We start from the raw sequence: 57,671 nt of genomic DNA, 5'->3' as shown, positions 1-57,671 counted from the left end.
TGGCATTTGGACGAGGTGTTCGTAATAATCAACGGTGTAACCCACTATCTCTGGAGCGCTGTGGATCATGAGCGCGAGGTGTTTGAAAGCTATGTCACCAAGCAACGTGATCGCAAAGCAGCATTGAATTTCCTCAAAAAACGATGAAGCGTTTTGGCCAGCCAAATGTCGTCGTGACCGATCTACAGCGGTCTTACGGCGCCGCGATGAAGATCATCGGCAATGCTGACAGACAAGAAACCGGCCGTTGGCTGAACAACCGGGTTGAGAATTCATACATTCCGTTTCGGCGACGAGAACGAGCCATGCTGCGCTTCCGCCGAATGCGAAGCATGCAGAAATTCGTCTCAGTACAGGCCTCCGTTTGCAATCATTTCAACCATGAACGTCACCTTTACTCACGCGATAATTTCAAGCTCAACCGCACCGTCGCTCTCGCTGAGTGGCGTCAACTCTGCGCGGCATAAATAGTCGCACAACTGGCCTAGAAGTGACTGCCTCGCATTTGTCTGACAACACCAGCGAGGGCAATCAATCTATTCGTCAACATCTTGCCTAGGGGTGGTGGCATTCGCTGAATTTCAGGAGACAGATTTTCGACATAACTACGCCCAGCCCAAGGGTTCCGGACAACTGCCGCGACACCAATGATGTGCAACACCGGATCAGCGATCCCTTCCCCCCTCGCGGTGAATATCTTCATCAAAAGTAACAACTTTTCTGAGTTCTGGTAACATGTTGCTTCCTATTTCAGTGTCTTGACGGCTCAACTTTTGTGACGCGATGAACCGTTCCTTTGGTTTCATCGCCTTGATAAATACCAAAACTTCCGTGACGGAATTCGCTTATATAGCGTTTAAGCATACTGCGTTCAGCCTGGCTTTTGATCTTTTCAAGTGGTACGTCTTTCAAGGGAAAAAAGGCTGACCGTTCCGGCGCATCTCCTTTAACTGTACCATGGTAGAAGATGCCGTGCGCCCTGGTCTCGCTGTCCTGATAAACCGCGTATAAGAAATCCAGGACCGGGTTCAAATTATCGCGCCGCAATTGATCCCGCAAACTTTCGAGGTTCGCTGATTTGCCACAAATTTTCGGCACAGTGAACGAACTGTCTGGTTCAACCACCAAAAGCAGTTTCTGATCTTGCTGAACAATAGCCCCTATCGTCAGATCACCAGAATGCGAAGCTGCCGAGACCAGTTGTTCCTCTAGCCCGACAGAAAAATAGTTACCTTTAAAGTAAACCAGAGGTGAGCCGTCATTTTCAGCAAAATCAACGACACGACCAATCAGAATGATGTGGTCCCCAGCGTCTATCAGTTTTTCTTTTGAGCAAACAAAACTGGCCAACGAGCCGTCTAAAAGCGGCATGTTAGAGGTACCAGAATGCCAATCAGATATTTCAAATTTGTCGGCTTGCTGGGAAGCAAACAATCCGGAGGTTGCCTTTTGATCTTCACTCAGAACATTGATCGCGAAATGATCAGATGCGATGAAGACATCACAGCTAAGGGCAGACTTTGCGACACATATCAACAAAAGTGGAGGGTCAAGCGAAACGGAAGTGAAAGAGTTGGCGGTGAAACCTCGCGGTGTTCCATCTGATTGGCGGGTCGTGACAACGGTGACGCCTGTTGCGAATGTGCTAAACGCGTCGCGAAGCTCGCGTTGCTTGTCGATTGATATTTGTATCAGCGCAGATGTTGTTAAAAATTCGTTATTGTCGGCCCCCATTCGCGGTGGTGTTTTGGGTGCGGGCAAAGGTGACGCACTAAAACGAAGCGGATTAGCAGCAACTTTCCAGGGCCGCGCATTCGGGTCAGGATGCGGGACATCGACGAGCATTTCCCGTGCCGATGTATGCGGGTCAGCAACGATGTCTGCAATTGTATTAAGAGGTCCAAAAGGTATTACCCCGCCAAGCTTTTGTGACAACTCTGCCTTGGTGAAAGATTTCGTCCATACTGAAACCAACGCGTTTAGCTCTTTAGAATTGGCAGAACGTGCGCTTCGTGTTGCATAGCGGGCATCGTTTCCAAGTTCGTGCAATTCCATTGCCTTGGTCAAGGCGCGCCAAAATGCGTCGTCCACAATCCCAATTGCTACATCGCCGTCTTTAGCCGGGAACAGACCGAAGGGCGCAAGAAAGGGGTGATTATTACCTTCAGGGCCGGGGACTGAACCATTAAAATCATGTAGATAAACCGCTCTCTCGCACAGGCTAATCATGGCGTCATACATAGCGACGTCAACGAACTGGCCCTTACCTGTCGCCTCTGCCACCCGTAGGGCAGCCATAATGCCAAAGCACATCATCAAACCCGCGAAGACATCGCCAATTCCGGGCCCAACCTTGGTCGGCGTCTGCGCATCCGGACCCGTTAGTCCCATAATGCCCCCCATCGCCTGCGCAACCACATCGTAAGAGGGCCAGTTAGCATATGGGCTTTCGCCCGAACGCGGGTCACCAAAGCCACGGATTGCAGCATAGACGAGGCGCGGGTTGATTTCGGCAAGGCTCTCGTACGACAAGCCCAACCGCTCCATGACGCCAGGGCGAAAATTCTCAACGATCACATCGGCTGTTGCTGCCAAAGCTCGAAAGGCGGCTTTTCCTTCACGGGTTTTAAGATCAAGCTGAACACTTTTCTTGCTGCGATTCAGACTGACAAAATATCCAGCCCATTCATGATCCGGGTCATCATCACGAAACGGGCCATTGTTTCGGCTTGTATCGCCGCCCGCGCTTTCGATTTTGATCACCTCCGCGCCGTGATCAGCCAACATCATTGTACAGTAGGGGCCAGACAACATCCGGCTAAGATCCAGCACGCGGAGCCCTTTGAGAATACCTGCTTCACTCGTGCTGTTCATAAACCTTCACCCTTTACAATCGCACGATCCAGAAACCCCTTCAAAGGGAGGTTTGTGGTTGCTGGGTCTTCGGCAAGTGCCATATGACGCAGGCCTTTAAGAATATATGTCTCAGTTCCCTCGATCTCCGCTGCAATTGCCTGAGCCATCTCTGGTCCGTTGCCGAAGTCTTCATCACCGGTCATCACAATTGTCGGACAGGCTATGGGTGGTTTTGGTAAGGTAATTTCATCAATGCTATCAGCTAATACCCGGTAAATGGTGTGATAAACCGCCGGATCGTTGGCTAGTACCCAAGAGCGTACAAGGTTCATTGTTTCTGGGTTCGTTTGGCGAAAATCATCTGTAAACCAACGCTCCAGGGCAGCCTCAACCGTAGCAGCAGGCCCGTCTGTTCGGGCTTGGTCTACGCGTTTCAAAATTGCCGCCTGCGCTTCTTTTGTGCGTTGATGTGGTGAATGCAGAATGCCGAGCGCCAAAACACGTTCAGGTTCATCCTGTGCAAACCGCCGTGCGATCATGCCACCAAGCGAAAACCCAACAACAGCGGCGGCCAATATCTCGCAATAGTCCAACAATTCACGTAGTTGATCGGAGAACATCTTGAGCGACGGGGGGCAAGGCGGTCGTGCGCTGTCGCCATGCCCAAAAAGATCATAGGTGATAACATTGTAGTTGTCGCTAAGTGCCGGAACCAGCCATTGCCAGACTTCACGGTTCAGGCCTAACCCATGGATCAAAACGACAGCCTCTTTGGCTTGGGGTCCATATTGTTCGAATACGGTGCCATCATGTGCGGTACTCTTCATCTAAATTTCTACTTTCACCGGGCGGTAGGCGACGACTTCGATCTCGACGCGCACATCGACGAGCAAATCGCTGACGACTGCGGAGCGCGCTGGCGGCTCTTTCGGGAAATACGCGCCATAGACTGCGTTGAAGCCCGGAAAATCAGCCCGGTCCCTGAGCCAGACCATCGCTTTCACGACATCCTCCAAACCACACCCGGCTTCGGCCAGCGTTATCTTGATGTCTTCGAGAATAGCACGGGTTTGATCTTCTACTGTCCCAGTGGTCATCGGTGCGCCGTTTTGCATTGGGATCTGGCCTGTCAGAAACACGAAATCTCCCGCCCGAATTGCACGAGACAATGACAGCACGCGCCCACCAATCTCTAGCGGTCCACCAATAACCTGCTTTCTCTTTGACATTTGTGGAGCCTCCCTAAACTCAAGCTAGACTTCATAGGGGATCAATCATTTGGTAATTTTCGACACAAGAAGGCGATAAATCGCATGTTTGTTGGAAAGAACCGATAAGAATAGGAATCGAAACAGACAGGGACGAGGGCGCTATGACGGATATCCAAACCTACCAGATGCTCATTGACGGTGATTGGGTCGATGCGTCTGACGGGAAAACCTTCGACAGTATTAATCCGACGACTGGCAAGGTGTGGTCGCGCGCTCCGGAGGCAACTGCCGAAGATGTTGATCGGGCCGTTCGTTCCGCACATCACGCATTTACCAAAGGCCCCTGGGCCTCCATGACGCCGACAGAACGCGGCAAGCACTTGCGTCGTCTGGCTGACTTGCTTGCCGAGAAATCCGAAGAACTAGGCCGGACAGAGTCTATCGACACGGGAAAGATGCTGAAGGAAACGCGCTGGCAGGCGAAATACATTGCCGAGTTTTTTCACTTCTATGCTGGCTGTGCTGACAAGATCAGCGGAGAAACCCTGCCAATCGACAAACCTGATCTTTTTGTCTTTACCAATCGCGAACCGCTTGGTGTTGTCGCTGCAATTGTACCGTGGAACTCGCAGCTGTTTCTTGTTGCTGTGAAGATGGGGCCGGCGCTTGCGGCGGGGAACACGGTTGTTCTGAAAGCTTCTGAACACGCCTCTGCCGCAATGCTTGAATTTGGCAAACTGATTGAACAGGCAGGGTTTCCGGCAGGCGTCGTTAATATCATGACGGGCCACGGGGACCCGTGTGGTAAGGCCCTGACCTCGCACCCGCTGGTTGCGCGTATCTCGTTTACGGGCGGCCCGAATGCAGCGCGGCATGTTCTTTACAATTCTGCTGAAAACTTCGCGGAAGTCTCGCTCGAACTTGGGGGAAAATCCCCATTCATTGTCTTCGATGATGCGAACATCGAAAGCGCTGTGAACGGGTCAATTGCGGGCATCTTTGGTGCGACCGGGCAAAGCTGTGTCGCTGGCTCTCGTCTGTATCTGCACGAAGATATTGCCGATGAGTTTCTGGAAAAGATGACAGAAATGGCGCGTAATATCGTAATTGGGGATCCTTTGATGGAAGAAACCCAGATGGGTCCGCTTTGCACAACAGGCCAACTGGAAAATATCGAGCGCGAAGTCGCCCATGCCCAAACCGAAGGCGGGCAACTTTTATGCGGTGGCAAGCGCCCCGAAGGGATGGGCGGGCTTTACTACGAACCCACAATAATTGCCTGTCCGCGTCAGGACATGCGCATCGTGGATACCGAACTGTTTGGCCCGGTGCTGAGTGTTCTGCGCTTTCGCGATGAAGACGAAGTTATCGAACTTGCGAATGATACGGTTCATGGCCTTGCGGCAGGCATCTTCACCCAAGACAGCGCCCGATCCTTGCGAATGGCCAAGGCTGTGCGGGCTGGTATTGTCTGGGTCAACACATACCGTGTCGTCTCACCCATAGCCGAGTTCGGCGGCATCAAAGGGTCTGGCTACGGTCGTGAAAGCGGCTTTCAGGCGATGTATGACTACACCCGACCAAAAACCGTCTGGATGAATACTTCAAGCGAACCAATCTCAAACCCATTCGTCATGCGGTGAAACGCGTATCACCTGAAAAAGAATAGCCACGCCGAAGACCAAATAAACTGGTTACTGGCAGAACGAGAAAGGCTCTGAACATGAAATTCCAACTCGCAATAAACATGGAACGGATTGATGACAGTCTGGACATGACCGATGTGCAGCAGCACACCCTTGAGATGGTCAAAATGGCGGACAAGGGCGGTTTCAACATAGTCTGGGCGGCCGAGCATCATTCGATGGAAATGACGATTGCTCCGAACCCGTTCCAGATACTGACATGGTGGGGTGAGCATACGAAAAAAATTCGGTTGGGTACCGCCGTTGCAGTTGCCCCGTACTGGACCCCAATTCGTTTGGCGGGCGAAGCGGCAATGACCGATCTGATCAGCGGTGGACGTTTGGAGTTTGGCATTGGATCAGGTGCCTACCAGCGTGAATTTGACCGGATGCATCCGGGGCTCAAACAGTCTGATGCTTGGCGATACATGCATGAAATGCTGCCGGCAGTACTGGCGTTATGGCAAGGGGATTATGCACATGACGGTGAGTTCTGGTCCTTCCCCAAAGCAACCTCTGTTCCCAAACCGTTACAGCAACCTCATCCTCCAATATGGGTGGCAGCACGTGCGCCAATCACCTTCGATTATGCTGTCAAACACGGCTACAATATCATGTCCTGGCCATTGACCCGCCCAATGAGCGAGGTTGATCTTTACTTGCAGCGGTTAGACGAAGCGATGGAGGCAAACCCCGGTGCCAAACGCCCGATTATCGCAATGATGCGCCATACCGCTGTCTACGATAAACCTTCGGATCGAGGTGTGCCCATCGCTGCAGCCCGCAGGCAGCTCAGCCAATTTGAAAACCTGTTCAAGAATCTTGATGATGTGGTCAATGGTTTTGCCAAACAGATTCCACTGGAAAGCTTAGAGAACCGCGATGAGTATGATCCGGACATGCTGGCGCAGAACCTTATGTTCGGCACACCCGAAGAGGTGATCGCTAAGCTGAAGCAATACGAAGAACGCGGTGTAGATGAATTCATCTACTACGCGAGCATGGGGCTTGGATTGGCTGAACAAAAGCATTCACTCGAGCTGTTTTGCGACGAAGTCATTCCTGCTTTCGCATAACTTGAATTAGGAGAAACGTGTGACAAATGGTGTCGAGGTAACCCGGAACGGTCGCGTTCTGGAAGTGAAACTGAACAAACCAAAGGTAAATGCCATCGACATACCGATGAGTCAGGCCTTGGGAGCCGCTTTTGCGGAGTTGCGCGATGATCCTGAGCTTTGGGTTGGAATTCTAACAGCCGAAGGCGACCGTGTGTTTTCGGCAGGCTGGGATCTGAAAGCACTAAACGCTGGCGAGATGCAGTTGGACAATTGGTGGGAGACTGCCGATTATGGAGACGGCGGTTTCGCCGGTCTAACTGAAAACTGGAACCTGAACAAACCTGTCATTGCGGCCCTGAATGGCCTTGCGATAGGCGGCGGGTTCGAGCTTGCCATGGCGTGTGATCTGATTATCGCAGCCGACAATGTCGAGTTCGGCCTACCAGAAATGCCTCTCGGAATTGTGCCGGACGCTGGAGCTTTGCAACGGCTTCCACGTCGTATTCCTCACAACATTGCAATGGAAATGTTTCTGCTCGGTCGACGGATGAGTGCTGAAGAAGCAGCACACTATGGACTGATCAACAAGGTCGTACCCAAAGACCAACTTATGGAAGCAGCGCGTGAATGGGCTGACTCAATTGCTTGGTCTGCCCCGCTAGCGATGCAAAGTGTCAAAGAAGTGCAGCGTGCAATTGAATGTGTGCCGTTGGAGCAGGCGTTCCAAAAAATGCGGACAGACGAAATGCCTACCTATCGCAAAATGCTGAAGTCAGAAGATGCGGCTGAAGGGGTTGCTGCTTTTGTTGAAAAACGCGAACCCAGCTTTAAGGGCAAATAGATGCTTCCTGCTGTGAATGAAGTTACGAGGGTCACCAGTATCGGAGGTGGCCCTATCGGCGGCGGCTGGGCCGCCCATTTTCTTGCACGCGGTTACGATGTAACGCTTTATCTTCATGATAAAGACGAAACGCCCGCCTTTATGGCGATACTGGAAACTGCGTGGAAAAGCCTAACCGATCTTGGTCTTTCGTCTGGCGCTTCTCTGGACAGACTCAAGATCGTAACGAACTTGAACGAGGCCGTGGAAGGCGCTGAGTTCATTCAGGAAAGCGCGCCAGAAAATCTGGGAATGAAACAGACGCTCTACAAAAAACTTGGGCAGATCGTGCCACCTGACATTGTGATCGGATCATCAACATCGGGTCTGATGATGACCGATATTCAGGCTGGCTGCGCCACTCCCGAAAGAACGGTGATTGGGCATCCATTCAATCCGCCATATCTTCTGCCTTTGGTCGAGATTGTCGGCGGAAAAAAAACAGCTGCAGAGGCCGTACTCTGGGCCGAAGAATTCTATAAAATCGCGGGTAAAGTGCCGTTGGTCATGAAAAAGGAAATTCCCGGATTTGTGGCGACACGGCTTCAAGAGGCACTGTGGCGCGAAGCCTTGCACATGGTAGCAAACGGCGAAGCGACGCCGGAAGACATCGATATTGCGCTTATTAACGGCCCGGCGCCCCGTATGGCGGTTCAAGGGCAATGCATGGCATTTCACGTGGCGTGCGGGGCAGGTGGAATGGCCACAAATCTTGATCAGTTTGGACCCGCGCTAAAACTACCTTGGACTCGATTGGAGGCGCCCGAGTTGACCAAGGAATTGCGCGACCGGATGGTTGATGGGTGCAACAAAATTGCCGGTGATCGCGGTTTCGAAGAGATGGCGGCAAAACGCGACCGTCAGATCGTTGCAGTTTTACGCGCCATTCGCGACACGGCCTAGTACCCTGAACGCTGTGCCTGTTTTAGTCGGTGGTTGACTTCAAGTGTATCCAGGAATTTTGAAAGCGTCCCTGGCCAATGGGGTGCCGTGTCATTTTCCGGCCAAGCCATTCGATACTCACTCGGCCTGCGCTCAAAACATTTTTTAAAGGCAAAGGCAAAATGTGAAAGTGAATTGAAACCAGAGGCAGTTGCAATCTCGCGAACCCCCAAGTCGGTTGAAATCAACAATACCCGTGAATGCTGCAAGCGAAGGAGCAAGCCAAATTGGACGACACTACAGCCCATTGCCTTCTTAAATTGCCGCTCAAGTTGCCGCTGGGAAATACCAATTTGTTCAGCGATCTCGGGAACAGTAAGAGGTTCGCTGATAAAGGCTTCTATGATGTTGATTGCAGCGCGAACATCTGGTGCTAGTGTTTCGATTCCACGCCCCAGTGTCATGCGTTGCGGTGCATCGGGTGGGCGGACAGGGTGGTGCATAATCTGGTCCGAAATTTCGCCAGTTAGTCGTTCTCCATATTCGTCTTGGATGATGTGTAACATCAGATCGATACCCGCTGTTCCGCCCGAGCAGGACATTATCTGTCCGTCTACGGTAAACAATTGTTCCGTCGCCAATGCATCGGGAAACTGTTCCTGAAACCCTGCCAAATAAGACCAGTGCGTCGTGACAGACTTGCCCGACAACAGCCCGGCGCGCGCAAAAATATAGCTGCCAATCTCTACAGAGCAGAGTCGTACTCCAAGGCGTGCCTGCAGCCTAAGCCATGAAAAAAGCTTTGTATTGGCATAGTGCTCACCACCCCAACTGCCTAATACAAAAACGATATCGTTGCGCCCTAGTTTCTCGGGCGGTGGAACGCATTTGACAGACAATCCGTTGCTTGCCGCGACTTCTGAACCATCGAAAGAATAGAACTCCTGAGTAAACAACGGTGTTGGTGAAAGGTAGTTTGCGATCCGAGCTGGTTCGAGCAGACTCGTGAATGTCATCATGTTGAAACGCGGAATTAAGACACAGGCAATGCCAATGGCTTTGGTTTGTGGGTCCTGATCAAGATCCATTTCCCGCCCTTTCACAATATTTCTTCGATAGTGAGAATATTCGCCATAAGTATAGCTGATTCGACGAAAAATCGACATGCAGAAAAGGACTCCGCCTCAAGATGGTGTCAAATAAGGGGGGGATTGCGCTTGAATTACGATGTCGTTGTTACCTGTGCGGTTACAGGAGCCGGAGATACAACTGGCCGCAGCCCGCATGTTCCTATCACACCAAAACAGATTGCGGATGCTGCAATAGAGGCAGCAAAAGCCGGGGCCGCAGTCGCGCATATCCATGTTCGGGATCCAGAGACGGGCAAGGGTTCGCGCGCCCCTGAATTGTTCAAAGAGGTCGTTGATCGTATTCGCAACAGCGACACGGACGTCATTATCAATCTGACCGCCGGAATGGGGGGAGATTGGGTGCCCGATGCACATAATCCTGCAATGCCGGGTCCGGGTACCGACATGATCGGCCCTGAAGAACGGCTTGCTCACATCAAGGAATGTATGCCCGAGATATGTTCACTGGATTGTGGCACTCTGAATTTCGGAGATGGCGACGAGATTTACATCTCAACACCGCCGACTTTGCGAAAAATGGCCGAGTTAACCTGCAATTGGGGTGTGAAGCCCGAACTTGAAGTTTTTGAACTGGGTCACATTCGTTTTGCGCGTCAGATGATTGCGGAAAGTTTGATTGCGGATCCACCCATGTTCCAAATCTGCTTGGGCATTCCTTGGGGCGCAGATCAAAGCGTCGATACCATGAAGGTAATGAAAGACCACCTTCCGCCGGACGCAAGCTGGGCAAGTTTTGGAATTTCACGCATGCAGATGCCAATGGCGGCAGCGGCAGTGGCTATGGGTGGAAATGTTCGCGTTGGTCTTGAAGACAACATTTATCTGGATCGTGGGGTTCTGGCCACAAACGGTCAGTTAGTGACGCGTGCGATTGAAATTATAGAACGTATGGGCGGACGCGCAATAAACCCGGCCGAAGCTCGCATTAAGCTTAAGTTGCGCGGAGCAACCGAATAAATGGTGGGTGGGAACAACGCACAAGGCAGTCTTCAACTGAAGAAACTGCAAAAGAAATTCGGATCCTTTGTCGCGGTAGACGATGTTGATCTCGAAATTCAGCAAGGTGAGTTTCTGACACTGCTTGGTCCGTCGGGATCGGGAAAAACAACCCTGTTGATGATGATTGCAGGGTTTTTGGATATAACTTCCGGCGACATCGAGCTTGATGGGTTGTCAATCGCGAATGTGCCCGCTGAAAAACGCAACTTTGGTATGGTTTTTCAGGGGTATGCGCTGTTTCCACACATGACAGTCCGTGAAAACATTAGTTACGCACTGGACGTTCGCAAGCGCCCTAAGGCTGAGATATCTGCCCGTGTTGATGAGATGCTGGACCTAGTTCAATTGCATGAATTTGGCGAACGCAAACCGGGCCAGCTCTCTGGTGGCCAACAGCAACGGGTTGCGCTGGCGCGCGCGCTTTGCTTTGCCCCTCCGGTTTTGCTGTTGGATGAACCTCTGGGTGCATTGGACAAAAAACTACGCGTCGAAGTCCAGGAGCAACTGAAAGATATCCACCGCCGTGTCGGTACCACTTTCGTCTACGTGACACATGATCAGGAAGAAGCGCTGTCAATGTCTGACCGCATCGTGATCATGCAGGATGGTGCAATTGAGCAGGTTGGAACACCGCAAGAACTGTATGAGAAGCCGGAAACGAAATTCGCGGCAAGTTTCCTTGGGAAAAGCAACTTTCTTAATCTCAAAGACGGGCTGCATGCTCTTCGTCCAGAGAAGATTGATATTCACCCGGCGGGGCAGGGAGATGTCACCGCCCGCGCTACGGGAACAATTCGCTCAATCACCTATTTTGGCTCGGTCCAGAAATTCATGGTTTCCGTCGAAGGCGACGAGGAGTTGGAGGTTGATGTCGACTCCTGGAGAAACAGGTACCCGCTTAAAGAAGGACAAGCAGTCGATTTGACATGGGAAGACAGGGCAACAGTTAAGCTAAGGAACGGGTAGATCACGATCAATTTGAGCGTCAGAAAATGGCGCCAGCTAAAAGAGCAAAAGCTCGTTAACACCAACAAGGAGTTATCATTATGCAAGACAAGCAATTCATGCGCGAAACACTGTTCGAAGGGGCTGAGGCGTTCAAAGCCGGAAGAATGAACCGCCGGTCTTTCCTCACACTTTGTGCGATGGCGGGTGTGGCCTCTTCTGCAGTTATGGTCGGCGATGCCGAGGCTGCAGCGAACGAGATCGTAATGTGGAACTGGGGCGGTCAATCCGAGGAATGCCACGGCAATGCCATCGGTAAACCATTTGAAGAAGCCACAGGAATGCCTTTGCGCTTTGACACCTCTGGCCCATTGCAGGGTAAAATCAGGGAAATGGTGGACAGTGGAAATGTCACAGCCGATGTTTGCGACGGAGACCTGTTTGACGCAATCGCGCTTGGGCCATCAGGCCATCTTGAAGCGATCGATTATGACGTTGTTGATAAGGCAAAAACCTTGCCAAACTATGCTGTAGAGCACGGTGTATCGATCATCCTTTACGGCTATGCGTTCGTTTACGACACCGAGGCATATGGCGATACCCCCCCTAACTCGTGGGCAGATTTTTTTGATACTGCAAAATTCCCTGGCAAACGTTCGCTTTACAAATGGGCCAATGGCTCTCTTGAAGCGGCTTTGATGGCGGACGGTGTCTCCAAAGACGAACTCTACCCACTTGATATGGATCGTGCGCTGGCCAAGCTGGTGGCCATGAAGGACGACAGCCTTTATTGGGGTTCTGGGTCCGAGGCACATTCGATGGTTGTGAATGGCGAAGTTTCCATGGGTATGGTCTGGCAAAACCGTGGCCGCAACATCGAGATCGACACAGATGATCGCTACAAGTTGGTAATGAACGAAGCGTTGGCGATGCCCGGAGCCTACATTGTTCCAAAGGGTAATCCGGCGGGCCGCGAGGCAATAATGAAGTTTATTGCCACGGCGCAAGATCCTGCTGCGCAGCTTCAGCTGCTTGAGTGTTTGGGGATGACACCGTCAAACCCAGAGGCATTTGCCATGATCCCCGAAGACCAGCAGCCCTATGCGATAACGTCAGCGATGAACATCGACAATGTCGCCTTTAACGACCCGGTCTGGTGGGGTGAGAACGGCGGCGATGCAGTGAACGCTTTCCTTGAAGCGATCAGCTAAGCCAAAGGCCTCAGCCCGGCGATACCTCTTCCTGATCACCGGGCTGGGCTGATCAAAGATAATTTTTGAATTAAAAGGCGCACTCAGTGATCGACTCCCTGCGTAAACATGTAAGCCCTGGCTGGGTGCTGGTCGCGCCTTTTTTGATGTTGGTGGTTGTTCTCTATCTGGGGCCGATCCTGAACATTCTTTGGCTAAGCTTGACGGATCCAGAGCCGGGCCTGCAAAATTATCAAAAGCTATATACCAACGACACTTTACTTCGCATTATCTGGACAACTTTCCGGATATGTCTGATCACTACGATCATCAGTGTCGCATTTGGTTATTCAATCGCTTACGCCATGGTGCACGCGCACAAAAAACGACAAAAACTGATGCTGACGCTGTTACTGGTGTCTTTCTGGATATCCATTCTGGTGCGTACGTTTTCGTGGTTGATGCTGCTTGGTCACAATGGCCTTTTGAACAATGCGTTAGAAACCCTCAATATCATCAGTGAACCTGTCGCCTTTGTTCGTAACGAGCTCGGTGTTTTAATCGGTATGGTACACTACATGGTGCCCTATGCCGTGCTGCCCCTTTTGGTAAACATGCAAACGCTGGACACCCGGGTAATGAGTGCATCGCGAAATCTGGGTGCCACAGGGTCGCAAACATTTTTCCGCATTTATCTGCCTCTGACCAAACCCGGAATCGTGGCGGCTTGCCTGCTTGTTTTCATTCTAAGCCTTGGCTTCTATGTCACACCTGCGATCCTTGGCGGCGGCAAGGTGCTGATGGTTGCTGAATATATCTCCGTACAACTGCTTGTGACATTGAAATGGGGCACCGCCGCGATGCTTGCTGCACTGATGTTGTTCGGCGTGTTAGCGCTGCTCTATATCATGTCGAAATTCATGAAGCTCAGCACCGTATTCGGGGGGAGCACGTCATGAAACAAAGCATGCTAGCAATGTTTAATCGTACTGGCGCCTGGGTGCTGCTGTTTTTTCTTGTTCTGCCAGCGCTCATCTCGATCCCCGTATCGCTGACGCCAAAACGGTTTCTTTCGATGCCCAAGGGGGAACTCTCGCTCAGGCATTTCGAAAAACTATTCACAAGCCCCGAATGGCTTTCCAGCTTTGCACAAAGTGCAATAATCGCATCAAGCACCGCGTTGCTCGCAACTATTCTGGGAACACTTTGCGCCATTGGCTTGTGGAGAGTGTCGTCTAAGTACAGCGAACTGGTTCGAGCATTCCTGTTGCTGCCATTGATTATTCCCCAGATCATTTCAGCGATGGCGTTCTACCGACTTTGGATACCGCTTGGCTTGCTTGACAGCTATCCGGGATTGATCATCGCACATACAATTCTTGCTAGCCCGATGGTGTTGATTACTGTCAGCGCATCACTTGCGAATTTCGATCCCAAGCTGGAGCAGGCCTCAAAGAACCTTGGTGCATCAAACTGGGCAACGATGCGTCGCGTTATCCTGCCATCCATTCGGCCCGGAGTGTTTGCCGGGGCGCTGTTTGCTTTCATCCTGTCCTGGGATGAAATCGTGGTGACTTTGTTCATTTCAAAATTCAACGTTTACACGCTGCCACGCCGCATGTGGAACGGCATCCGTGAGAATACTGATCCGACAGTCGCGGCAGCGGCCGTTGTTTTGATCGCCATAACTGTAATTGCTTTTGGGGTGTCGACGGTTCTATCGCGCAGACGCGCCCAAACTCAGAATGACTAGCGGGAGTAAAATGTGAATATCGCGGTTTCCCACGAAAACGAACTTTTGCTGAACACTGTCCGCAGTTTTTTGAAGGAGGAGATTTATCCTCATGAAGAATTGGTTGATCGTTTAGGCGACGTACCCGAAGAATTGGGCCGCCAAATAGAAACGCGCGCCAAGGAAGTTGGTCTTTATGCTTCAAACTTACCCGAAGATGTCGGTGGCGGTGGGCTGAATTACTCTGCAATGGCCGTTGTCGAACGCGAGTATGGCAAAACCAGCCACGCACTCCATTCGTGGATTGGGCGTCCGACAGAATTGTTGCTGGCGTGCAAAGGTGACCAGATTGAACGCTACCTTGCGCCATGTGTCACCGGAGAAAAACGCGAGTTGTTTGCCTTAACTGAACCAGAGGCTGGTTCAGATGTGATGGGTATGAAGACCAATGCTCGGCGTGATGGTGACGACTGGATACTGAACGGCTCAAAACACTTCATTTCGGGCCCCTGTATGCCTGATTTTGCGATTGTGTTCGCCACAACCGGTATCGATGAAACAACTCGTGGACCGCGCAAACGTGTTACCGCGTTTCTCGTTGATGTCGGATTGCCGGGCTTTAACATACGTGAAGGCAATAAATGCGTAAGCTACCGTGGGTACAAAACTTTCGCCTTGAGTTTTGACAATGTACGGCTTGGCCCTGATCAGATTCTGGGTGAAGAGGGCAATGGTCTGGAATTGTCAGGCAAGTGGCTTGGTATGGGGCGTATCTGGGTAGGGGCGACCTGCTGCGGCAAAGCCGAACGGATTATGGAGTTGGCAACCGACTGGGCGGCAAACCGCAAGCAATTTGGTAAACCCATAGGTAGTTTTCAGGCAACAGGGTTCCGTTTGGCTGATATGGCGATAGGACTGCGCACGGCCGATTTGTTGGTAACAGATGCGGTCCAACGTGCCGACGCAGGCCACATGCAGGATATGGATGCCGCAATGGTCAAGGTTTACTGTTCAGAAATGCTAAACAAGGTTGCCGATGACACCGTTCAGATATTTGGTGGCATGGGGTTAATGGAAGAATTGCCAATACAGCGTCTGTGGAGAGATTCCCGCCTAGAAAGGATTTGGGACGGCACTTCGGAAATCCAGCGCCACATTATTACACGCTCTATCCTGAGGCCACTTGGTGCATGACGCCGGAACAACGAAAGAATTTCGATCGGCTACTTAACCCGCGTCATATTGCGTTTGTTGGCGGGGCGGATGCGATTGTTGCAATTGGCGAAGCGCGCCGGCGCGGATTTTCGGGTGAATATTGGCCGGTGAATCCAAAACGTGAGGATCTGGCGGGAATATCTTGTTTCGCTTCTGTCGACGATCTTCCACGAGCTCCAGATGCCGTGTTTTTGGCAGTTCCTAGAGATGCAGCAGTTCAGACAATTGAAAAACTGGCAACAATGGGGGCTGGCGGGGTTGTTTGCTACACCGCAGGCTTCAAAGAAGCAGGTGCAGAAGGGGAAGCGGCTGAGCACGCGCTAAAAGAAGCAGTGGGCGAGATGGCCCTGATCGGGCCTAATTGTTATGGCATGATCAACTACTTGGACAATGCAGCACTATGGCCATTTGCGCATGGCGGTGACTGCCCAGGTTATGGTGCAGCAATCATCACGCAAAGCGGTATGTTTTCGTCTGATATAACGATGAGCCAGCGTTCGGTCCCGCTTGCGTATATGATATCTGCAGGCAATCAGACGGTTTTATCGCTCGAGGATTACATAGAAATCCTAAGCGAAAAACCGGCGGTAAGGGCAATCGGCGTTCATATTGAAGGATTGCAGGACATCCCCCGGTTTGCGCAAGTTTCTCTTAAAGCCCTGAAGCTGAACATTCCGATTGTTGCTCTAAAATCAGGAAGCTCTGACATTGGTCGGTCACTCACGTTCAGCCATACCGGATCATTATCGGGCTCAAAGGAGCTATACGAGGCTCTTTTTGAGCGAACCGGGGTGATTTCTGTCACAAGCCCATCTCAATTTCTTGAGACGCTGAAGTATCTGTGTGTCGTCGGCGCACCTTGCGGAAACAGAGTTTCGGGTTTTACTTGTTCCGGTGGTGGTGCCACGATGTTGGCCGATCATGCGGAAAACATAGGGTTGGTGTTTCCACCGTTTGATGAAGACAGCACCAATAAACTAATTAGCATTTTGCCAAGCATCGCAACGGTGTCAAACCCGCTTGACTATACGACCCCAATTTGGGGTCAGCCAGAATTTACGGCGCCTGTTTTTGAGCAAGCTATCTCTCTGAGCAACGCCGATGCAACGATTTTGGTTCAGGACTACCCGGCAGCTGGTTTGGATGAGTCCAAATTCTTGTATCAAAATGACGCCATAGCTTTCGCTGATGCTGCTGCAAAGGCCGAAACCCCGGCAGCAATTTGTGCCACCATTCCTGAGAACATGGATGCTGAAACGCGTAGCCATCTGATAAATTTAGGTGTCGCACCGATGCAGGGTGTCCACGAATCACTGAATGCAATGGCAGCCGCTGCAAATTGGCGGCAAGAACGATCGAGAATTTTGGCCCACTCTCCTAAACTTCTGAAGGTCAAAGCAATACCGGAAACATTGTCAATACTGGAGGAAGTGGAAGGCAAAGAACTGCTTTCAAGGGCAAATATTTCGATTCCTGCTGGCTCCGATGTCAGAGGCAAAGGAGTTGTCGAGGCTGCTGTGCAAATAGGGTTCCCCGTTGTTTTGAAAATGATGGGTCCTAAGCTTGCACATAAGACCGAGGCGGGAGCTGTCGAACTCGATCTTCAAAATTCTGAAGACGTTTCAGGTGCATTGGAACGTATGCGGTTGAAAGTTACATCTTATAATCCGGATGCGGTTACAGACCGTTTTCTGATTGAAAAAATGGCTGAGCCACCGATCGCTGAGCTATTCGTTAGTATCAGACAAGACCCGCAGTTTGGCTATGCCATTACGATTGGCAGTGGTGGCATATTGGTTGAACTGGTTGGGGACGCCAAAACCTTGTTGCTTCCAACAAGTAATGAAGAAATCAAAGGTGCGATTGCGTCGTTGAAGGTATCTCGGTTGTTAGAAGGATTTCGGGGAAAACCCAAGGTCGACCTTGACGTTTTGTGCATGTCTCTGTTCAATTTAACGGAATTTGTACTAAGTAATTTGGATCAAATCACCGAGGTCGAAATCAACCCGCTGTTTGTCTACGAAAAGGAAGTGTTAGCTGTCGATGTATTAGTTCATTCTGGGCGATCTTCATGAGGCTCCCGAAATCTGTTTCCAACCCTGACCTCAGTGTTGGGCCAAATAACAAACAACGTTGGAACCAACCGGAGCACCGCCGCCATGGCTTTCATAACGCACATCTTCTGTTCCGCCGTGCATTGATGTTTCGCGCCAGAACTGTTCTGACGCTAACAAAAAACGGCAACCACAGTGATTTAGGTTCGATACCTGAAGTCGCAGCCTTAACAAGCCACCCCGCGTTCTCTGCTTTGGTTTGCGCGCGGGGCGATCAGATTCTTTATGAAACATGCGCGGAAGATTTCAGCACGAAGCACCCGCATTCGATACAGTCTATATCAAAGATGAATATCCATCTGATCGTTGGCAAACTGGCAGGACAGGGTCTGCTGGATTTAGGCAAACCTGTTTCATATTACTTGCCGGACATTGGTTCGGGGTACGCGACAGCACCCGTCCAAAATCTTTTAGATATGAATGTTGCCAATGATTTTTCCGAAGACTACGAGGACCCGCAGGCAGGTTGCTACACCGAGGAAATCGCACTTGGATGGCGCTTGCCAATAGGCGATGCTCCGGAGCCTACGCTGCGAGAATTCGCAAATGGGATCACGGGTGACGACCTCACAAATCAATCGGGGTTTGCTGACTACAAGTCTGCGAATACGGATGTGCTGACTTTGATTTGTGCAAAGATCAGCCCAGTGCCTTTGAGTGTATTAATTGAGAATATTGTTGATGCAGCGGGATACGAAGGGAGCTTTCACATCAGCGCGTGCGCTGAAGGCCTGCCAGCATTTTCCGGTGGTGGGTGCATGAGCGCCGAAGATCTGGCACGGTTTGGTTTGCTGATCGCCCGCCGTGGAATTGGTGTGGATGGTAAGAACGTTGCTGCCCGTGATTTTTTGGATAAATCTTTGGCCAGGTCAGGTGTGACTTTGCTTCCCCCTAAAGATTGGCTCCGATACTCAAACCATCTGATGACAAATGGCCGTTTGGTCGGGCACGCGGGATATGGCGGACAATTTTTACTAGTTGATATGAGTACTGGCATTTCGTGCGCTTTCCTAAGTGTTCTGCAGAACGAAGCTGGGTATGACAGCGACTATATGACTAAGGTTCTGGATGGCCTGAGTGCTATTCTTGAAGCCTGTCAGTAAGACAATGTTCCAGTGGCTCTCTCTAGCTTGCCAAGCGTTCAAAGTTGCTTCTTCTAATAGCCAATTGCAGACCTTCTCAATCTTGGGCGAAGCCTTCTTCGCACCCCGAGGGCAAAGTCAGAAGAAACCGGCGTGAGGCGGGCAGGGTGGTTTTGTAGCTTCGTTGGATGACAAAACGCAGTCCCTTTCGCTATTTCAAAACAATTTCAGAAGTCATCCGGCTGGCGGTGATGATGTATGTTCGGTTCCCGCTAACGCTGAAGAACGTGGAAGATCTTCTGCACGAGCGTGGCATCGAAATCAGCCATGAGACAGCCCGGTTTTAGTGGAATAGGTTTGGCCCGATGTTCGCGGCCGAGATACGCAGAAATCGAGTCAGCCGAATGCGGGCCTTTTCGAACTGGCAGTGGCACATCGACGAAGTGTTCGTGAAATCCAACGGCGATGCGCCTTTGTGTGGGTAGATGTTGTCTCGACAGCCAACAATTAATTGATACATCGCTGGATTTAGGCTCGCCGATAAGATTTGCGCACCCAAGGCCATGTTTGACTAAAGGCTTTTGAGCCCTCTGCGGACTGCGTTATTCTCATTTCTTGTAAGGATGTAGTTTCCTAGAGTGCGGGCAAGTTCAACGTGCCCGCGTGCTACGGCTCGATTGAAAAGCTCGCGCTGATAGCGTGGGAATTTTTTGCGGGCGCGAAGCAAACCATAAAACTCTTGGCTGGTTAGTGTTCCGGATAATGCGCCGAGAATAATCTGCGATAGCAATCCCATTTGGTTCAAGGATGATCCCAACCTGTGTCCCATCAGGGGCGCGCGCAGGTGTCGCACATTGTCATGCTTGAAGCGGGCAGCATGTGCTGCGTCCAAAGGTTCATATGGATCGTAAATAATCGAAACGCTCCGTGCTGCTTTTGAAACTTCGGCAGCATCGCCAAAGTCGCCGGAAAAATCACGATCCCAAGCAACCTTGTACCGTGTTTCCCAAGGTACTATTTCCTTATCTAATGTCGACTGTGGGCTGATCACGACGATGTCTGCACCTGGTGCGGCCACCGAAAATGCACACGCAGCATAGCCGCCCATTGATGCTCCGTAGAATATTACGCGCTTGAATTGTTTGAAGAAACCGCTGTCGCGTAGTTCATCGAATTGCTGATAGACCCAAGGTTCGCGATACCAAGTCCAGCCGCCAGCCAAGACACCCAGCATGGACCAGTCCTGACTCTCGATTAGCGAAAACCCCCACGGCCGACGATCATCACGTTTGGTCATTGCAATGTCGAGGTTATCAAATGTGACAACAAGCGTGTCCTTTGAGCGAGGCATGTATAAGAATGAGTGACCAGCAATGCCTCGTCGATAGAATCCATTTTTGCCGGCCAACTCTTGTGCAATTCGATCCCAATCGGTTTCAGAATCGCTTGCTTGTGGCGGCTTTGGCGTGAACATCACGCGCGACACTTTTCGCCCCTCTTCAACTGTGTCCGATAGAACCACAGAGCTACCGTAATCCTTCAGGAAAGGAAAAGCGCCGGATCTTTTGCGAATATCCATGAACAGCCGAGTTTCTGAATGAAGACATCTGTCCAGAAATGTTTTTAGTCCCGGCACTTTGAACTGATCGCCAAATCCGCGCAGATTACAAATAACGTCGACAGGACGTAAATCCTTTTTATTCTCAATCACTTTAACGCTGTCTGAATTCACATCATGATCGATCAAAAACTGAACATATCCATTGATCCAATCCTGATGGTGTTTTGATATGTTGCCCTGTCGATCAGCATTCACCAAATGGATGTCACAGTCATGTTTATGATGCAACGCCAAGACGAGGCTACGTGCTTCACCTGTCAGATCCGCGACCGTTTCTACAGTGTCGAGATCAAGCTCATCTACTAACCCACCGTCAAATCTCGCTTTAGCACGGCCCTTTATTGGTGCCAAAGCTGTGTTTATACCGTGAAGCTGGGTCAAATATTCCAGATAGGAACCTGCAGGCGGAAGGCCAAAGTGATTGTTACCTAGTGGCTTTTTGTTGGAAGCCCACAAATGCAGTCCTGTGGTTTCGTCAGTGATGTATTCTTTTACATAGCTTGCATCGCGGAGAAATTTTCCGCGGTTGGGAAATGTAATAGGATAAAAGGCCTGAAGGGGTAGTACGTGTTTTTCCAGGCCCAGTTTGTGGACAAAATGGGTGACCATCAACGGCCCCCAAACCCCCCAGGGCTGCTGGCTAACATGAACCGGATTTCCAGCATCTCGCGCAGCACGCATCTCTCGCTGGCGTTTTTCAGGCAAAAAAGGCGCGATTGATGTGCGGTCTGATGTAAACTGCAGCATTTCTGACAGTATTTCACTGTCGGCGGGCAGGCCCAAAACAGCATTGTTCACGCGGTGTTCACCAGGTAACTCGAATGCCATCACAAAGTCGTCGCTACAGTCGATAGGTCGGTGACAATAAACATCTGTGTCAATCCAGATCATACCAGGGCACTTGTGTAACATGTGAAGGCGAAACAAATCCGCAAAAAGGGCAAAGCTGTCTTTCTGCTCGTATTTTATGAAGTCGTCTGTATCGATGATCTCACGCCCGCTGCGCCAAACAACACCCTTTGGGATGTTTGGGATATCTTCGTAGCTGAACAGTGTGATTTTTTGCCCTTTGTCTACAAAGGACTTCAAGCAAAGTTGTTCCATCCAACTCAGGGGGCCACCAATCCAAAGAGTACCAACTTCGCGCGTACATACCATGTAGGGTTCCTGAAAGCTTGCTCTGTTTTTTGGATACTATATGCGTGCAGCGAGTCTGCGTACAGGCAATTCACGGTTTCCGCGGGGTGCTTGAGATGAGCCCTCCCTTCGATAATTGCCCATGCAGCAGCGCAATTCGTGCAAGGATCGGGTTGCGTATTACTGCGAAAGCGTCAACATAATCCGATCTGCGCTTCCATTTGCAGATCCTCCAATTACTTCGACTGTGCCAAGTTCTGCCATATCAGCCTGCGCTGCCAAAGATTTGCGGCGCCTTAAATCAAGAATAACTGCCCCCCCCTTATTCAAAGAGGTCTTAAAGAAACGTTGGTAAGTCTGCCAAGGATAATGGAAGCCACAAGAAATGAAACTAAAAGCAAAGTCGACATTTCTTACTTCGTTTAGTTTATCTTTTTCAGGGTTCAGCGTGAAGATCGATCCATCCTCTAATCCATTGTCAGTCAGAAGTCTTCGCGCGACGTCCAAATTTGAATAGGCTGCGCCCTCATTTTCGAAGCCAAAATGCTTGTGGTCGTTTTGCTCCAGATCAATTAGCACCACTTCGCAACCAAAATCGCGTGCCAAAAATAGATTAAAAAAAGCGTATCCGCACCCAATATCTGCAACTTTCTTGGGAGGAGCTTTTTCGAAAATGGGTTTCAATTCGAGGTATTCGAGAAAGATGACTGCACCAGCGCGTTTGGCTATTAGATCGGCGCCAAGTTTTTCAATGAGTTCCATTATCGGAGCGCTATTTCCCTGCGTCCAAGCCTTGATATAGCGATTGTGATTGTCTTGATCACGGATGATTTCGGAACGCTGAAGTATCAGATTTAGAATATCCTGCTTACTGAAAGCGCTGGTATCAAGCGAAGCAATTTCGTCGAGGTCCATAGCTGCTATCGCTTGGTTGAAAGTAATCACGCATAAACCTTTTTGTTGGTCAACGGGCAGCGATGATCACTTGCCCCATTTCTGATTGTTCGTGTTTTTGCCATCTACTATCAACTCTATCCGTGTTGCAACTGATTGATTGCGTTAACATTGCAGACACCACTCAGCCGGAGATAACAGATATTCAGATCGAAACGCCATCTATGTGAAACCCTTCAAGGGCCTTTATTTTTCAATCTCGGCCCCCAGGTTTTCTTGTTTATTGAGTTTTGTCTTTGTGACTTTGCCGTTCAGGCCCTCACCGCCTCATGGGCCATGGAAATTTTAAAATTTTGATACGTTTGAAAACTTAATGGTTCGCGTGCGTGAAAAGCTACCGGGATAGAATTCTGAAATTGGGGGTATAGTCTGACTACTCGTGCGTCGTCTCGCGTTTGGAAACTGTGAAAAAAAACGTTTCATCCGGGTCCTGGGATAGGATTTCATCTGGAATAACTTCCGGGCCTGCCAGGAATACGTTGGCGCCAAAATGCACATGCATTCTGGATAGTTTTTCGAGCCGCTGGCTTGTCAATGCCGCGTAAAACTCCGCGTAGTGTGGCACTTCCAAAAGTTCTCTTATCTTTTCTTGGTGCATCCTAACGCAATCAGCATGCATAGCAGCTATTTCTTCATCGGCCATTATCGCGTCATACTCGGACATCAAAGCTTTTGATTTGCTAGCGATTGAATGGTCCACTTCAGCATTGTTGTTCATCCGAAACCAGTACGCCAGTCCCTGATCACGATCCACATGGTTGACACGCCCGCGGTCACGTTTGACCAAAAAGCTTTCGGCCGAACGAACGGCATAGTGGTTTAACGATACTAAGTCATAGCCGTAAGTTTCAACGGTGGACCGCCAGGCGTTTCGGTAATGATTGCGCGGTAGGGGCTCGCCCGATCCATTGACCCAGTTGATCTGATCCACAAGTTGGGCGTTCAGGCCCTTGGGTCGATGAACCCCGAGTTTTTTGAACAGACCGATGTTTTGAAATAACGTCTTAAAGCCCCATGCTTGATGTGGTTTGCGTGCGAGTTCGGGCGCGCATCTTGTAAATTGCTCGGTTATAAAGCGATCTGCATATGCGTGAATATCGGCGTTCCCGAAAAGCCGCCAAGTCATCGATATCATGTTGGCGTCAGGGATGACCGTAAACAAATCATCAAGCGTGCCAGCTCCGACCTTAATGTTGATGTATTCGTCAACGTCAATGCAGACGACCCACTTTGAGTTTTTAATGACCTGTTCTTTTTCGGCGGCTTGCAACGCGGCATGCTGTGGCTTTAGCTCTTTTGAGCGAAAGGGGTTGTTGCGGTGCTGAAGAAAACCCTTTGATTGCAGCAGATCTAAAAGACTGTCGGTTCCGTCGGTGCAGTCATTTGAATAAACCAGAAAGTCATCGAATCCGATTGCGCGATGATATGCCAGCCATTCCAATATAAATGGTCCCTCATTCTTCATCGTTGTCACGATCACGCAACGGTCTCGCTGAGATGTTGGCTGCTCCGATGACAGTTTGGGCGCGCGCACCGGTTTGTGTTTGAAGTAGTATTGAGAGAGTCTTAAAAGATCGCGATGCTCAACCAGAGACGACTTCGGTACGATCTTCGATACCGACCGTTCCGGATGGCGAAGCGCCATGAAACGATAAAATCTAGCTGTTTGCGACCTATCAGGCGTTGCATTTCCCACGCGCACAGCGCGCCAAACAGATTTTTCGGGAGCGCGGGCAGGCGCAATACACCACTTTTGCACCTTGGAATCATTGTCAAATTGAATACAAATATGATCCGCAAAATGTATGGGTTTATCTTTGCGGATTCGCCACGGATAGCATCGTGTTCCCAGGATTGAGATCACTCCACCTGCAGATTCATCCGCACGATCAAATATATTTCCATCCCCATCTTCTGCCAGCAAGTCAGAAACATCTATGTTTGCAACTGCGCGGGCTTTAGACAAATGCCGTACACGCGCAATTTCATAAAAGAGGGGCGTTCCAAAAGGCGAAGACCAAGGGTCGGGCGCCGGAACAACCATTCTGTCCTTACCGGGGGCAGCGGGTGCGCAATAAGGGTGAGCTTCAGGCGGCAAACCGACTTTACCCAGAGGTACTACCGCATCTAAAACTACCACGTCGCAACTAAACTTAGCCTTTCTGAGGCCATTTTTTAATGTGGTTAAAAATTTCTCGTCAGTATCGGGTTTCGCCCTGTTCAAAATTACTGCTGCGTTCATGCCATGCGACGTGCAATGATACTTAAGCCAAGTGAGAACTGTGTCGGCGCATTCACCGTTGCGTACGGCGACCGCCGCATTTGCGGCTGACAGTAAATCCAACTCGGCCTTGGCAGGATCTATCTGTACCCTTTCGCTCGCCAAGTTAAGCTCAAGAGGGCCAACATTTTTGGATTCGGCTACATACCAGAGCCCTTCGCCGACACCACCGGTAGCAACGATTTCCCAGCCCTTTGCAAATGAGATATCCTCTGGGTTTGTCCCTGCGCCAAAGAACAACGACACTTGGCGCACACCTTTTTCACCAATGCTTTCAACTGCATCCAGCAGCGTTACTCCGCAAGCTTGAATGCAGACCAAGCGACGTACGATCAATTTGCAGCTTGGTCCCGCTTGATTAGGCATTTGCGAATGAGTTTCTTACATTCAAGAAATCGCCGCTTGGGGTTGCGCCACCACGAAAACTCTCAGAAAACTTATCAAATCGACACTTGAGGTGTGTGAGGGAGAGCAACGTTCGTGTCGGCATTTGCAATCTAGTTGGCAAAAGTTTCATTTTTTTCAAAAGAGACCGGATGGTGCTTGAAGCATCCAAAAGTGTGTTGGCCAAGCTTTCAACTTCGGTGGCAAATTTGTTTTCCTGCTCAACTGTTGGGTCATCTTGCTTGTCGAGATACTGACCATATGAACGCAATAAACCCGCAGAACTAGAAATCAACTCATCGGTAGCCGCAAAAACGCGCGGAGCAATGTCCCTCACAGACAAATTTACAGATTGGGTTTCTTCCTCGATTTTTAGTATCTCTCTCATTTCATCCCCAAACAACGTTTCCGCTGCTTCAGGCACTAATTATTGCTCTATCAAAAGATAAAAGACAACCCACACGACCGAACTCAAGCATACCATCCAGCCAGTATGCCTATGAGGAGCCAAGCGAAATCCCCCTTATTCTAATCTTAAGAAACAGCAATCTAATTGAAGTTCATGCTTACTGAATGTTCACACCCGAGAAAACCGGCTGCCCGCTCTCGCTTTTGCAATGTTATGGTGCTGGATTTACAACAATGAACCACCCAACATTGGTATTGCTGAAATGAAGCTGGTCTCGAAATTATTCGCTGCATAAATCTGACTTTTTGACCCCTGTCTTGCGCCTAAGGATTGGGTCACTTTTTTCTTCTGAGAAGGGAAGTCAGTATGGCCATAAACCGCTACAGTGGCGAAGACGTTGTGAAACAACTCCGAGATTGAGCAGAACCTTTCGTCTGGTAGTGACGTGAAATCAGCGTATCGAGCCGTGGGGATCGGCGATGCGGCATACTACAATTGGAGCAAGAATATCGGGGAATGGGGAAGTCGGAGCTTTCAGAAATCCGGGCTCAGGAAAGAGCTCATCCGGCCGAAATTCGTGCGAAATTGGTCAATGTGTAGAACCTCAACCCTCGATCTCGGATTTCACCTAACAGACGTTCCATGTCGGAATGCGTGGAGTAACGGCCCTCGCCCGTTGCCTCATTTCGGATGTCATGCCCGGTGAAGATACCGACCCCTCGATGTTTGACGAGGGCGTCGAGAATGGTTTGCATCCATTCCCATCCTCCTTGACTGGAATGTCGAAAATCAATTGATCCGATGTTGTCGACCGAACTGTTTCGACCGGGCGACTTGTAGATCCGCCGAACCAGCTGATCTGCAGTCATGCCGCGTGGCCCCTTCGCCCGGACGACCTCAAACCGTTTTCCGGTCTCTCGCCTCGTTTCCCATGTGGACGCGTGAAAGGGACTGGCGAAACTCGTCGCTGGAAATCCTGCTGCGCGATGCTCCTCCACACCGGCATCGATCTCTTTGGTCAACCAATTTTCTAGGCCATACTGGCGCAGGTAAGGGAGAAGCCGGGGATGGGTTCGAGAATGAAACCCGATCTCATGCCCATGCAACTGAAGTGCACGAAGTCCTTCGATTTGGCCCGCTGTCGCGCTGTGCAGTTGCGTCACGCAGAAGGTCGCTTTGGCTTGATGCGACTCAAAGATCGGCAATGCCGCAAGCCAGTTCTCAACGAAGAGGTCATCGAATGTCAGGCAAACGCCAGTCGCGATTTTTTCCATATCATTCCCTTGATGCCCCTCATAGCGTGTGCACCGAGTCTATGACATCAGATGGGCTTATCAACGACAATTTCCGGCTGTCGAGGGCGGCGGGGTCCATACCGTTGGCTCCTGCATAGCAAGACATTTCTGATGTGATTGTTGTTTGTCAGATGCGGTCATGTGTCCGGCCTGTTTGCGCGGCGCACGTGGCCGCTGTCGCGTGGCCTCACTTGAGTGGTCCAGATTGAAAGCTAGGATCGGGCTGTGTGGAACCCGTGTTCCACCTGTCAAAACGCGTTCGGTTGCAAACATTGGGCCAAGTGGCTATGTAGGTCAGGTAAGGGACTGCCGTTTTCTGCCGTTCAGGCGCACCGCCTGCTGAAGAGAATTGCACACCACTATCAATGAAATTCAGCTATCACGCCCCTCGCGGGGGCTTGGTGTATTGGAAGGTTGCCGATGTCATCGCGCACGACCACGTCATTTGTGACGTTCTTTCATCTCTTTGTAACAGGTGGCTACATCGAAGAGTTGCCGACGGGAGGTCACTAGGTCATCGCGCAGGACAAGGTCTTGCCGAACCTCAGGTTTACAACTTGTCGCAGATGGCCAACGCCTCTGTTGATCAGGTGGGCTAGGGAACAGGCCAGTCCCAATTCTACCCTGTAGATCATCGCGACTTGGATATGGCCCGTGCGCAAGATCGGGCCTGTTAAAACAAACATAAAAACAGTGAGGCGGCGCTTTCTCCGCCGGAGGATAAAAAATGACTTTTCCAGAATGGACCAAACCCGGAGTATATGGCGCTGTAGTAGGCGCGGTTGCGGCTACTATCCTTGGCTTTGCTTGGGGCGGATGGACAACCGGCGGCAACGCCGAGAAGATGGCAAAAAGCTTTGCCAGTGACGAAGTCACACGAGCCATGGTGCCCGTTTGCCTGGATATGTCGGCTGCTGACCCTGAACGCGTTGCAAAATTAGCAACCATTCAAGACGCCACTGGTTTCAACCGCCGCAGAGCGGTCATGGACACGGGCTGGGCGACACTGCCAGGAACTGAAGCGCCGAACCGCGACCTTGCAGTGGCGTGCATTGAAGGGCTTGAACTTGATGCGTCGTAATACTGATTTGCCGCGGCTGCGCACACCAAATTTGGCGTGCGTGTGCCGAACGGTAGATCCAAGTAAAAATATTCAATACATGGTAGCACTTCTTACCTGCGCTATTTGGGCTCTGCTGCTGTTTTCTGTTCCTGCCTTCGCGCAATCTTCCACCATCTCTATGCCAGACAACGCACATGCCAAAAACTACGGCGACGGGTGGGAGTGCGACTTAGGGTATCGTGTTGAAGGCGACACATGTGTTGACGTTGTCATTCCGCAAAACGCCTATCCGACGAACCGGGTCTATGGGACTGGTTGGAAATGTTTTCATGGTTTCCGGGAAACTGGTGACGCTGTTTGTGCTGAAGTAGTTGTTCCCGTTGGAGGCTTTCTGGATCCATCGGGGGAACGATGGCAATGCCTGCGTGGGTATCGAAAGGTTGACGATGTCTGCCAGGAAATCACTCTTCCGGAAAACGCCTATCTGGCAAATGCCACTTACGGTTCAGAATGGCTTTGCAATCGCGGGTTTGAGGATGTTGGAGACGCGTGTTCCCTAATTGCGGTGCCGACCAACGCCTATCTGAATGCATCAGGCTATGGGCAGCCCTGGACTTGTGAACGCGGTTTCGTTGAACAGGATGGCACGTGCGAGGCTGTTGCAATCCCTATGAACGCCTATTTCGATGACGCGACCTATGGAAAGGGATGGAAGTGCGAACGCGGATATTCCGCCTCTGGCGATAGATGCGAAGCGATAGACATGCCTGCCAACGCTCATCTCGACAGGTCAGGCAACCGCTGGGAGTGCCACAGGAATTTTCGGAAATCAAAAGGCCAATGCGTTCCCAACTATTAACCTTCAATGCTCTGGGCTTTGAACCCCAGAGTTTCAAAACTTGCGTCAATCACAGTGAAATCTAGCACGCAGGTCACCCAAAAGGACCAAACATGGAAACCGAACTTGAGACCCTGAATACCATCCAACGGAAAGTAAGAGGTGCTCAAACCCTGCCAACTGAAAATACCATCAACCAGAAACACATTACTAAAGCACCCACCGCGGTTGTGTATTGCGAGGGTAACTTCGCAAAGATTGATGGCAAAACCGCAAACGGCCTCATCAGACATTCACAGGCTTATCGTGTTCTTTCGGTGATCGACAGTAACCACGACGGATCGGACAGTGGTCTGGTCCTCGACAATGTCATCAATAACATTCCTATCTTCGGCGACATTGAAGCAGCAGTTGTTCACGAAGCAACCGTGCCAGACACATTGATCTACGGAATGGCCCCATCTACCGGCAAGCTTTCGTTGGAAGATCGCGGCGTTGTGCTCGATGCAATTGCACTCGGTATGAATATTGTCAGTGGGTTGCACGAATACCTGGGCGATGATCCCGAGATTGCCGCCTTCGCCAAATCCAGAGATGTCACCATCCGAGATATCCGCAAGCCCAAGGCCAGCAAAAATATGCGCCTGTTTGACGGTAGCATCGCTGATGTTAAGGCGATCCGTATCGCGGTCCTTGGTACTGATTGTGCAATTGGCAAACGGACAACTGCAACCGTTCTTGCACGTGCCTTGAATGTGCAAGGTATCAAGACGGTTCTGGTCGGCACTGGCCAGACTGGGTTGATGCAAGGTGCGAAATACGGTGTGGCGATGGACGCTGTGCCGCCTCAGTTCTGTTGTGGAGAGCTCGAGCGAGCCATTGTCGCAGCATCTGATGCCGAACAACCGGACGTTATCTTGATCGAAGGCCAAGGCGCTCTGAGCCATCCGGCTTTCTGCACCTCAGCGTTCATTTTGCGCGGCAGCCAACCTGACGCCGTTATTCTTCAGCACGCGCCCATGCGCAAGCATCGCTGTGACTTTCCAAATATGGTTATGCCAGATCCGGCGAGCGAGATTTCACTGATTGAGGCTTTTGCCGATACGAAAGTGATTGGCGTGACAATTAATCACGAGGGAATGTCCGAGGCGGAGATCAAGGCGGCTATCGAGGACTACTCGGAAAACCTTGACCTCCCCGTTACCGACGCTCTCAGCCGTCCGACATCGCGCCTTGTTGGACTCGTGCTGTCCGCCTATCCGGGTCTTCTCCAAAAACCTGTTGTGGCGGCGGAATGATCTCACCGCGTATCGAAATTGACCTCAGCAAAATCCGCCACAATACGCGGTGCCTCGTCGAGCTTCTGAAGCCCCACGTGATCACAATCACCGGTGTGACCAAGGCCGTCTGTGGTGATCCGGCTGTCGCAACTGCGATGCTCGAAGGTGGCGTGGCAGGGCTCGCGGAGGCACGGTTAAGCAACGTGAAAAGGATGCGTCAGGCTGGTATCAAATGCCCTATTTGCTTGATCCGCTCCCCAATGCTTAGCCAGCTGGACGAGATCGTGTTGAGCTGCGAGACCAGCTATAACACCGAGATTTCAGTTATAGCAGGCCTCGCAGCGGCCGCGATACGAGCCAAGACAATCCACAACATCATTTTGATGGTCGAAATGGGTGACATGCGCGAAGGGATCATGCCAGAACATCTCGTTGCGATGGCGCTGCACGTCGTCAAGATGCCAGGGGTCGCATTGAAAGGTATCGGCGCGAATTTCGCTTGCCTCAGCGATCTGGCGCCCAAAGCGACAACAATGGCTTATTTGTCGACCCTGGCGAATGAGATTGAAGGTGCATGCGGAGCCTTCGTTGGGATCGTTTCAGGCGGTAGTTCTGCCAATTTGCCGTGGGCGCTGGGGCCAGATTCTAAAGGTCGCATCAATGATCTGCGGTTAGGCGAAGCAATCCTTCTGGGCGTTGACCCTGTTTCCGGGGATCAGATCGGCGGTCTTTATACGGATGCGTTTACACTCATCGCCGAAGTTATTGAAACGAAGGTCAAACCAGAGCTTCTTCCGTTCGATGATCCCAGTCCGGCGTTACCACGTCTCGTTCCGGACACCAATTTGACTGCGCGTTCAATCCTTGCAATTGGGCTCCAGGATACTGACGTCACCGGCCTGACAATGCCCGAAGGTGTCACGTTCGTCGGAGCAACCAGTGACCATACAGTCATAACAACCACCCGATCTCACCTGAGCGTCGGGAGCGAAGTTAAATTTAATATGAAGTACGGCGCGTTGATGCGGGCTATGACAGCGCCTTACATCGCAAAAGTAATACTAGGCGATACGCCATTGCCAGAGCCATACCCCGCCAAACGCAGCGGGCCGTGGTTGACGTTGGTCTAATGCAGCCTAAGCTCAAGCTCCCCAAAACAGTCATTGACGATGATCGTGTCGTACAGGCGATTGCCGACATCTCCAAATCCCGCCTATGCCTACGTTGCTAAATGGAATTTGTGAGTTCCGGTTTCGGAGATCGCATTTGCCACCGTTGCAAGGGAACAAAGGCATGGCGCAATGGGGTTGCAACGACATATGGTAAGTCAAGCAAGTGGTGACCTTTGCCAGAGCAGAATTGTGTTGGCCGGCATTGACCGGATCGCTAGCGAATGCCCACGACGATTTTGCAGAGGCCAAGAAAATGTTCCAGGCACCTGCAGCGGCAATGATTTCAAAGCACCGCACCCTCTGAACACGTCATCTAACCGAGGCTTCAAGAGGGCGTAACAAAACGAGAAGAAGCCCACTTTTCGCCACACGTAAGCGATCAGCGGATAACCCGCAGCCCCGAAACGGCCCAGACGACATCCACTTTGGGCGCTGCAAAATCGAAGGAAGCCCTATGTCTAAAGGCAATAGCAAGCGCGGCAATAAAGAGACCAAAAAACCCAAACAAGTGAAACCCAAGATCTCGGCAACTGCGAATTCTCTGGCCGGAAGGCCTGCTCTGGCAATCGCCGGCAAGAAGATAAAGTAAGGTTTTGGAGGGTTGGTTGCGGCTTCAACGTCACCCAATCCGTTCATTTTTAGATCCGGGCATTTTCAGGGCCTTTAATTAGTGATGCCCGTAAAACGGACGGATTCCCTTTTGACGAGCCGGGGGCATGTTGTTCGATCAGCCATAACAGATTAGTCGGAGAGTCGGCGAGGGCCGCAGGCTGGAATACACACTCCAAAATATAAACCGGAGGCCCGGTACTTTTGGAACGGATCGGACTGTCGGCGTGGTTGGCCCGGATGGTGACAATTGGCCTTCACATAGATTTCAGTGGCCGCTTTCGGCATTTCGCTGCGGGTTGCCCGCTGCGCAGCATGCGGTAGTTTGGGTTCAAAGTAACCGCTCTGCGTTTTTCGTTGAATGGTTAGATACCAGTTTTTCAAAAAGTTATCTGATAACGACAGACGCGGGCGCAGCTCAGGGTAGGCCAAAGCGAATAGCTTTGTGCACCTTGCCAAGAAAAAATCACACTTTCTGTTGTGGAATTTCTTAAAATTTTTTGTGATAATGCAAGTCACCAGCTACTATGTAGCCTGTAACTTGTTGTTTTTTTTTATTTCCAATGGAGCGGGCGATGAGATTCGAACTCACGACCCTAACCTTGGCAAGGTTATGCTCTACCCCTGAGCTACGCCCGCATCCTATTGGGTGAGCATCATCTATAAAGTCTCGCACCAAGCCGCAAGTGAAAAAAACACCTCTACGCATAAATAAATATACGACGTTGGCGCTACGCCTTCTTCCTGTGTTTTCGATTGCGAAGCAGGTTCAGCCCTTCAACACCCCCGGCAAAAACCATTGCTGCGTAAATAAACCCGCGTTCAAAGTGCTGATGCAGCCCGTCGGCAACCAACGCGACGCCGACCATCACCAAAAATGCCAGGGCCAGCATTTTAGTCGATGGATGATCCTCTACAAATTTGGCTATTGGCTCCGCCGCGATCATCATAATCAGGATGGCCACGGCAACGGCGGCGATCATGACTTCCAAATGGTCCGCGATGCCGACGGCGGTGATAACTGAATCAAAAGAAAAGACCAGATCAAGCACCATAATTTGCAGTATTACAGAGGCAAAGCCGGTCACAATCACCCTTTGTGTGTTTTCCGGGCCCTCCATTTCAACGAAAATTTCACTTGTCGCTTTATAAAGCAGGAACACACCGCCGGCGATCAGTATAATGTCGCGCCAACTGAAAGATTGGCTGAAAATCTCGAACAAAGGTTTCTGAAGCGATACAATCCAGGCGATGGAAAACAACAAACCAATACGCAGTAACAACGCACCAATTAGCCCAATGGTTCGGGCTTTTCGGCGTTGTTCTGGTGGCAGTTTGGATGAGGCGATAGAAATAAAGATAACATTGTCTACCCCCAGAACAATTTCGAGAACCGTGAGCGTCAGGAAGGAAACCCAGACAGCAGGATTGGCGAGTAGCTCTATCATGAATACCTCTTGTGGTTTGTTCTTTTGTTACAGCAGTTCTACTGTCGCGCTCCCAATTTCTTAGCCTGACCCGGCTTTAATGTGGCTACGCATCGGCTGGTTGTAGCTGTGGATGTGGTCCCCGTGCCTGTTCAAAGTCTTCTGTATGCGCTACCACATTATCCGCTGACAACAACACGATGCCGTAGGCGCCAGGTTCATCGGTGGACAGAGAACCGTCCCTTCCCGTTAAATCCATAGGCATTTGATGGCAGGGGCTTTTAAACACCGTAAACCCAAGACCGCCGATGTTGCCTGAAATTGTACGGTGCACATGCCCGGCAAAAAGATGTCGGACGTTCGGGAAGCGCTGCAACAGCGCCATAAGTGCGGTGTCGTTTCGAAGTCTGATTTCATCCATTGCCGGGAATCCAACGCGAAACGGCGGATGGTGCGTAAAGATCAGTACCCGCCGCCCGTTCGCGCGCGTCAACGCAGTCTCAAGCCACGCAAGCCGTGCGCCACATAGATGGCCCGCATGGCGGCCCTTCGGGTAAGGGGGTGCGTCCACAGTGTCCAATGTGATCAGACACGTATCACCAAGCTCCAGCATCTCCTGCACATGGCCGGATTCTGTACATTTCGTTTCCGGAAAAACCGAAAGGAAATTATCCCGATTATCGTGATTGCCAATCATCAGTGTGACAGGGACAGGCAAATTTTTTAGGGCATTGCTAAGGCGCTGATACTCCGCAATTTCCCCGTTATGGGCTAGATCACCGGTAATGATTATGCGTGTGGTGTCCGGATGAGTTTGAATAGCATGAGATAATCCGGTCTGGAAACGTTCAAGCGGATCGAGATCAATGATCGTCTTTCCTAGGTCACTAATGTGGATATCTGTAAAAATAAGCAGTTTTTCAGTGAATTCGGACATCGTGCAGGCCTCAGGCAAAGACAGTTTAGCGCACGATGCTTGGAAGAAACGATTCAGGCAATGTTATTTTTAGCGTCGCCTGAAATTGCTAGAAAACGGCGTGCACTATGTTGGAAAGGGCTGTGATGACAATCATTCCAACGGTCGAATACATCCCTGCTCTACGGGCGGAAATGAGCTGTGGGGTGCGGCTAAGACCAATCGCATGGATGCAGCGCCCTAACAAAAGCGTCAGTCCGAGGAAATGCAAAACCATCAAGGGTGCACTCTGCAGTTCAGCCATAGCCAGTAAAATCAGGGCGATCGGAGTATACTCCGCAAAATTTGCCTGGACGCGTATGCGTTTTTGCAAGTCTTTGTCGTTTCCATCTCCAATAGAAACACCTGCGCCATAACGGCGAAATACCACCCTAGCGCTCAGATACAGAAACAACAAAGCCAGCAATCCAGTATAAAGCGGAGTTACTGTTACCGGGTCTGGCATTCTGAATTCCTTGTTGCGGCCTCTTATCCTATGGACACTTTAACAGAAAACCATCGCTGAACAGTTTGGCTCCCGGCGCTGATACCCTGGATTATGGAACGTAAAAACGCCCTTTCTTTTTCCCAAAAATATCCCCGCCGGAGGCATCCGAGCCCCATAGGGGCGCGCTTTAAAGAATAGCGCGTTAGCGCTGCAATGGAATAGTTTCTACTATTCCAGTTCGACAAGCAGATCTTTTGCATCAATCTGCGCACCCACATGAACATGCAGCGCTTTTACCACCGCATCGCGTTCGGCATGAATGCCGGTTTCCATTTTCATCGCCTCGATTGTCAGCAGCAAATCTCCTTCTTTCACACTCTGTCCGGCTGTGACAGTTACCGTCGCAACCACGCCCGGCATCGGAGCACCAATATGGTTCGGGTTGCTAACATCCGCCTTCGGGCGCGCTGCAGTCTGGGATTTCACCAGTCGGTTTGGGACTCGGATGACCCTTGGCTGGCCATTGAGTTCAAAGAATACTTTTACATCGCCGTCCTCATTGGTTTCGCCAACGGCCTGAAGGCGCACCTCAAGCGTTTTCCCGGGGTCAATTTCTGCAGCGATTTCTTCTCCAGGCTCCATTCCATAGAAAAATGTCCGTGTCGGCAGGGTCCGCACCGGGCCGTAGACCCTGTGTCGGCCCATGTAATCCAGAAATACTTTTGGGTACATCAGGTAACCATTCAGGTCTTCGCTATCGACTTTGAAGCCCTCCAACTCTTTAACGAGGCTTGCCCGTGTCGCCTCAAGATCGACTGGCTGTAAATGGGCGCCCGGTCGGCTTGTATCCGCTTTCTCGCCTTTCAACACTTTTTTTACAATCTTTGCGGGGAAGCCACCGGGGGGCTGGCCCAGGTTTCCGCGCATCATGTCGATGACGGAGTCCGGGAAAGCAACATCAACGGCCGGGTCTTCAACCTGTTCACGCGTGAGGTTCTGACTGACCATCATCAGCGCCATGTCGCCAACAACCTTGGAAGAAGGCGTTACCTTAACGATATCGCCGAACATATGGTTCACATCAGCATAGGTTCGGGCGACCTCGTGCCAGCGCTCTTCAAGCCCCAGGCTACGCGCCTGTGCTTTAAGGTTGGTAAACTGGCCTCCGGGCATTTCGTGCAAGTAAACTTCGGACGCGGGTGCTGGTATGCCACTTTCAAAAGCGGCATATTGGGCGCGAACTTGTTCCCAGTAGTCAGACAACTGGCGCACAGCATCAATATTGATCCCTGTGTCGCGTTCTGTATGCGCCAGCGCTTCGACGATTGAACCAAGACAAGGCTGTGACGTGCCACCAGAAAAGGCGTCCATTGCCGCGTCTACCGCATCAACACCGGCTTCCGCCGCCGCAAGAACCGTGGCAGCAGAAATACCAGACGTGTCATGGGTGTGGAAATGTAACGGCAGACCAACCTCTTCTTTCAACGCCTTGATCAGCAAGCGCGCGGCCGCTGGTTTCAGCAGGCCGGCCATGTCTTTCAGCCCAAGGATATGCGCGCCAGCCGCCTTGAGGTCTTTCCCCATGTTTACATAGTACTGCAGATCGTACTTCGCGCGATCCGGATTCAAAATGTCGCCGGTGTAGCAAATTGCGCCTTCACAGATCTTGTTGTTTTCAACAACCGCATCCATTGCGACGCGCATGTTCTCGACCCAGTTAAGCGAGTCAAAGACGCGGAACACATCAACTCCTGTCGTTGCAGCTTGTCTAACAAACTCCTGCACAACATTGTCGGGGTAGTTTGTGTAGCCAACACCATTGCTTGCACGCAGCAACATCTGTGTCATTACGTTTGGCATTTTTGCGCGCAGATCGCGAAGCCGCTGCCATGGGCATTCCTGCAGGAAACGGTAGGCGACATCAAAGGTAGCGCCGCCCCAGCATTCAATGCTGAAGAGCTCCGGTAGGTTTGCGGCATAGCTCGGGGCGGCCTTGATCATGTCGATCGAACGCATCCGTGTCGCCAGAAGGGACTGATGCCCATCGCGCATTGTTGTATCGGTCAATACAAGCTTTTTCTGGTCTGCCAACCAGTCCGCAATGGCCTGCGGACCCTTTTCTTCAAGCAGATTGCGGGTCCCGGAAACCCCTTCGCGTTGCGGAATAGGCGGTTTTGGCGCCTTGAGCCCTTCTGCTGGCTTGACGCGCCCAGCCGTTTCCGGATGTCCGTTTACCGTGATATCGGCGATATATGTCAGAATTTTTGTCGCCCGGTCACGACGGCGTTTGAACTGAAACAGTTCCGGCGTTTCGTCGATAAACGTGGTTGTGTACTGGTTCGAAAGGAAGGTTGGGTGTTTTAACAGGTTCTCAACAAAGGCGATATTGGTTGAAACGCCACGGATACGAAACTCGCGCAGGGCGCGGTCCATTCGCGCAATAGCCTTTTCAGGTGTTTGTGCCCAAGCGGTTACTTTGGTCAGAAGGGAGTCATAGTAGCGCGTGATTACACCGCCAGCATAGGCCGTGCCGCCATCCAACCGAATGCCCATGCCAGTCGCCGAACGGTAGGCAGTGATACGCCCGTAATCAGGGATAAAGTTGTTCTGTGGATCCTCGGTGGTAATCCGGGTTTGCAGCGCGTGACCATTCAGGCGGATATCGTATTGGCTTGCCTTGCCTGTCGCTTCGGCAATGGATTTGCCTTCGGCGATTAGAATCTGCGCCTGCACGATGTCGATACCGGTGACCTCTTCTGTCACTGTATGCTCGACCTGCACCCGCGGGTTCACTTCGATGAAAAAGAATTTTCCGGTTTCCATATCCATCAGGAATTCAACCGTGCCAGCGCATTCATAATTTACATGGGCGCAAATCTTGCGGCCAAGATCACAGATCTCTTCACGCTGTGCTTCGCTGAGATAGGGCGCAGGCGCACGCTCTACAACTTTTTGGTTGCGGCGCTGAACAGAACAATCCCGCTCGTAAAGGTGGTAGATATTGCCGTGGGTGTCGCCCAGAATCTGCACCTCGACGTGGCGGGCGCGGGTTATCATCTTTTCGAGATACCCTTCGCCGTTGCCAAAGGCGGCTTCGGCTTCGCGCCGACCCTCCAGAACCTTTTCTTCAACTTCGTCTTCCGAAAAGATTGGCCGCATCCCGCGTCCGCCGCCGCCCCAGCTTGCTTTCAGCATCAGCGGATAGCCAACCTTAGCGGCTTCGTCTTTGATAGCTTTCATGTCATTTCCCAGAACTTCCGTCGCTGGGATGACGGGAACACCCGCCTCGATTGCCACTCTTCGGGCGGAGGCTTTGTCGCCAAGGGCGCGCATGGTTTCGGCTTTTGGGCCAATAAATGTAATGCCGTTTGCCACGCAGGCATCCACAAAGTCAGGGTTTTCCGACAAAAGCCCGTAGCCCGGATGAATAGCGTCTGCGCCACATTCCTTGGCAACACGAATGATCTCGTCAATCGACAGGTAGGCCGCAACCGGCCCCATACCTTCGCCGATACGATAGGCTTCGTCCGCTTTGAAGCGATGCAGACCCAGCTTGTCTTCTTCAGCAAACACAGCGACCGTGCGTTTGCCCATCTCATTTGCTGCCCGCATAATGCGGATCGCAATCTCACCCCGGTTGGCAATCAGGATTTTTTGAAATTCAGCCACGGGCAAGATCCTCCCAATGTGATGTCAAACTTTGGTGTCAAACGCGCCGGCAGACCTGCACGTGTCGGGAACATACAGTTATGCTGCGTCGCAGCACAATACCAAGCACTAGGTATTTTGAAAGATTTGTGAAGGGTTTTGTTCTCGTTTCCACCCCGGAAAACGACTCTCTCATGTTGAAAGGCGAAATCGTGAATTTATTTTTGGAAAGCGCGGTTTGGTAAATCGCTCAGTTGCCGGGTTCCGATCTGCCCCATATTGGCGATCATGTCCTGTCGTAAAATGTCCACGGCATGTGCTGCACCACGCGCACCAAAGGCACCAAGCCCATAGTGAAACGCGCGCCCGAGCATGACAAAATTCGCACCAAGTGCCAGAGCCCGCAAGATATCGAGGCCTCCGGCGACACCGCTGTCAAAGATAACCGGCATTTCCGGGCCAAGCGCCGCGCGTATCGCCGGCAGGGCGGTAATTGTCGCGGGGGAGCCATCAAACTGGCGCCCTGCATGGTTGGACACCCAGATCGCGTCTGCACCGAGGTCCCGCATGTGACACGCGTCACCTGCGTCAAGTAGGCCCTTTATCACGAGATTACCGTCCCATTCCTTGCGCAGAACGTCGAGATATTCCCAATCAGGCGATGTGCGCAGCAGATATCCGATGTGCTGGGTCGAAGACAGGTTACCTTCCGTCTTTTGATAGCTTTCCATCAACCGCAATCTTGGCATTCCAAGGCGTAGTGTACCAAGTGCCCACTCTGGACACCGCATAACCTGCATCATCAACCTTGGGGTAAGGCGGGGCGGGTTTGTCAGGCCAGAACGGGTTTGGCGTTCACGCCGACTGGCAACCGGCACATCCACCGTTAGTATGAGTGTGTGAAAACCAGCATTTTTGGCGCGCGCCAGAATGTCTGCGCGAATGTCGGGGTCACGTGGGGGATAAAGCTGAAACCATCCCTGATTTCCAATGTGTGGGCCAACCGCTTCTGGTGTCTGACTCGCCACTGTGGACAGGCAATATGGAATACCCTCCGCCGCACCAAGCTGTGCCAGAAGTTTTTCAGCGCCCGGCCAGATCAGCCCCGACATACCAACAGGTGCAATGCCAAAGGGCAGGGGATAATCGCGCCCCAATAGGGTTGTGGTCAGGTCTGGCGTGAATTCGCCGTGCAATACAGACGTGCGTAACAACACCTGATCAAGCGCTTCGCGATTGCGCGCCTTGGTTTTTTCCTCACCGGTCGCGCTATCAAGGTATTCCCACACAAAATGGGGAATGCGCCGTCTTGCCCGCGCTTGCAGGTCCGAGATTGCGGGAAAGGTGCTGTGCAGATCCATATAAATCCTTCTATTGGCTTGTCTGAAAAAGGCAAGTGTTGCGCGCGTTCTGCCGAAATTAACCAGTAGAACATTCATGGAACACTCTTTCCCTCGGCCAGACTTCAAGCTAGATTGATCTTCATGAGCAGTTTTGATGAATCGGACGCCTTTGAGGGCGCATCCTTGTCCGCACGTGCAATGGCGGCATTACCTACGTTTTATTTGGATGACCTGAACCCTGCGCAGCGCGAAGCAGTGGAGCAACTCGATGGCCCTGTGCTGATGTTGGCCGGGGCTGGCACTGGTAAAACCAAGGCGCTTATGGCGCGGATTGCGCATCTTGTTACGCTTCGCCGGGTGCGACCGGACGAGATTCTCGCTGTGACTTTTACAAACAAGGCCGCACGCCAGATGAAAGAGCGGCTTGAGAAAACACCATTCAATGTAAAAAATCCGATTAAATGGATGGGCACGTTCCATTCGATCTGCGTCAAGCTACTCAGGCGGCATGCAGAACTGATTGGTGAAACTTCTGAAAAAACATCAATCCACCCTTATACGGAATTAGTGGTCGACGATAATGATAGCGAAGGCCCTTACGACAAAGGGCCGGTACCGACGCCGAATTTCGTTCAATCAACTCCTCCGACTTCATCAGGGCTACATCTAAGATCCAATTTCACAATTTTAGACACAGATGATCAGGTGCGGTTGTTGAAGCAGCTGATACAGGCCGCCAATATCGACGACAAACGCTGGCCTGCCCGTGTGCTGGCAGGAATGATCGACAACTGGAAAAACCGTGCCTGGAAACCCGAAAACGTGCCGACGGCAGAAGCCGGTGCCTTCGATGGAAAAGGCATCGCACTTTATCGTCAATACCAACGGCGCCTTCTGGAACTGAACGCCGTCGATTTCGGCGATCTGTTGCTGCATGTCGTCACGATTTTTCAACAGCATGATGATGTGTTGAAACAATATCAGCGCTGGTTCAAATTCATCCTTGTTGATGAGTATCAGGATACGAACGTCGCCCAGTATCTGTGGCTGCGCTTGCTGGCAGGCGGGCATAAAAATATCTGCTGCGTTGGCGATGATGATCAGTCGATCTATGGCTGGCGTGGCGCGGAAGTTGGCAACATATTAAGATTTGAAAAGGATTTTCCCGGCGCTGTCGTTGTGCGGCTGGAACAGAACTATCGCTCGACACCACATATTCTCGGCGCTGCGTCCGGTGTGATTGCGGGCAATGAGGATCGGCTGGGTAAAACGCTTTGGACCGACCGGGACGAGGGCGAAAAAGTCCGACTTATCGGCCATTGGGATGGCGAAGAGGAAGCGCGCTGGATCGGTGAAGAGATCGAAGCAATGCAGCGCGGCACCCGTGGCCAGAAACCGATGTCATTGAATGACATGGCGATACTTGTGCGGGCTTCGCATCAGATGCGGTCGTTTGAAGACCGGTTCCTGACCATCGGGCTGCCCTATCGGGTTGTCGGCGGCCCCCGGTTTTATGAGCGCATGGAAATTCGCGATGCGATGGCCTATTTCCGCGTCGTGACCAGCCCTGACGATGATCTGGCGTTTGAGCGGATTGTGAACACGCCGAAACGCGGAGTGGGGGACAAAGCGCTGCAAACCATCCAGATTTGCGCGCGCGAAAATGGGTTGTCGCTTTTGGAAGCGACGCGGTATCTCGTGTCTTCAGGAGATTTGAAAGGCAAGGCTAAAAGTGAACTTGCCAAGCTGATCGCCGGGTTTGATCGCTGGGCTGACGCTGCGCATGACGGTAAGACAAGCCATATTGAACTGGCCGAGGTTGTCCTCGAAGAATCCGGCTACACAGAGATGTGGCAAAAAGACAAAACACCAGAAGCACCGGGTAGGCTCGAAAACCTCAAGGAACTTGTGAAAGCGCTTGAACAATTCGAAAATCTGCAAGGGTTTCTGGAGCATGTCGCCCTGATCATGGACAATTCATCAGAAGAAGCTGAGGAAAAGGTCACCATTATGACCCTTCACGCCGCCAAGGGTTTGGAGTTTCCTGCGGTGTTTCTGCCCGGTTGGGAAGACGGGTTGTTTCCGTCGCAACGGTCGATGGATGAAACTGGCTTAAAGGGGCTCGAGGAAGAACGTCGTCTTGCCTACGTCGGTATAACACGTGCAGAAGAGCTATGTACTATCTCATTTGCAGCCAATCGCCGGGTTTACGGCCAGTGGCAATCGGCACTGCCCTCACGGTTTATTGACGAATTACCTGAAGAGCATGTTGAGGTGCTGACCCCACCCGGCCTTTACGGTGGTGGCTATGGCGCTGCCTCGCCCGACATGGGTGGACGGGGAATGGGCGCCCAGATGGAAGCGAAAGCCGCCCGCGCAGACGCCTATAATTCACCGGGTTGGCGCAGAATGCAGGCGCGTAGTCAAACCCGCACAATCAGCCAACCACGTGAAAGCAAGAATCTGGTTATCGACGCCGAGGCTGTATCTGTCTTTCGCCAAGGTGACCGGATATTTCACCAAAAGTTCGGTTACGGTACGGTGATGGGGATCGAGGGCGACAAGCTTGATATCGAGTTCGACAAGGCAGGCTCAAAAAAAGTGATAGCCCGGTTCGTGGTCGCGGCCGACCGCGTAGATGACGTGCCGTTTTAAGCGAAACATTCTTTACAGGCCAAAAGCAAAAAAAACGACGATATCCGGGAGGAGGTGGATATCGCCGTCTTTTTTTGCATCAGGTCTTGGGAGGAGGATAAGACCTTTAGCATCTGGTTGGGGCAAGGCCCCTATTGTTAAACGATGTCACGCGGGAGGAGGTGCATGGCATCGTTTCGTCAGCTACGGGCTCAATGGGAGGAGAAAACCCGTTGCATTCTTTGGGGCTGTGCCCCGTAAGGAAGCGAGATGTCTGGGAGGAGATCATCTTCGCTAAAACGAAAAACCCTGGGAGGAGGAGGGGTTTTCCGAAATCTTTAAACTTTAACGGCCGTATACTGCTTCGTGAGCAACGCTTCTGAGAGATGCCCGTGTCAGGCCCAAATCGGCTAGGTCGCGGTCGCTAAGATCGCTCAGCTCATCGAACGTCTTCTTGTAAAGACGGAACTGGTTTGCGCGGAACGCAAGGTCCTTGAAATAAACTGCGATACGGTCAGTCAGGCCAAGGTCGACTGTGCGTGTATGTGATGCAATAGCCATTGATCTGCTTCTTTCTCTTTGTCTTTCTGCCTGCGCTGTGTTGCGCTTTCTGATACGAAGATAGGCAAATGCTGCGAATGCACAATAGTTTGCATGAGCAATGCTGCTATGCAGAAAATGCATACGTTGTGCTGACCTATTCTTAAGCGAAACGATGAAAACGCAGGCAGTTGCTTTGCCTCCCCTTGCGCTTTGCTGAAAAGCTGCCAACTAATGCCTGAGATTTGTTCAAGAGGACGACCCATGACCGTTTCGCGAGATGATGTACTGACTGCATTGGCCCGGATAAGCCTGCCGGATGGTGGCGATCTTGTCTCGCGCGACATGGTGCGGGCGCTTTCAATAGAGGGTGGCACGGTTCGGTTCGTCATTGAAGCCGAAACACCAGAGATGGCTTCGCAGATGGGCCCGTTGCGCGAAGCGGCGGATCGGCTCGTCGCCGGAATTCCCGGCGTTACCGAAACGTCTGTTGTTCTCACCGCGCACGGCCCCACGGCAGAAGCCGCGCTAAAGGGGCCGCCGCCCGATCTTAAAATTGGTCGCCACCCCACACCTCAGCAAGGTGCGCAGAAGGTTTCAGGGGTTGACCGAATTGTTGCGATTGCATCGGGTAAGGGTGGTGTTGGAAAATCTACCGTATCCTCAAACCTTGCCGTTGCCCTCGCGAAACAGGGACGGCGGGTTGGATTGCTGGACGCTGATATATACGGCCCATCACAACCTCGGATGATGGGGGTGAACAAACGCCCTGCGTCCCCGGATGGTAAGACGATCATCCCGCTCCACGCCCATGGTGTTACCTTGATGTCGATTGGCCTGATGGTTGATCCGGATCAGGCCGTTGTGTGGCGCGGCCCAATGCTTATGGGCGCGCTTCAACAAATGCTGGGGCAGGTTGAATGGGGTGAGCTTGATGTTCTGATCATCGACTTGCCACCAGGTACCGGCGACGTTCAGCTGACACTTTGTCAGAAAACCCAGCTGACCGGCGCAATCGTAGTTTCGACCCCACAGGATGTTGCGCTGCTTGATGCGCGCAAAGCGCTGAACATGTTCAAGACACTGAATACACCCGTCCTTGGGCTGATCGAAAACATGTCATCTTACGTTTGCCCCAAATGCGGACATGAGGCACATATTTTTGGTCACGGTGGTGTTCACGCCGAGGCAGAGAAGCTTGGCTTGCCATTTCTGGGCGAACTGCCGCTTGACCTGGAAGTGCGTCTTGCCGGAGACAACGGCACACCGATTGCAGCAGGCGAGGGGCCGTTGGCTGATGCCTACGCGCAGCTCGCGTACCGGCTGGTTGCGGGTGGCATTGCCTGAATCAAAGTGGGTAGCCGGAGAGGCACGTTCTCTGTTCAGACTTCGGCACCCGCCTGAAACCGGTTCGTTCTGAGATGTCCCGCTTTTGAAGGAGGCTATTGAATCCTAGCCTCTGGGAAATCGTGGGACATTCCAATTTCCGATAAAATAATCACGAATCTTTCGAAATCTAACTGCGGATTCGCAGTGCCTGGGGGCTGTTTGCCGTGTCTTTTCCATCCCAAAAGGCAAATTCTTAAAAATTTTCGGGATTTTATGGGAAAAATACGCACCAAAAATTTTTTCTATATATGGTGTTGCATTTTCTTTAAATCACAACAGGTAGTGCAGTTTGTTCAAAAATAGTTTGATTATGGGAACGATTCGATCCCAGTGAATGTATTGGAAGTCAATTTTCCCACAAAAAACAGTTGATTTCCATGAATTCCCATGGCATCCCTGTATCCAAGATGAGGACGGGCAAAAAAGGGGCATTCTAAAGAACCCCAAAGGCACCAAGTCAGGTTTCATACAGGCACCCGCTTTCATCTAATTTGAGATCCGGCGCGCGAGCGAGCAGACATCCCCCCAGGTGGCGCGCGCAGTCGGACATACCCCAGAAATGGGACGAGGGCGGCGGATTGAGCAGTGGCAGCGGCTCAAACCGCCGTTTCCTTTTGAGGGGCAGAACAGAGGAGCCGCAGGCACGTGGCTGGAACATTCAGAGGCGAAGGCCACCACAAGGTGGATGGCAAGGGCAGGGTGTCTATCCCGGCTCTGTTTCGTCGTGTTCTGGAAGCAGGTGATCCTGATTGGACCGAAGGACTGAACCCCCATATCGTGATTGTATATGGCAGCGAAAAACGCAAACACCTGGAGTGTTACTCTTCCGAGGCGATTTCGGAAGTCGACGAAAAAATTCGTAAATTGCCGCGAGGCTCTAAAAAACGCAAAGCTTTGCAGCGTCTCTATCACGCGCAAGCACACAATACCTCGGTTGATGAAACAGGCCGTTTGGTCCTGCCGGCCAAGTTGCGTGAAAAGATTGGTCTTGAAGGCGAGGCCTATTTCGTCGGGAACGGCGATACGTTTGAGATCTGGCATCCCGATACCTACGAGACCGAGATGTATAGCGATCTGGAAGCGGATGATGGGTTTGACCCCGACGCTGATCCGTCAGTTTATCTAGACGGTGCAGAAGGGGAATAGGCAATGGCTGCACAGGCCAGCACACTCCCTGATGCCATACCTCATGTTCCTGTTTTGCTGCGCCCACTTTTGGCAGCAGTCGCGCCAGTATCAGGTCTTTGGCTTGATGGTACCTTTGGTGCGGGCGGCTATGCACGTGGTTTGCTTGAGGCAGGCGCTGATTGTGTGATCGGTGTTGACCGTGACCCGATGGTTTTTGAGATGGCAGCGGATTGGACAAAAAAATATGGGGACCGTCTGCGCCTTGTCGAAGGCACGTTCAGCAAACTAGATACATATAGTGATACCCCGCTGGATGGTGTTGTTCTCGATCTGGGTGTTTCGTCTATGCAGCTTGACCAGGCAGAACGCGGGTTTTCATTTATGAAAGAGGGCCCGCTTGACATGCGGATGAGCCAGACTGGCCCGTCAGCCGCCGATCTGGTGAACAAAGCTACGGAATCAGAAATAGCGGATGTTCTTTTCCAGTACGGTGAAGAACGTGCTTCTCGCCGGATCGCGAAGGCGATCGTGACGGCGCGCGCTGACGCACCCTTTGAAACGACACTACAATTGGCGGATGTCATCGAGAAATGCATTCCAAGGGGCAAGCCGGGGCAAAGCCACCCGGCGACCCGCAGTTTTCAGGCCATTCGCATCGCGGTGAATGATGAATTTGGAGAGCTCGTTGCAGGGCTAGAGGCGGCAGAGCGAGCGCTCGGCGCGGGCGGGCAGCTTGCTGTCGTGACATTCCATTCACTTGAAGACCGGATTGTGAAACGTTTTTTACAGGCACGGTCGGGCGGGGGCGGGCAAGGAAGCCGCTATGCCCCTGAAACTGAACAAAAACAACCGCAGTTCAAGCTGAAGTTCCGGCGCGCAATCGGGCCGGATGATGAAGAACTGGGTGAAAATCCGCGCGCGCGATCAGCAAAATTGCGCGTTGCTATTCGTACTGGTGCTGAAGCAGCGCCACCAAACAGAACCGGGCTGGGTCTGCCCGGATTGACGGATCGGGGACGTCACTGAGATGCGTAGTTTCTTTTACATTCTTTCGGCTATGGCTGTGATGGGCTTGGCTTACTGGGCTTATCAGGAAAATTACAAAACCCAGCAAGCTGTGCGCGAAGTAAAGCGTTTGCACCGTCAAATTGGCCGGGAAAGAGAGGCTTTGGCCGTGCTGAATGCCGAATGGGCGTATCTTAACCGCCCGGACCGCCTGCGTGAACTTGCTGAAATTAACTTTGATCGTCTTGGTCTGTTGCCCTTCATGCCGGACCAGTTTGGGCGTGTTGATCAGATTGCCTTTCCCGTCGAAAATTTAGTGAGCTTGTCAAATTCAATTGACGTTTCAGGTGAAGTGAAGGTGCAACCATGACCCGGACACCTCTGCGACCATTGGCCCGTATTCTGGAAGCCCGTCAAAAAGGTGAAAACCCGGATGCGATAGAACGCGAAAACATTCGTTTGCGCCACGAAGAAATGCGCGACAAAGCGCGGGTTCGTGCCGAAGGGCGATTGCTGGTTCTTGGAGTGTTTTTCTTTTGCGCCTTTTTTCTGGTTGGTCTTCGAATGACGCATCTGTCCGGCAGTGCAGTGGAAGAGCCGAACAATGCCTATCTTGGGCCGTCAATCACGGCACAGCGCGCTGATATTACTGATAGAAACGGCCGTATACTGGCAACCAACCTGGTAACAAATTCGCTCTACGCGCAACCACCTGTCATGGTTGATCGCGTGGGTGCCGCAAAAGCGCTGGCAGCAATTTTCCCGGATCTTAACGAAGACCGCCTGATCGAAAAATTCACCGGCGAACGCACTTTTATCTGGATCAAGCGCAAACTTTCTCCTGAACAGATGCAAGCGGTGCATGACATCGGCGAACCGGGTCTGCTCTTTGGTCCGCGTGAGATGCGGCTTTATCCCAACGGCAGTGTTGCGGCGCATGTTCTTGGGGGGGCTTCGTTCGGACGAGAAGACGTTCATGCGGCCGAAGTTATTGGCACGGCAGGTGTTGAAAAGACCTTTGATGAATATCTGCGCGACCCGGCGAACAATGGCGCGCCGTTGCAATTGTCACTTGATCTGACAATTCAGGCGGCTGCTGAACAGGTGCTGAATGGCGGGATGCGCCTGATGAAAGCCAAAGGTGCGGCGGCGGTTCTGATGGATGTTCACACGGGTGAAATTGTGTCGCTTGTGTCCCTGCCGGATTTTGACCCGAATGACCGCCCCCGCCCCCTGACAGAAGGAGTTGCCTCTGACAGTCCACTGTTCAACCGCGCGGTACAGGGCGTTTACGAACTGGGTTCAACGTTCAAAATCTTCACGGCAGCCCAGGCCCTTGATGCACGCTTAATGAACCGGGAGACGATGATCGATATACGCGGCCCATTGCGGTGGGGACGCTTCAGGATAAGCGATTTCCATGACTACGGTGCCCAGTTATCTGTGTCGGACATCATTGTGCGCTCGTCGAATATTGGCACGGCCCGCATCGCTCAGCAAATCGGACCGGCACGCCAGCGCGCGTTTTTGGGGTCGCTCGGATTACTTGAACCAACACCAGTTGAAATGGTTGAAGCATCAGGCGGGCGTCCGCTATTGCCGCCGAACTGGTCCGAGCTTTCAGCGATGACAATTTCATATGGCCATGGCTTGTCAACTAGCCCGATGCACCTTGCCGCTGCCTATGCGTCCCTTCTGAACGGCGGTACGCGTGTCATGCCAACCCTTTTGCTTCAGGACGGTCCGCAACACGGAGAGCGGGTGGTTTCAACTGATACATCCGCCATAGTGCGCGATTTGTTGCGTCAGGTGGTTGTGCGAGGCACGGCAAGCTTTGGTGAAGTTCCGGGTTACGCCGTCGGCGGAAAGACCGGAACTGCAGACAAACCCCGCGAAAACGGCGGCGGCTACTATGACGACAAAGTAATTGCCACCTTTGCCTCTGTTTTCCCGGCAAATGATCCAAAATATGTTCTGATTGTTACCCTGGATGAGCCAGAAGTTCATACGCTGGGTGAGATGCGCAGAACTGCGGGATGGACTGCTGTGCCGGTTGCGGCAGAGATTATCCGCCGCGTTGCTCCGCTGCTTGGCCTCAGACCACAGATTGAACCTTCCCCAGCATCTGGGATAACACTGACCAGCAACTAGCAGAACAGGCGGGCCGATGCCGGATCAGACAGCGAAATCACTATCACAGCTTGGTTTGACCGCATCAGATGGGCGCGATGTTCGGGTGACGGGCCTTTCGGTTGATAGCCGAAACGTAAAGGCAGGCCACCTTTTTGCTGCCTTGCCGGGCACGAAGTTTCATGGTGGAGAGTTTATTCAGTTTGCTCTGCGAATGGGTGCAGGTTCTATTCTGACTGACAGGGCTGGCGCAGACATTGCAAAAGTAGAGCTTTCTGCTACGCCTGATGTGCCTGTTGTACTGGCAGAGGATCCGCGTCAGACGCTCGCCTACGCTTCGGCGCTTTGGTTTGGTGCGCAACCCGAAGTCATGGTCGCCGCGACCGGAACAAACGGTAAAACCTCTGTTGCAACTTTCACGCGCCAGATATGGGAACTAATGGGGATTGCAGCCGCCAACCTTGGAACAACAGGCGTCGAAGGGGCGTTCAAAGCACCTCTTGCGCATACAACGCCCGAACCGATCACGCTCCATCGTCTTTTGGCAGAAATGGCCGGGGCAGGTGTTACGCATGCCGCGATGGAAGCGTCGAGCCACGGTCTGGCACAGCGCCGCCTCGACGGTGTACAACTGGCGGCGGCGGCATTTACCAACTTCACGCAGGACCATCTGGATTACCACGCAAGTTTTGAAGAGTATTTCGGTGCAAAGGTGGGCTTGTTTTCACGCGTTTTGTCGGAAGACGGTACTGCCGTTATTAACATCGACGACCCTAAAGGTGAAACGGTGGTAGAGATTGCACGGGCGCGTGGCCAGCGGGTGATCACCGTTGGACGTAGCCGAACGGCTGATCTGCTTATTCTGGGCCAGCGCTATGATCCAACGGGGCAAGAATTGCTCTTTGAATGGGAAGGCACATCACGGCAGGTACGTTTGGCGTTGGTAGGTGGGTTTCAGGCGGAAAACGTTTTGGCCGCAGCCGGGCTTGTGATTGGAACCGGGTCTGACGCTTCAGAGGTGTTTGACACCCTGCAGGAACTTCAGACCGTGACCGGGCGCATGCAGCTCGCAGCAACACGAGAGAACGGTGCACCGGTCTATGTCGATTATTCACATACGCCCGATGCAGTGGCGACTGCACTGAACGCGCTTCGCCCGCACGTTATGGGGCGGTTGATTGTTGTGCTTGGGGCTGGTGGTGACCGCGATACAAGCAAACGGGTGTTGATGGGGCAGGCGGCAGCCGAAAATGCCGATGTTGTTTTTGTGACCGACGACAATCCGCGTTCTGAAGACCCGTCAGCGATACGCGCGATGGTTATGTCCGGTTGCCCCCAGGCAAAGGAAGTCGGGGACCGGGCTGAGGCGATCCTGCGGGGCGTTGATGCGCTTGGACCCGGAGACGCGTTGTTGATTGCGGGCAAGGGCCATGAAACCGGGCAGGTGGTTGGGGATGATGTATTGCCCTTCAACGATGTCGAACAGGCCAGCGTTGCAGTTGCCGCACTAGAAGGTCGGCTGGCATGAGCACGCTCTGGACATCCGCAGAGGCGGCCAAAGCGACGGGCGGTAGATCGACAGTCAAGTGGCAGGCGAGTGGAATATCAATCGATACCCGATCGATAGAGCCGGGCGATCTTTTCGTTGCTCTGAAAGATCTACGAGACGGTCATGACTTTGTCGCACAGGCGCTTGAAAAAGGTGCTGCTGCAGCCATGGTTTCCCATGTTCCCGACGGTGTGGTGAAAGATGCTCCTTTGTTGATCGTGGATGACGTGCTTGTCGCGCTGCAGGATTTGGGCAAGGCGGGGCGGGCGCGTTTCAAGGGCAAACTTGTAGGTGTCACCGGATCCGTGGGCAAAACATCTACGAAAGAAATGTTGCGCGATGTTCTTGCAAGACAGGGCAAGGTTCACGCTGCCGAAAAAAGTTTCAACAACCACTGGGGCGTTCCGATCACCTTGGCGCGAATGCCGCAGGATGCGGATTTTGCGGTGGTTGAAATAGGCATGAACCACCCGGGCGAAATTTCACCCTTGGCTAAAATGGCGCGTCCGCATGTCGCGATGATTACGATCATTGCGCCGGCACATATGGAAGCTTTTAAAAGCCTTGAAGGAATCGCCCACGAAAAGGCGGCGATCTTTGATGGTTTGGTCAAAGGGGGATCGGCCGTTTTGAACGGGGACGGTGACGTTGCTGCGATTTTGAAGAAAGCTGCGGAAAAGAAAGCGGCGACATGCCTGAGCTTTGGCGAAGGTGAGAAAAACACCTACCAGCTTCGCGAAGTGCGCATCGTTGGGGATATGACAGTGGCGAAAGCGCACCTGCCCAAGGATGGTGACGTTTTGTTCAAAGTCAAAAGCGCTGGGCGTCATTTTGCGACCAACGCACTGGGTGTTCTTGCGGTGTTGGACGCGTTGGGTGCTGACAGCAGCATGGGTGCTCGCGATCTGGCGCTCTGGAGCCCACCGATCGGGCGCGGTAAGCGCGAAACACTGGTTTTGGATGCCGTCGAAGTCGAAATGCGGATGGACCTCATCGACGATTCCTACAATGCGAATCCAACCTCAATGCGAGCCGCGCTCGAGGTATTAGCTGCAGCACACACCACAAATGGCGTCGGACGCGTGGCAACGGGACGGCGTATCGCAATTTTGGGCGATATGCTAGAACTTGGTCCCAATGAAATCAGGCTGCATAAAAATATCGCCTCATTGCCAAGTTTGACGGGGATCGAGTTGATCCACTGTGTCGGCCCACGTATGCGGCATCTATGGAAATCTTTACCAGAATTTAAACGCGGAAAATGGTTTGAAACGGCTGAGGAAATCGCGCGCGATATACATCATCTAGTTGATGCGGGTGATGTTGTGATGGTCAAAGGGTCACTTGGCGCACGTGTCGGGCTAGTGGTTGACGCCATCCGAAAACTGGGTCATCCGGTCGCGGACGACAACGAAGGAATGTGAAAAGATGCTTTACTGGCTGACAGAGTTTTCGGATGGGGGCGATTTTTTCAACCTCTTTCGCTATATCACATTCCGTGCGGGGGCCGCATTTTTCACGGCTTTGATATTTGGATTCCTTTTTGGAAAGCCCCTGATCAATCTGTTGCGCAGACGTCAAAGAAACGGCCAGCCCATTCGTGAAGACGGCCCGGAAAGCCACATAGAATCTAAGGCGGGAACGCCCACGATGGGCGGTGTTCTGATACTAGGGGCTTTGACGGTATCAACATTGCTGTGGGCACGCCCCGACAACCCTTATGTCTGGATGACCCTGTTCGTAACGATTGGTTTTGGACTAATTGGGTTTGTCGACGATTTTCAAAAGGTTAGCAAGAATAACGCCAAAGGGGTATCAGGTAAGGTCCGTTTTGGAATTGGCTTGCTGATCGCGCTCATTGCGGGCTACTGGGCCGCGCATTTCCACCCCGATGCGCTGACCTACAAACTCGCGCTTCCGGTCTTTAAAGACACGCTTATCAACCTCGGCTTCCTGTTTGTACCTTTTGCGATGATCGTGATCGTGGGGTCTGCTAATTCCGTGAACCTGACAGATGGGCTCGATGGTTTGGCCATCATGCCGGTTATGATTGCAGCAGGGGCATTGGGGATAATTGCTTATGCGGTTGGCCGGGTCGATTTTACCGAATATCTGGATGTGCACTATGTGCCGGGTACAGGAGAATTGCTTATCTTTACGGCAGGGCTGATTGGCGGCGGGCTTGGCTTTCTTTGGTACAACGCCCCCCCTGCAGCGGTCTTTATGGGGGATACCGGCTCGCTGGCGCTGGGCGGTGCCTTGGGGTCGATTGCGGTGGCGACGAAACATGAACTGGTGCTGGCGATTATCGGTGGCTTGTTTGTTGTCGAAGCCCTGTCAGTCATTATTCAGGTGCTCTATTTCAAACGGACGGGAAAACGCGTTTTCCTGATGGCCCCGATCCATCATCACTTCGAAAAGAAAGGCTGGGCAGAACCACAGATTGTGATCAGGTTCTGGATTATTTCCCTGATCCTTGCACTGATCGGGCTTGCAACGCTGAAAATCAGGTAAGCTGCGTGTAATGGTTGCCGCATTAGCATCATATAAAGGTTCGCGGGCATGATTCCGGTTAAAGGATACAATGGCAAGAAAGTCGCGGTCCTTGGGCTTGGCCGTTCAGGTATGGCAACTGCGCTGGCTTTGGAAGAGGGTGGAGCAATTCCACTGCTGTGGGACGATAGTGCCGAAGCACGGGCGACAGCCGAGATGATGGATTTCACCCCCGTCGATCTCACCCGCGCCAATGCATTTGATGATGTCACGTCGCTGATTGTTTCCCCCGGTATTCCGCATCTCTACCCAGCACCTCATCCGATCATTGAAAAAGCGATGGCCGCTGGTGTGCCCGTTGACAATGATATCGGGCTTTTCTTTCAGTCGTTTGCGACGCTGGATTGGGAAAGCTTTAGCACCATGCCGCGGGTTATAGCGGTTACGGGCTCGAACGGTAAATCCACAACTGCCGCACTGATCCATCATGTTTTGGAAGAAGTCGGAAAGCCAAGCCAACTGGCTGGTAATATTGGCCGGGGTGTGTTGGATCTGGAACCGGCGCACGACGGCGAAGTGGTGGTGTTGGAACTCTCGAGTTATCAGACAGAACTTGCCCGTGCGATGACACCTGATATCGCTGTCTTTACGAACCTCACCCCGGACCACTTGGAGCGTCACGGCGGTAAAGGCGGGTATTTTGCGGCCAAGCGTCGCCTGTTTGCCGAAGGTGGGCCAGACCGCGCCGTGATTGGCGTTGATGAAGCGGAAGGCCGGTTTCTGGCCAATCAAATGTCTGAAGGCAGTACAGATGACCGCGTGATCAGGGTGTCGGTCGATTCAAAACTGACGGGTGTAGGTTGGTTTGTTTTTTCACGCAAAGGCTTCCTTTCGGAGTATCGCAAAGGAAAGCAAGCCGGCTCTATCGATCTGCGTGCGATCAAAGGCTTGCCGGGAACACATAATCATCAGAACGCCTGCGCTGCCTATGCTGCCGTGCGTGCGCTCGGGGTTGCCCCACGCGTGATTGAACAAGCTTTTCACAGTTTTCAGGGGTTGCCGCACCGAAGCCAGATTGTCGGCGAAAAAGCTGGCATCACCTTTGTTAACGATTCCAAAGCGACAAATGTTGATAGCGCAGCAAAGGCATTGCAGGCGTTTTCCCACATTCGCTGGATCGCTGGGGGGCTCGGCAAGGATGGCGGTATCGCGGCACTGACGTCGCATCTGGACGCTGTCGTGAAGGCCTATCTTATCGGCCATTCCGCCAAGGATTTTGCGCTGGAACTGGGCGAAACACCCTACGAGATTTGCGAAACCATGGCCGAGGCCGTAGCACGTGCATCAGAAGAGGCACAAACCGGCGAAACAGTTTTGCTGGCACCCGCAGCGGCGAGTTTTGATCAATACCCGAATTTTGAAAAACGCGGCGAAGATTTCATGGCCGAAGTTCAGCGCTGGCTGGATCAGGACTGAGCGGCGATTGCGGTACCCGCGGCCCAGCCAGATGACCAGGCCCATTGGAAATTGTATCCACCCAACCATCCAGTTACGTCTACAACCTCGCCAATGAAGTAAAGACCGGGAACGTCTTTGGTCTCCATTGTTTTTGACGAAAGCACCTCGGTGTCGACGCCACCTACAGTGACCTCTGCGGTGCGATACCCTTCGGTGCCGCTAGGGATCAGTTGCCAGTTGTGTAGTTTTTCTACGAGTGCACTTAACGCGATATCGCTGAAATCGGCCAGATTGCCCGAAACCGATGCCATTTCGCAAAGATATGAAGCCAACCGTTTGGGAAGATAGTCACCCAAGACATTCGAAATGCTGCGGCGCCCATAGGTTTGGCGTTGCTGCCGGAGTTCAGACAGTAAATCAACCTGCGGCAACAAAGAAAGGGTCACCGCCTCTGTTTCGCGCCAAAAGCTGGAAACCTGCAGGATGGCCGGGCCAGACATGCCCCGATGGGTAAACAAAACGGCTTCTTCGAACTGCGCACCACCTGCTTCGGCGCGGCAGTCCACGGCAACGCCAGCGAGGGGTTTTAGCCCAGCCATGACTTTGTCACCGAAGGTAAAAGGCACCAACCCGGCCCGGGTTTCTGTGACCTTCAGACCAAATTGCTGGGCGATCTGGTAGCCAAACCCAGTCGCACCCATTTTCGGAATAGATTTCCCGCCACAGGCCACAACAAGGTTTTTGCAGGTGGCAAACTGTGATTTTCCATCGTGCGTCAGTGTCAGGCAAAAGCCTGATTCAGTCTTCGCTATGTCGGAGGCACTGGTATTCAACCAAAGCTCTGCGCCTGCTTTGGTCATCTCGGCTTGCAGCATCTTGATGATGTCTTTGGCCGAAGTGTCACAGAACAACTGACCAAGGGTTTTTTCGTGGTAGGAGATGCCATATTTCGAAACTAATTCGATAAAATCCCATTGCGTATAACGGTTTAGCGCGGATTTTGCGAAATGCGGGTTGTTGCTGATGAAGTTCACAGAGCTTGTGTGAAGGTTGGTGAAATTGCAGCGGCCACCACCCGAAACGCGGATTTTTTCACCAGCTGCTTTTGTGTGATCGATCACCAGTGTGTGACCATGCGCATAGGCGGCACACATCATTCCGGCGGCTCCTGCACCCAGGATTATCGTGTCAAATTCGCTCAAGTTTGTCCCCTTGTTGCGCCTGCTGATCATGATCAACAAAAAACCGCAAGAGCGCGAACGCATACTAGCGTCAACGGGTTCAGTAGGTTACACTGTCGTTAGACCCGGAAAACGGGCGAAAATTGAGGCAGTATCAGGCGGTACCCCATGACGGAAATGGTCTATGGCACGATTCATGTGCGTGACGGCGAACCGGTTTTGCCACGCTGGTGGCGGACAATCGATAAATGGACGCTTTCCTCCATTTTAATCCTCTTTGGAATTGGTATTCTTCTTGGTCTGGCGGCGTCGCCGCCCCTTGCATCAAAAAATGGATTTCAACCATTCCATTACGTTGAACGGCAAGCGCTGTTTGGGGCAATTGCCTTATCGGCGATGGTGCTGACTTCGATGATGTCACCCAACCTTGTCCGTCGCCTTGGCGTGCTGGGTTTTCTGGTTGCTTTTGGGGCGCTGATTTTGCTCCCGGTATTGGGAACGGATTTTGGCAAGGGTGCCACACGCTGGTATTCGCTTGGGTTTGCGGCGGTGCAACCGTCAGAGTTTCTGAAACCCGGATTCGTTATTATGGCTGCGTGGTTGCTGGCTGCGAGCCAGGAAATTAACGGCCCCCCCGGTAAACGTGTGTCTTTCCTTCTGACGCTGGTGATTGTGGGCTTTCTGGCTGCGCAGCCAGATTTTGGTCAGGCCTGTTTGATCCTTTTCGGATGGGGAGTCATGTATTTTGTGGCTGGCGCACCGTTTACCCTGCTGATTATTATGGCCGGTCTCGTCGCCTTGTCAGGTACGATTGCTTACAACAGTTCAGACCATTTTGCCCGTAGGATTGACGGTTTTCTGTCGCCCGATGTCGATCCGACAACACAGATGGGCTATGCCACAGACGCAATCCGTGAAGGTGGTTTTTTTGGGGTAGGTGTCGGTGAAGGACAGGTCAAATGGTGGTTGCCGGACGCGCATACAGATTTCATCATTGCGGTGGCGGCCGAAGAATACGGGTTGATCCTTGTTCTTACCATTATTGCACTTTTTTCGTTTATCACAGTTCGGTCTCTTTTACGTCTGATGCGTGAACGCGACCCTTTCATTCGTCTCGCTGGTACAGGGCTTGTCTGCATGTTTGGCGTCCAAGCCTTCATCAATATGGGCGTCGCGGTGCGCCTGTTGCCAGCCAAAGGCATGACGCTACCGTTTGTCAGCTATGGCGGATCATCCTTGATCGCCGGCGGTATTGCGGTTGGCATGTTGCTGGCGTTTACGCGGACACGACCGCAGGGTGAAATTGCTGACCACTTCAACGGCAGGGGGCGCTAGTCGATGTCCAAAAAGCCGCTATTGGTGATTGCAGCAGGTGGCACGGGCGGGCACATGTTTCCCGCACAGGCCCTGTCAGAGGTAATGTTGCGCAAAGGATGGCGTGTAAAGCTTTCGACGGATGCCCGCGGCGCGCGCTATACCGGCGGTTTTCCACATGTCGTGGAAATCGACACGATATCGTCGGCAACTTTTGCGCGGGGCGGGATTCTCGCAAAGGCGATGGTTCCGCTGCGCATTCTGGCAGGAACCGTTTCGACGGTCTTTAAGTTTTTATTCGACAAACCCGCGGTTGTAGTGGGTTTTGGGGGCTATCCGACAATTCCTGCCCTTGGTGCCGCCTGGATTTTGCGCGTGCCCAGAATGATACATGAGCAAAACGGTGTTCTTGGACGAGTAAACAAAATCTTTGCGCGGCGCGTCGACACGGTTGCGTGCGGAACATGGCCGACAAAATTGCCAGAAGGCGTAAATGGCGGACATATCGGCAATCCGGTTCGCTCCGCCGTACACGCCCGAGCGGGTGCGCCTTATATTCCGCCTGGTGACTATCCGATGTCTATTCTTGTTATGGGGGGTAGCCAGGGTGCGCGCATTCTTTCAGATGTGGTGCCTGACGCCATTGCTGCCTTGCCAGAGCAATATCTGAAAAACCTGCGTGTCAGCCATCAGGCCCGCAAGGAAGACCAGATGCGAGTCGCCGCATTTTATGCGTCGCGCGGCATCAACGCGGAGGTCGAGCCCTTCTTTAATGATATTCCCAGCCGAATTTCCGAAGCGCAACTTGTTGTAAGTCGTGCTGGCGCATCGTCCGTTGCTGATATCAGCGTTATTGGGCGCCCCTCAATTCTGATACCCTATGCCGCCGCGACCGAAGACCACCAAAGCGCGAATGCGCGTGGGTTGGTGGAAGCAAATGCTGCAATACTTATTCCGGAATCGGCTCTTGAACCTGCCGCGTTATC

46 protein-coding genes, 1 tRNA gene and 2 pseudogenes (2 of these 49 cut by a window edge) are annotated in these 57,671 nt (G+C 52.1%); 31 read left to right on the top strand and 18 right to left on the bottom strand.

The window, feature by feature from the left end:
• Nucleotides 1–467: pseudogene (locus J4E70_RS08190) on the top strand (IS6 family transposase); it begins 240 nt to the left of the window's first position.
• Nucleotides 468–484: 17 nt separating this feature from the next.
• Here J4E70_RS08190 and J4E70_RS08185 read toward each other — a convergent pair.
• Genes J4E70_RS08185 through J4E70_RS08170 form a run of 4 tightly spaced genes read right to left on the bottom strand, consistent with a single transcriptional unit; the run spans nucleotide 485 to nucleotide 4,085 of the window.
• A complete protein-coding gene (locus J4E70_RS08185; protein WP_246531668.1) occupies nucleotides 485–703 on the bottom strand; it encodes an amino acid synthesis family protein in 219 nt (72 codons plus the stop codon).
• A 47-nt stretch (nucleotides 704–750) separates the two neighbouring features.
• Entirely contained in the window at nucleotides 751–2,874 is a 2,124-nt protein-coding gene (locus J4E70_RS08180) for a CoA transferase (protein ID WP_213888607.1), read from the bottom strand.
• A complete protein-coding gene (locus tag J4E70_RS08175; RefSeq protein WP_213888606.1) occupies nucleotides 2,871–3,683 on the bottom strand; it encodes an alpha/beta fold hydrolase in 813 nt (270 codons plus the stop codon). The genes J4E70_RS08180 and J4E70_RS08175 overlap by 4 nt, the downstream gene beginning before the upstream one ends.
• Nucleotides 3,684–4,085 carry a RidA family protein gene (locus J4E70_RS08170; RefSeq protein WP_213888605.1) on the bottom strand — a complete coding sequence of 134 codons (402 nt, stop codon included), beginning with the start codon at nucleotides 4,083–4,085 and terminating at the stop codon, nucleotides 3,684–3,686.
• 143 nt (nucleotides 4,086–4,228) lie between these two features.
• Between J4E70_RS08170 and J4E70_RS08165 the strand changes: the two genes are divergently transcribed.
• The 4 genes from J4E70_RS08165 to J4E70_RS08150 all read left to right on the top strand — a co-directional run bounded on the left by J4E70_RS08165 (nucleotide 4,229) and on the right by J4E70_RS08150 (nucleotide 8,593).
• The gene (locus tag J4E70_RS08165; RefSeq protein ID WP_213888604.1) at nucleotides 4,229–5,710 is read left to right on the top strand and encodes an aldehyde dehydrogenase; all 1,482 of its coding nucleotides are present in this window, start codon (nucleotides 4,229–4,231) and stop codon (nucleotides 5,708–5,710) included.
• Between the two features lie 80 nt (nucleotides 5,711–5,790).
• Entirely contained in the window at nucleotides 5,791–6,828 is a 1,038-nt protein-coding gene (locus J4E70_RS08160) for an LLM class flavin-dependent oxidoreductase (protein WP_213888603.1), read from the top strand.
• Between the two features lie 19 nt (nucleotides 6,829–6,847).
• The gene (locus J4E70_RS08155; RefSeq protein ID WP_213888602.1) at nucleotides 6,848–7,651 is read left to right on the top strand and encodes a carnitinyl-CoA dehydratase; all 804 of its coding nucleotides are present in this window, start codon (nucleotides 6,848–6,850) and stop codon (nucleotides 7,649–7,651) included.
• Complete coding sequence (locus J4E70_RS08150) at nucleotides 7,652–8,593, top strand: 3-hydroxyacyl-CoA dehydrogenase NAD-binding domain-containing protein (protein WP_213888601.1); 942 nt, start codon at nucleotides 7,652–7,654, stop codon at nucleotides 8,591–8,593. It begins immediately after the preceding gene.
• On the opposite strand, the gene J4E70_RS08145 is transcribed toward J4E70_RS08150, so the two are convergent.
• Nucleotides 8,590–9,660 carry a GlxA family transcriptional regulator gene (locus J4E70_RS08145; RefSeq protein WP_213888600.1) on the bottom strand — a complete coding sequence of 357 codons (1,071 nt, stop codon included), beginning with the start codon at nucleotides 9,658–9,660 and terminating at the stop codon, nucleotides 8,590–8,592. The two genes, J4E70_RS08150 and J4E70_RS08145, sit on opposite strands and share 4 nt — an antisense overlap.
• Nucleotides 9,661–9,789: 129 nt before the next feature.
• On the opposite strand from J4E70_RS08145, the gene J4E70_RS08140 reads away from it, so the two are divergent.
• The 9 genes and pseudogenes from J4E70_RS08140 to J4E70_RS08100 form a co-directional block, all read left to right on the top strand.
• Nucleotides 9,790–10,680, top strand: a complete 891-nt coding sequence (locus J4E70_RS08140; protein WP_213888599.1) for a beta-keto acid cleavage family enzyme — start codon at nucleotides 9,790–9,792, stop codon at nucleotides 10,678–10,680.
• Nucleotides 10,681–11,688, top strand: coding sequence for an ABC transporter ATP-binding protein (locus J4E70_RS08135; protein ID WP_213888598.1), 1,008 nt, complete (start codon nucleotides 10,681–10,683; stop codon nucleotides 11,686–11,688).
• Nucleotides 11,689–11,768: 80 nt separating this feature from the next.
• Nucleotides 11,769–12,878: an extracellular solute-binding protein gene (locus J4E70_RS08130; protein ID WP_213888597.1), complete on the top strand. Its 1,110-nt coding sequence runs from the start codon at nucleotides 11,769–11,771 to the stop codon at nucleotides 12,876–12,878.
• Between the two features lie 86 nt (nucleotides 12,879–12,964).
• Nucleotides 12,965–13,816 (top strand): ABC transporter permease, encoded by an 852-nt coding sequence (locus J4E70_RS08125; RefSeq protein WP_247077345.1) that lies wholly within the window; start codon nucleotides 12,965–12,967, stop codon nucleotides 13,814–13,816.
• Nucleotides 13,813–14,610: an ABC transporter permease gene (locus tag J4E70_RS08120; RefSeq protein WP_213888596.1), complete on the top strand. Its 798-nt coding sequence runs from the start codon at nucleotides 13,813–13,815 to the stop codon at nucleotides 14,608–14,610. Before J4E70_RS08125 ends, J4E70_RS08120 begins: the two co-directional genes overlap by 4 nt.
• 12 nt (nucleotides 14,611–14,622) lie before the next feature.
• Nucleotides 14,623–15,783, top strand: a complete 1,161-nt coding sequence (locus tag J4E70_RS08115) for an acyl-CoA dehydrogenase family protein (protein ID WP_213888595.1) — start codon at nucleotides 14,623–14,625, stop codon at nucleotides 15,781–15,783.
• Nucleotides 15,780–17,879, top strand: a complete 2,100-nt coding sequence (locus tag J4E70_RS08110; protein WP_213888594.1) for an acetate--CoA ligase family protein — start codon at nucleotides 15,780–15,782, stop codon at nucleotides 17,877–17,879. The genes J4E70_RS08115 and J4E70_RS08110 overlap by 4 nt, the downstream gene beginning before the upstream one ends.
• Nucleotides 17,876–19,021 carry a serine hydrolase domain-containing protein gene (locus tag J4E70_RS08105; RefSeq protein WP_213888593.1) on the top strand — a complete coding sequence of 382 codons (1,146 nt, stop codon included), beginning with the start codon at nucleotides 17,876–17,878 and terminating at the stop codon, nucleotides 19,019–19,021. Before J4E70_RS08110 ends, J4E70_RS08105 begins: the two co-directional genes overlap by 4 nt.
• A 167-nt stretch (nucleotides 19,022–19,188) precedes the next feature.
• Nucleotides 19,189–19,467 (top strand): annotated as a pseudogene (locus tag J4E70_RS08100) (IS6 family transposase); the annotation flags it as partial.
• 104 nt (nucleotides 19,468–19,571) lie between these two features.
• Here J4E70_RS08100 and J4E70_RS08095 read toward each other — a convergent pair.
• From J4E70_RS08095 to J4E70_RS08075, 5 genes are all read right to left on the bottom strand, one after another.
• Nucleotides 19,572–21,779 (bottom strand): capsular polysaccharide synthesis protein, encoded by a 2,208-nt coding sequence (locus tag J4E70_RS08095; protein ID WP_213888592.1) that lies wholly within the window; start codon nucleotides 21,777–21,779, stop codon nucleotides 19,572–19,574.
• A 159-nt stretch (nucleotides 21,780–21,938) separates the two neighbouring features.
• Complete coding sequence (locus J4E70_RS08090) at nucleotides 21,939–22,703, bottom strand: SAM-dependent methyltransferase (RefSeq protein ID WP_213888591.1); 765 nt, start codon at nucleotides 22,701–22,703, stop codon at nucleotides 21,939–21,941.
• A 382-nt stretch (nucleotides 22,704–23,085) separates the two neighbouring features.
• The gene (locus J4E70_RS08085; RefSeq protein WP_213888590.1) at nucleotides 23,086–25,359 is read right to left on the bottom strand and encodes a glycosyltransferase family 2 protein; all 2,274 of its coding nucleotides are present in this window, start codon (nucleotides 25,357–25,359) and stop codon (nucleotides 23,086–23,088) included.
• Complete coding sequence (locus tag J4E70_RS08080) at nucleotides 25,352–25,801, bottom strand: hypothetical protein (RefSeq protein WP_213888589.1); 450 nt, start codon at nucleotides 25,799–25,801, stop codon at nucleotides 25,352–25,354. The genes J4E70_RS08085 and J4E70_RS08080 overlap by 8 nt, the downstream gene beginning before the upstream one ends.
• Before the next feature lie 545 nt (nucleotides 25,802–26,346).
• The gene (locus tag J4E70_RS08075; RefSeq protein ID WP_213888588.1) at nucleotides 26,347–27,060 is read right to left on the bottom strand and encodes a polysaccharide deacetylase family protein; all 714 of its coding nucleotides are present in this window, start codon (nucleotides 27,058–27,060) and stop codon (nucleotides 26,347–26,349) included.
• 748 nt (nucleotides 27,061–27,808) lie between these two features.
• Between J4E70_RS08075 and J4E70_RS08070 the strand changes: the two genes are divergently transcribed.
• The 5 genes from J4E70_RS08070 to J4E70_RS19515 all read left to right on the top strand — a co-directional run bounded on the left by J4E70_RS08070 (nucleotide 27,809) and on the right by J4E70_RS19515 (nucleotide 32,023).
• A complete protein-coding gene (locus tag J4E70_RS08070) occupies nucleotides 27,809–28,162 on the top strand; it encodes a hypothetical protein (protein ID WP_213888587.1) in 354 nt (117 codons plus the stop codon).
• Nucleotides 28,163–28,241: 79 nt separating this feature from the next.
• Nucleotides 28,242–29,003, top strand: coding sequence for a hypothetical protein (locus J4E70_RS08065; RefSeq protein WP_213888586.1), 762 nt, complete (start codon nucleotides 28,242–28,244; stop codon nucleotides 29,001–29,003).
• Nucleotides 29,004–29,095: 92 nt separating this feature from the next.
• On the top strand, nucleotides 29,096–30,280 hold the full coding sequence (locus J4E70_RS08060; protein WP_213888585.1) for an N-acetyltransferase DgcN family protein: 1,185 nt from the start codon (nucleotides 29,096–29,098) through the stop codon (nucleotides 30,278–30,280).
• Complete coding sequence (locus J4E70_RS08055; protein ID WP_213888584.1) at nucleotides 30,277–31,392, top strand: alanine/ornithine racemase family PLP-dependent enzyme; 1,116 nt, start codon at nucleotides 30,277–30,279, stop codon at nucleotides 31,390–31,392. Before J4E70_RS08060 ends, J4E70_RS08055 begins: the two co-directional genes overlap by 4 nt.
• A 496-nt stretch (nucleotides 31,393–31,888) precedes the next feature.
• Nucleotides 31,889–32,023, top strand: coding sequence for a hypothetical protein (locus J4E70_RS19515; protein WP_281414288.1), 135 nt, complete (start codon nucleotides 31,889–31,891; stop codon nucleotides 32,021–32,023).
• Between the two features lie 584 nt (nucleotides 32,024–32,607).
• Here the strand turns inward: J4E70_RS19515 and J4E70_RS08050 are convergent.
• From J4E70_RS08050 to J4E70_RS08025, 6 genes are all read right to left on the bottom strand, one after another.
• Nucleotides 32,608–32,682 (bottom strand) — tRNA-Gly (locus J4E70_RS08050).
• Between the two features lie 92 nt (nucleotides 32,683–32,774).
• The gene (locus J4E70_RS08045) at nucleotides 32,775–33,491 is read right to left on the bottom strand and encodes a TerC family protein (RefSeq protein ID WP_213888583.1); all 717 of its coding nucleotides are present in this window, start codon (nucleotides 33,489–33,491) and stop codon (nucleotides 32,775–32,777) included.
• A gap of 85 nt (nucleotides 33,492–33,576) precedes the next feature.
• Nucleotides 33,577–34,407 (bottom strand): phosphodiesterase, encoded by an 831-nt coding sequence (locus tag J4E70_RS08040; protein WP_213888582.1) that lies wholly within the window; start codon nucleotides 34,405–34,407, stop codon nucleotides 33,577–33,579.
• Nucleotides 34,408–34,495: 88 nt separating this feature from the next.
• Nucleotides 34,496–34,891 carry an MAPEG family protein gene (locus J4E70_RS08035; protein ID WP_213888581.1) on the bottom strand — a complete coding sequence of 132 codons (396 nt, stop codon included), beginning with the start codon at nucleotides 34,889–34,891 and terminating at the stop codon, nucleotides 34,496–34,498.
• 210 nt (nucleotides 34,892–35,101) lie between these two features.
• Nucleotides 35,102–38,542 carry a pyruvate carboxylase gene (locus J4E70_RS08030; RefSeq protein ID WP_213888580.1) on the bottom strand — a complete coding sequence of 1,147 codons (3,441 nt, stop codon included), beginning with the start codon at nucleotides 38,540–38,542 and terminating at the stop codon, nucleotides 35,102–35,104.
• Between the two features lie 197 nt (nucleotides 38,543–38,739).
• Nucleotides 38,740–39,882: an alpha-hydroxy acid oxidase gene (locus J4E70_RS08025; protein ID WP_213888734.1), complete on the bottom strand. Its 1,143-nt coding sequence runs from the start codon at nucleotides 39,880–39,882 to the stop codon at nucleotides 38,740–38,742.
• Nucleotides 39,883–40,005: 123 nt separating this feature from the next.
• Here J4E70_RS08025 and J4E70_RS08020 point away from each other — a divergent pair, with 123 nt between their 5' ends.
• Nucleotides 40,006–42,519 carry an ATP-dependent helicase gene (locus J4E70_RS08020; protein ID WP_213888579.1) on the top strand — a complete coding sequence of 838 codons (2,514 nt, stop codon included), beginning with the start codon at nucleotides 40,006–40,008 and terminating at the stop codon, nucleotides 42,517–42,519.
• A 324-nt stretch (nucleotides 42,520–42,843) separates the two neighbouring features.
• Here the strand turns inward: J4E70_RS08020 and J4E70_RS08015 are convergent, their stop codons facing one another.
• Complete coding sequence (locus J4E70_RS08015; protein ID WP_213888578.1) at nucleotides 42,844–43,059, bottom strand: DUF1127 domain-containing protein; 216 nt, start codon at nucleotides 43,057–43,059, stop codon at nucleotides 42,844–42,846.
• Nucleotides 43,060–43,302: 243 nt separating this feature from the next.
• On the opposite strand from J4E70_RS08015, the gene J4E70_RS08010 reads away from it, so the two are divergent.
• From J4E70_RS08010 to murD, 9 genes are all read left to right on the top strand, one after another.
• A complete protein-coding gene (locus J4E70_RS08010; RefSeq protein ID WP_213888577.1) occupies nucleotides 43,303–44,385 on the top strand; it encodes an Mrp/NBP35 family ATP-binding protein in 1,083 nt (360 codons plus the stop codon).
• 687 nt (nucleotides 44,386–45,072) lie between these two features.
• Nucleotides 45,073–45,573 carry a division/cell wall cluster transcriptional repressor MraZ gene (mraZ, locus tag J4E70_RS08005; protein WP_213888576.1) on the top strand — a complete coding sequence of 167 codons (501 nt, stop codon included), beginning with the start codon at nucleotides 45,073–45,075 and terminating at the stop codon, nucleotides 45,571–45,573.
• A 3-nt stretch (nucleotides 45,574–45,576) separates the two neighbouring features.
• Nucleotides 45,577–46,581, top strand: a complete 1,005-nt coding sequence (rsmH, locus tag J4E70_RS08000) for a 16S rRNA (cytosine(1402)-N(4))-methyltransferase RsmH (RefSeq protein WP_213888575.1) — start codon at nucleotides 45,577–45,579, stop codon at nucleotides 46,579–46,581.
• Nucleotide 46,582: 1 nt separating this feature from the next.
• Entirely contained in the window at nucleotides 46,583–46,930 is a 348-nt protein-coding gene (gene ftsL / locus J4E70_RS07995) for a cell division protein FtsL (RefSeq protein WP_213888574.1), read from the top strand.
• On the top strand, nucleotides 46,927–48,711 hold the full coding sequence (locus J4E70_RS07990) for a peptidoglycan D,D-transpeptidase FtsI family protein (protein ID WP_213888573.1): 1,785 nt from the start codon (nucleotides 46,927–46,929) through the stop codon (nucleotides 48,709–48,711). The genes ftsL and J4E70_RS07990 overlap by 4 nt, the downstream gene beginning before the upstream one ends.
• 16 nt (nucleotides 48,712–48,727) lie before the next feature.
• Complete coding sequence (locus J4E70_RS07985) at nucleotides 48,728–50,218, top strand: UDP-N-acetylmuramoyl-L-alanyl-D-glutamate--2,6-diaminopimelate ligase (protein ID WP_213888572.1); 1,491 nt, start codon at nucleotides 48,728–48,730, stop codon at nucleotides 50,216–50,218.
• A complete protein-coding gene (locus J4E70_RS07980) occupies nucleotides 50,215–51,663 on the top strand; it encodes a UDP-N-acetylmuramoyl-tripeptide--D-alanyl-D-alanine ligase (protein ID WP_213888571.1) in 1,449 nt (482 codons plus the stop codon). Before J4E70_RS07985 ends, J4E70_RS07980 begins: the two co-directional genes overlap by 4 nt.
• A 4-nt stretch (nucleotides 51,664–51,667) precedes the next feature.
• Nucleotides 51,668–52,753, top strand: coding sequence for a phospho-N-acetylmuramoyl-pentapeptide-transferase (gene mraY, locus J4E70_RS07975; RefSeq protein ID WP_213888570.1), 1,086 nt, complete (start codon nucleotides 51,668–51,670; stop codon nucleotides 52,751–52,753).
• A 48-nt stretch (nucleotides 52,754–52,801) separates the two neighbouring features.
• Nucleotides 52,802–54,208: a UDP-N-acetylmuramoyl-L-alanine--D-glutamate ligase gene (gene murD, locus J4E70_RS07970; protein WP_213888569.1), complete on the top strand. Its 1,407-nt coding sequence runs from the start codon at nucleotides 52,802–52,804 to the stop codon at nucleotides 54,206–54,208.
• Here murD and J4E70_RS07965 read toward each other — a convergent pair.
• Nucleotides 54,199–55,392: a BaiN/RdsA family NAD(P)/FAD-dependent oxidoreductase gene (locus tag J4E70_RS07965; protein WP_343229451.1), complete on the bottom strand. Its 1,194-nt coding sequence runs from the start codon at nucleotides 55,390–55,392 to the stop codon at nucleotides 54,199–54,201. The genes murD and J4E70_RS07965 overlap by 10 nt on opposite strands.
• A 147-nt stretch (nucleotides 55,393–55,539) precedes the next feature.
• Between J4E70_RS07965 and ftsW the strand changes: the two genes are divergently transcribed.
• Nucleotides 55,540–56,706, top strand: a complete 1,167-nt coding sequence (gene ftsW, locus J4E70_RS07960) for a putative lipid II flippase FtsW (RefSeq protein ID WP_213888568.1) — start codon at nucleotides 55,540–55,542, stop codon at nucleotides 56,704–56,706.
• A 3-nt stretch (nucleotides 56,707–56,709) separates the two neighbouring features.
• Nucleotides 56,710–57,671 carry the 5' portion of a UDP-N-acetylglucosamine--N-acetylmuramyl-(pentapeptide) pyrophosphoryl-undecaprenol N-acetylglucosamine transferase gene (locus J4E70_RS07955; protein ID WP_213888567.1) on the top strand. The gene runs 142 nt beyond the window's last position, so only the first 962 of its 1,104 coding nucleotides appear in the window; the start codon lies at nucleotides 56,710–56,712; the stop codon falls past the right edge of the window.

Origin of the sequence: Pseudohalocynthiibacter aestuariivivens, from assembly GCF_018457175.1 — a bacterium.
GTDB lineage: Bacteria > Pseudomonadota > Alphaproteobacteria > Rhodobacterales > Rhodobacteraceae > Pseudohalocynthiibacter > Pseudohalocynthiibacter aestuariivivens.
The sequence above is the reverse complement of the archived record's forward strand: the minus strand, read 5'-3'. Positions and strand labels throughout refer to the sequence as shown.

Bases quoted from the DNA above. Each gene is read 5' to 3' on its own strand.
- J4E70_RS07985 (WP_213888572.1), top strand. From the start codon at position 48,728: ATGCCGGATCAGACAGCGAAATCACTATCACAGCTTGGTTTGACCGCA.
- J4E70_RS08045 (WP_213888583.1), bottom strand. From the start codon at position 33,491: ATGATAGAGCTACTCGCCAATCCTGCTGTCTGGGTTTCCTTCCTGACG.
- J4E70_RS08180 (WP_213888607.1), bottom strand. From the start codon at position 2,874: ATGAACAGCACGAGTGAAGCAGGTATTCTCAAAGGGCTCCGCGTGCTG.
- mraY (WP_213888570.1), top strand. From the start codon at position 51,668: ATGCTTTACTGGCTGACAGAGTTTTCGGATGGGGGCGATTTTTTCAAC.
- J4E70_RS19515 (WP_281414288.1), top strand. From the start codon at position 31,889: ATGTCTAAAGGCAATAGCAAGCGCGGCAATAAAGAGACCAAAAAACCC.
- J4E70_RS08010 (WP_213888577.1), top strand. From the start codon at position 43,303: ATGACCGTTTCGCGAGATGATGTACTGACTGCATTGGCCCGGATAAGC.
- J4E70_RS08055 (WP_213888584.1), top strand. From the start codon at position 30,277: ATGATCTCACCGCGTATCGAAATTGACCTCAGCAAAATCCGCCACAAT.
- J4E70_RS08120 (WP_213888596.1), top strand. From the start codon at position 13,813: ATGAAACAAAGCATGCTAGCAATGTTTAATCGTACTGGCGCCTGGGTG.
- J4E70_RS08095 (WP_213888592.1), bottom strand. From the start codon at position 21,779: ATGGTATGTACGCGCGAAGTTGGTACTCTTTGGATTGGTGGCCCCCTG.
- J4E70_RS08170 (WP_213888605.1), bottom strand. From the start codon at position 4,085: ATGTCAAAGAGAAAGCAGGTTATTGGTGGACCGCTAGAGATTGGTGGG.
- J4E70_RS07990 (WP_213888573.1), top strand. From the start codon at position 46,927: ATGACCCGGACACCTCTGCGACCATTGGCCCGTATTCTGGAAGCCCGT.
- J4E70_RS08150 (WP_213888601.1), top strand. From the start codon at position 7,652: ATGCTTCCTGCTGTGAATGAAGTTACGAGGGTCACCAGTATCGGAGGT.
- J4E70_RS08020 (WP_213888579.1), top strand. From the start codon at position 40,006: ATGAGCAGTTTTGATGAATCGGACGCCTTTGAGGGCGCATCCTTGTCC.
- J4E70_RS08025 (WP_213888734.1), bottom strand. From the start codon at position 39,882: ATGGATCTGCACAGCACCTTTCCCGCAATCTCGGACCTGCAAGCGCGG.
- J4E70_RS08165 (WP_213888604.1), top strand. From the start codon at position 4,229: ATGACGGATATCCAAACCTACCAGATGCTCATTGACGGTGATTGGGTC.
- J4E70_RS08075 (WP_213888588.1), bottom strand. From the start codon at position 27,060: ATGGAAAAAATCGCGACTGGCGTTTGCCTGACATTCGATGACCTCTTC.
- J4E70_RS08040 (WP_213888582.1), bottom strand. From the start codon at position 34,407: ATGTCCGAATTCACTGAAAAACTGCTTATTTTTACAGATATCCACATT.
- ftsL (WP_213888574.1), top strand. From the start codon at position 46,583: ATGCGTAGTTTCTTTTACATTCTTTCGGCTATGGCTGTGATGGGCTTG.
- J4E70_RS08085 (WP_213888590.1), bottom strand. From the start codon at position 25,359: ATGCCTAATCAAGCGGGACCAAGCTGCAAATTGATCGTACGTCGCTTG.
- J4E70_RS08065 (WP_213888586.1), top strand. From the start codon at position 28,242: ATGGTAGCACTTCTTACCTGCGCTATTTGGGCTCTGCTGCTGTTTTCT.
- J4E70_RS08110 (WP_213888594.1), top strand. From the start codon at position 15,780: ATGACGCCGGAACAACGAAAGAATTTCGATCGGCTACTTAACCCGCGT.
- J4E70_RS08135 (WP_213888598.1), top strand. From the start codon at position 10,681: ATGGTGGGTGGGAACAACGCACAAGGCAGTCTTCAACTGAAGAAACTG.
- ftsW (WP_213888568.1), top strand. From the start codon at position 55,540: ATGACGGAAATGGTCTATGGCACGATTCATGTGCGTGACGGCGAACCG.
- J4E70_RS08185 (WP_246531668.1), bottom strand. From the start codon at position 703: ATGAAGATATTCACCGCGAGGGGGGAAGGGATCGCTGATCCGGTGTTG.
- J4E70_RS08145 (WP_213888600.1), bottom strand. From the start codon at position 9,660: ATGGATCTTGATCAGGACCCACAAACCAAAGCCATTGGCATTGCCTGT.
- murD (WP_213888569.1), top strand. From the start codon at position 52,802: ATGATTCCGGTTAAAGGATACAATGGCAAGAAAGTCGCGGTCCTTGGG.
- J4E70_RS08070 (WP_213888587.1), top strand. From the start codon at position 27,809: ATGACTTTTCCAGAATGGACCAAACCCGGAGTATATGGCGCTGTAGTA.
- rsmH (WP_213888575.1), top strand. From the start codon at position 45,577: ATGGCTGCACAGGCCAGCACACTCCCTGATGCCATACCTCATGTTCCT.
- J4E70_RS08105 (WP_213888593.1), top strand. From the start codon at position 17,876: ATGAGGCTCCCGAAATCTGTTTCCAACCCTGACCTCAGTGTTGGGCCA.
- J4E70_RS08035 (WP_213888581.1), bottom strand. From the start codon at position 34,891: ATGCCAGACCCGGTAACAGTAACTCCGCTTTATACTGGATTGCTGGCT.
- J4E70_RS08160 (WP_213888603.1), top strand. From the start codon at position 5,791: ATGAAATTCCAACTCGCAATAAACATGGAACGGATTGATGACAGTCTG.
- J4E70_RS08175 (WP_213888606.1), bottom strand. From the start codon at position 3,683: ATGAAGAGTACCGCACATGATGGCACCGTATTCGAACAATATGGACCC.
- J4E70_RS08060 (WP_213888585.1), top strand. From the start codon at position 29,096: ATGGAAACCGAACTTGAGACCCTGAATACCATCCAACGGAAAGTAAGA.
- J4E70_RS07980 (WP_213888571.1), top strand. From the start codon at position 50,215: ATGAGCACGCTCTGGACATCCGCAGAGGCGGCCAAAGCGACGGGCGGT.
- J4E70_RS08130 (WP_213888597.1), top strand. From the start codon at position 11,769: ATGCAAGACAAGCAATTCATGCGCGAAACACTGTTCGAAGGGGCTGAG.
- J4E70_RS08015 (WP_213888578.1), bottom strand. From the start codon at position 43,059: ATGGCTATTGCATCACATACACGCACAGTCGACCTTGGCCTGACTGAC.